Raw genomic sequence first — 53,476 nt, 5'->3', positions numbered from 1 at the left:
TGTTGGCGCAGGACGGCTTGCATCCGCGCGTGCTTAGCAGCTATCAGCGCGCCGCACTCGATGCGACACGCGATGCCGACGAATTGCTGCGCGATGCGCTGGGCGCGAAGAAGCTGAAGGAGCTGCGACGGCAGCGCCACCGCCTCGCCGAACGTGGCGCGGTGCGTTTCGATGTCGCACGCGGGCCGCGCGCCGTCGCAACCGCGCTCGAAACCTTCCTCACCCTCGAGGCCGGCGGCTGGAAGGGCAAGCGCGGCACGGCGCTCAGCCAGCATGCCGGCGACGCCGCCTTCATCCGCCGCGCAACGCTGGCGATGGCCGCCATCGGAGGTTGCGAAATCATCTCGCTGCATGCCGGCGGAACGCCGGTCGCCGGCGGCATCGTGGTGCGCCATCAGGACCGCGCCTTCTTCTTCAAGATCGGCATCGACGAGCGCTTCGCGAAATACTCGCCCGGCGCGCAGTTGACGCTGGACCTGACCCGGCATCTCTGCGCCGATCCCGCAATCAATTCGGCCGACTCCACCGCCGCGCCCGGCCATCCCATGATCGACCCGATCTGGCGCGGGCGCTTCGCGATCGGCGACGTGCTCGTTCCATTGCGAGGCCACGATCCGCTGGTGCCGGCGATTCATGCGGCCGTGACGATGCACCGCCTCGCCTATGAAGCGGCGCGCGGTGCTCTCCGCTTCGTTCGTGGTCGGCGCGGCAAGCCGCCGGTATAAGAGGCATCCTCGCGGGTCGAGAGACGTCCGCGTTTCGGATGCGGTGGCGTCACTTGCCGTCAGCGAACGGTTTACCCTTTCGTAGCCATGCAGATACATCTGGAAACAAGTAGTTCCCGCCGTCAGGTCGGTGTCAGCCTGCGCAGCTAGCGTTGCGGCGCGCCGGTTCTCAGCACGGCGCATGCCCTTGCTTGAAAGGCCTCACCCGACGGAAACATCGGGTGAGGTTTTTTGCTCTGATTTCCCGCAGCGAGTGACCGTCTGTGGCGGCCGGCTCACCACGTCATCCGGGCGAGCCGCGCCGCTCCTGCATTCCCGTCCGCACGCATCCGCCCCACCTCTTGAAATTCAATCCGCTCCGGCTATTTGCCGACACGGGAGTGAGGTCAACGATGACAGAGACCTGGGTCAGACCCGCACGCGTGGATGAGGCCGCGGAGCTCACGCAAATTGCCGTGCGTGCAACGAAGCATGATGGTTACGACGATGAAGCTATCGCCCGCTTCATGCCCGGACTCAAGATCAACCTTGCGCTGATCGCAGCCGGGCTGGTCTTTGTCGCTGAGGGCGAGAACGGCGTTCCATATGGTCATGTATCCGTAAGGCCGACAGGGATCGGAGGCCTCAGTCTCCTCGATGGCATTTTCGTCGATCCGGCCTATTCGCGAAGAGGCCTCGGAACGCGACTCTTTGCGACTGCGATAGAACTTTCGCGAAAGTTGGCGGGAAATGTGATCCTGATCAATTCGAGCCCGCACTCCGTCGAGTTCTATGCGCGAATGGGCGCCAACAAGATAGGCGCCACACCATTCGTGTTCTCTCCGGACGTCCAGCTATCGATGTTCGCGTTTGCGATTCCACCGTCCACTGAGCACGGCACCTGAGAGCTTGTGACGCTATTCACTCCGTCATTGCGAGAAGCGATAGCGACGAAGCAATCCATGCTTCCGCGTATGCCGCCCGATGGATTGCTTCGCTTCGCTCGCAATGACGAGCGCAGTCCTGTTATCCTGAGCCGTCCCCCTCACTGCAACGGCGAGTGCGGGGCCGGCAGCATGATGGTCGAGTGCATCTCTTCCAGGAGCGGCGTGCCCTTGCCCAAAAATTCCTGCCAGGCCGGATCCTTCAGCGCATTGCCGCGCGCTTCGGCGCGGGCGTTAAGGCTGGGATAGGCCCAGATGTGGCAGACCTCGTTGGGCTGGCCGGTTTCGGTCTGCCAGAGGCCGACGATCTTCGAGTATTTCTCGCGTGCCGGCATCACGCCCGTGAACAGGTCGAGCCATTGCTTGACGGCGCCGAGCGGCCTGGCCCGGTAGTTGCGGAATTCGTAGACATTGCCCGACGTGGCCGGCGCGATCGGCGGGATGATGGCGTTGAGCAGGCGGACGTCCTGGTGCACGAGGTGCGGCCGGATCGCCGGGATGTATTCGCCGGTCCAGCGCGCATTCTTCGCGAGTTCGCCGCGCAGCCGGGCGCGCTCGTTGAGATCGGCGTAGCTCCACATGTGCAAGACCTGATTGAGCGGACCGATCTCGGTGATCCAGTAGCCTTCGAGCTTGCCGAAATTGTCGCCGCGTATGTCGCGCGACAGCGTGCTCGCCGCCTTCACCATCTCGCCGACGGCGCCCGGGCGCACCGTGTAGGTCCGCAGCTCATAGATCATGCTGGTCTCCTTGACTGTTCTGATTGATCTCGGGTGCAAAAGAAAAGCCCGGCGCGGGCCGGGCTTCGGGAAAGGATGACGGTCTACTCGGCCGCCTCGGCGTTGATCTCGGCCGAGACCTGGCGGATGGCGCGGGCGAGTTGCTCGGCCGGTTGCGCGCCGGATACCGCGTATTTCTGCGCGAACACGAAGGTCGGAACACCCGAGATGCCCTTCTCGGACGCTTCCTGGGCCTGCGCCGTGACGAGGGCGACATCCTCGTCCGTGGCAAGGCGCTTCCGCACGTCGTCAGCATCGAGGCCGACGTCCTTTGCAGCCTGCACCAGCACGTCGGTGTCAGTGAGATCGCCGCCATCGCGGAAATACAATTCCATCAACCGCTGCTTCATCTCGGCCGCCTTGCCCTTGGCCTCGGCCCAGTGGATCAGGCGGTGGCAGTCGATCGTGTTGGGCTGGCGCTTGACGAGCTCGGGGTGATAGCTCAGCCCCTCCTCGCCCGCGGCCGCGACGACGCGGCCGGCGATGCCCTTGTAGGCATCGACCGAGCCGAACTTGGCGGTGAGATATTCCTCGCGGCTGATGCCTTCGCGCGGCACCCAGTTGTTGAGGAAGAACGGCCGCCAATGCACCTCGACCGGCACGTCGGGCACCAGCTTGAGCGCATCCTCGATCCGGTGCTTGCCGATGTAGCACCAGGGACAGACGACGTCGGAGACGATGTCGAGGCGAAGCGGCTTCAGGTCGCTCATGGCGGGCTCCTCGCGGAAATGGAACCCGAAAGGTAGGCCGAAAGCGCGCTCGCGCAAGCCGCTATTTCATACTGGCTGCCATCTGCCGCATCCGCTCCGCGGTCAGCTCGTCGGCAGGGAAGAAGGTTTCCAGCGCCAGCTCCTGCAGCGTGATGTCGACAGGCGTGCCGAACACCATGGTGGTCGAGATGAAACTCAGCACCTCGCCATTGTGACGAAGCTTGAATGGGATCGCGACGTTGTTGTCAGGCGCGATCGGCGCTGCGCGCGCCGGGATCGGATAGGACTTCAGATCCTGATAGAGCTTGATGAGTTCCGGATCGGCGGTCGCCTCGCACTGCCGGTGCAGGCGCTCGAGCAGATGCGCGGCCCATTCGGGCAGATTGACCGTGCGCGGCGCGAGCCCCTCGGGATGGAACGCCAGCTTGAGGATGTTGAAGGGCTGGCCGAGCAGCCGCTGCGGCACGCCCTCGAGCAGCGGCGCCACCATGCGGTTGGCGGAGACCAGATTCCAGTGCCGGTCATAGGCCAGCGCCGGATTGGGCTCATGCGCCCTCAGGACCAGGTTGATCGCCTCGCGCGCCGATTTCAGCGCGGGGTCGTCCAGCGAGCGTTGCGGGAATGCGGGTGCAAAGCCCGCGGCGACCAGCAGCACGTTGCGTTCGCGCAAGGGCACGTCGAGGCGCTCCGCCAGTTTGAGGACCATGTCGCGCGACGGCGCCGAGCGACCCGTCTCGACGAAGCTCAAATGCCGCGCCGAGATCTCGGCGTCGACGGCAAGATCGAGCTGGCTGAGATGGCGGCGCTGCCGCCACTCGCGCAGGTGCTCGCCGATATGGATGGGTTTGGCGGGCTCGGCCCGCGCCATGGATGCATGTGCGTTCATGGTGCAAACCTACCACGCAGATTTCGCCCGTTCCATTACGCCTGAGGTAATCGAATTGGCGCATGACGGGCACCATCGACGCGCTCAGCCCGGCGCTGGCCGAAACGGCCGACGTGAACGCGCGATCGATGCGAATGATCAGTGGGCTTGGTCGCTAACGCTGCAGCAGGCTTGACAACAACAGGATCACCAGGAGTGCCAACGCAAAATCCAAGGCTACCGCGAAGCTCACACCATCAGCCAGGCTCGCCAAAGCTCTCATCATGACCGAAGTCCTCGGCTGATCTGCCGATGGCCGACCAGCGTCCGTGCCGATCTGTGCATCATGAGGCCGCTCGAAATAGGTCGCATACGCGAGAACCTCTGCGCGCCGCCTACGAGAAACGGCGCCTCGGGTCCCGTATCCCGCCAGGAAGCCCAGTCCAACCGCAGCGAACAGAATGGCCAATCCAATCATGTCTACAACCTCTGTTTAAGCGCAGCAAAGCCCGGCTGTCGTGGCACGCGGAGAAGCGTTGCGAAGACGGGACCGACCGGGCCAGGGAGGCCAGCGCAGTTGACGCGGGCCATCAACAAAGCTGGGGCGGATTGATCGTTCCTACGGAACTGCGCTGCCGCGGCACGGAACTGATCCATCTCATCTTGGCCCGGCAAGCCGTTGATTTCGCAACGTTGACCATTTTGTTGATCCCGGCAGCCACGTCAAACAGAAGCCACGCCAACTCAAATTGTTGAGAGCCAGTCTCCATTACGCCTGACGTAATCGAATTGGCGCGCGGGACCGGTCATCTTCCCGATCACAGGAGATGACCATGCTGATGCTGTCCCTTTTCCGCGCTCTCGCCGTCCTCGTCCCGTGGCTGATCCATCTGGCGACGTGGCTGGTCGCGCGAAGCCTCAACATGCCGCAGCCGCTCGTGCACGACACCGGAATGTTCGTGGTCGCACAGGTCTATGCGGTGGAGATGCGGGTCGGCAAGGCGCTCTGCCCGCTCCGCCTGTGGCGGCAGCTGCGGCCCTGGTTCTGCTGACAATCCAACCCCAACGAGAGGAGACTGCCATGATCTATTCGTCCCAGTTCCTGCGCCGCGCGCTATTTGCGGACGCCATCTTCAGCGGCCTGTCCGCCGTCGCGATGACGCTCGATGCCGGCATGCTGGCGTCGCTCCTGAACCTGCCGGAATCGCTGTTGCGCGAGACCGGCCTGTTCCTGATCGCCTACACCGCGCTGGTCGGCTGGCTCGGCTCGCGCAGCTCGGCGCCGAAGGCGCTGGTGATGCTGGTGATCGCGGGCAACGCCGCCTGGACGCTCGGCAGCATCGCGCTGCTGTTCTCGGGCGCGGTGTCGCCGAATCTGCTGGGGACGATTGTGATCGTGGCGCAGGCGATCGCCACCGGTGTGCTCGCCGAGCTGCAATATGTCGGCCTGCGCCGGAGCGGCGGGGTGGTTGCGGCGTAAGCCGGATGCGAGACGTAACGAAACGGCCGTCGCGGCAAGCGCGGCGGCTGCTGTCGTTTGTCAGCTCAGGATCAGCGCGACGATCATGCCCGCAAAGGTCAACACGAGTCCGGCGATCAGCATCGGCACCAGGCTGTTGCCGGAAAACGGATTGGCCTGATCTTGCCGAGACTGCTGGATCGCGACAGCACGCGCGATCGCTCTCGCTCTATTCTTCATTGCACTGCTCCTGCTTCGCTTCGCCTGTAACGCTCACCCACGCCGAGCATGACGCCCTGCCCGCTGGCGACGCCCATTTCCAGGCTCGCGGCGATGCGCTGCGCGCGCTCGATGAAATGCTCTGCCGCGGCGGGCGGACACAGTTCGGCTGCGGTCGCCTCGAACAGTTCGAGCCAGCGGTCGAAATGCGCGGCATCGATCGGCAGCGGCATGTGCTTGACCATCGGCGTGCCGTGATAACGCCCGGTCATCAGGGCAACCGAGGACCAGAACGCGCACATCTGCGCCAGATGCGGCTCCCAACTGGTGATCCTGGCCTCGAACACCGGTCCGATCATCGGGTCCTTTCGGACCTTGGCGTAGAAACCGTGCACCAACTGCTCGATCATGGCTTCGGATATCCCGGTCCGCTCGACGATGCCGGCGGTGATCTGCTCGCGGCGCTCTGCCCCTGTCATGGCTCACATCCTAAATAGGTATTTCAAATACCTATTTAGACTGCTATAGCTGATCCGCCAAGTGCTGATTTCGAAGGGCTTCCATGCGCCTGACATCGTTCACGGATTTTGCGCTTCGCGCGCTGATGCGGCTGGCCGGCGAGCCGGACCGCTCGTTCGCGACGAGCGAGATCGCGACCGAATTCGGCATTTCCCGAAATCATCTCGCCAAGGTGGTGCGCGACCTCGCCGACGCCGGTTTCATCGCCACCCAGCGCGGCGCGGGCGGCGGATTTTCGCTGGCGCGCCCGCCACAGGCGATCACGCTGGGCGAGGTGGTCCGCGCGCTGGAAGGCAGCGGCGCACTGGTCGAATGTTTCAGGGATGACGGCGGCGACTGCGTGCTGCTGCCGCGCTGCCGGCTGAAAGCAAGGCTCGCGGCGGCACGCGAGGCCTTCCTGCGCGAGCTCGATGGGACGACGCTCGCCGAATGCGCCTACCTGCCGGCGCCCTCCCGCCATCCTGCGAGGGCATCATGACGACAATCGCATTCGCAGACGGCGCGTTCGAAGTCGACGCCGCTATCGTCGCCGAGGGGCTCGGCATCGCGGTGCCGCTGCTGCAGGCCGGAATGCGCGCCGGCCGGATCACGACACTGTCGGAGCGGGGCATCGACGCCGACCAGGGCCGGCATCGCCTGACGTTCTTCTCGGAGAGCAGACGTCTCCGCCTTGTCATCGACGAGCACGGCACGATCATCCAGCGCTCGACGCTGGACTTCGGCGGCGCCCCGGTGCCGCACTCAGCGCACAGGCCAGGCGGCTAGGGTGAATACTTGTGATCACCCGGCTATGTCGGCTGGGCTCGAAATTCCTCTCGCGCAACGGCAGCCTAGCTCTTGAGTGCCGACAGTTGATCGGTGTCATAGCGAGCGCGCAGTTCGGCAATCGCGGCAGGATCTGCCGCTCCCCCGCGCGCAACCGTTTCAGCCAGTTCCTCGAAATAGCGCTCGTGGCCCGGAGGTGACACCGTCATGAGCACGCGTGCGACCTTGTCTGAGGTGTTTCCAATGTCATGCGGCACGCCCGGTGGCAGGAAAACGTAGGTGCCGGGAGTGGCAAGCACGCGCTCGCGGCCGACTTGCCATTCGCATTCGCCTTCGAGCACGTAGAACGTCTCCTCCTGCACGCGATGGACATGCAGCCCGGTGGAGAAGCCGGACGGTATTGTCCACTCGAACATGGAGGTGTGGCGCGTATCGCTTGCGGTAACCAAAAATGCCATGGGGTGGCCGGCAAGCTTGACGCTCTTGCCTTCGCCTGGTCTTCGAATGATTGCCTTACCGCTCATTTTCCGGCTCTCCAGATTGGCGCGATCGAGGGCCTCATCCTTGCGTCTCCCCGATCTAAAGTCGTGAAAGACGTCCGAAATTGTTGCAAAATATTGCCGAAATGACCCAGCAGCGCCAATCAGGCACGTACAAATTCGGCTCCTTTGCACTCGATGCAGAGACAGGTGCGCTTTTTTACAGCGGCGCGCCGATCCTGCTCGGCCAGCGAGGTGCCGCACTGCTGCGACTGCTGCTGGATCGCTCCGGGTCTCCCGTCGGCAAGGACGCGCTGATCGAAGCCGCATGGCCGGGGCTCAATGTCGAAGAGAGCAATCTCACCGTGCAGATCGCCGCACTTCGCCGTGCGCTCGAGCAGGACGGCGGTGGGCGCTGGATCGAGACGATGCCGCGTCGCGGATATCGCTATGTCGGGCCGCCCGTCACGCGCAGCGCCGCAAATATGGACGAGGCCAGGAGCCCGGCCACCCTGTTGCTGCCCGAGAAGCCGTCGATTGCCGTGCTGCCGTTCGAGCACTCCGGCGAAGCTGCGTGGCTGGCCGGCGGTATGGTCGACGACATCATCACGGGGCTGTCGCGCATCAGGTGGCTGTTCGTGATTGCGCGCAATTCCAGCTTTGTCTGGCGAGGCCCCGTTACAGATGTGAATCGGGTCGGCCACGACCTCGGCGTGCGCTATGTCCTGCAGGGCAGCGTGCGGCGCGCTGACGGCCGTGTTCGCGTACATGCGCAACTCGCAGACGCCGCAAGTGGCGCACATATCTGGGCCGAACGCTACGACCGCACCGTCGGCGACCTGTTTGCCTTGCAGGACGAGATCGCGCTCGCCGTTGTTGGCGCGATCGAACCGAGCCTGCGCCGCGCTGAGGTCGAGCGCATTCGCCGCAAGCGGCCCGACAGTCTCGACGCGTACGAACTCGTGTTGCGCGCCCAGCCGGAAGTCGATTCCGGCATGCCCGATCGTGCCGCAATAGCACTGCCGCAACTCCAGCGCGCGTTGACAATCGATCCGACTTACGCGCTCGCCCACGGCCTTGCCGCTATGAGCCATCATAATCGCTTTCTACGCGCCGGGCTGAACGAAGAGGATCGGCTGGCATCAGTGCGCCACGCCTGGCTCGCCATCGAGCATGGGCGCGATGACGCGCTGGCGCTCACCTTTGCCGGCTTCTCGCTCGGCATGGACGCTCATGATCGCCAGGCGGCTTTCGCCGCGTTTGAAGCGGCCCTCGCGCTGAGCCCCTCGACAGCACTCGCGTGGATCCTCGGCAGCGTTGTTGCCGGTTGGGCCGGCCAGGCCGAGCGCGCGATCGACTGGAGCGAGCGCGGCTTGCGCCTGAGCCCATTCGACCCATGGGCCTTCGCGGCCTACGACGCGCAGGCGCTCGGCCATTTCAGCCGCGATCACTATGCGGAGGCCGCAAATGCGGCTTACAGGTCCAACCTCGCCAATCCGGCTCACAGCATCACATGGGTGCAGTTGGCAGCATCTCTCGCCAAGCTCGGGCGGCTGGAGGAGGCGAAGGCCGCCGCGGCATGCGTGCTGGAATTGCAGCCCACCTTTCGCATCAACAGCCAGTTCGCCGGAGTCGCCTGCATGCCCGAACTGGCCACGAAACTCGGCGAAGCATTGCGCGCAGCCGGTCTGCCGGAATGAGGGGCAACGAAACGTCAAAATGCCTGCCCGCCTCGGCTGACGGACCGCTTGCTTTCAAGATGTCCGCTGATGCCTCTCGTCGGACCTAGAGAGATGTACGAGTTGGGTCCGCAGGTGAGCCAAAGCGGACCTTGGCCCAGGTCGCCGTCACGCCATTTGCGCGTACACGCCGAAGCTCGGGCCGAGCGCCCTATGCGTGGAGCGCCCGTGCAGTGCCTCGCTTCGAGGCGGCGGCCTTCTTGCCTGCAGCCTTGACGAGGGAATGGCCGTTCAGATGCTTGCCGTTCAGCGCCTTGCCATTGGCCTTGACGCCATTCGCCTTGATACCGTTGGTCTTGATACCGTTAGCCTTGACACCGTTCGTCTTGGCCTTGGCTTTTGCCTTCTCCCTGGCGAGCTTCTCGGCCTTGCGCTGCTCTTTCCGCTCGGCCTTTTCCTTCAGCCGGACCCGCTCCGCCCTCGCCTCGGCGCGCTTCTTCTTGCGCTTCTTCTCGCAGGCATCGCATTTGCAGCCGATCGGCTTCAGATAGGCTTTGAAGTAGTCGGTGCCGTAGTCATAATTGATCTCGTCGCCCGGCTCGATGTTCTTGATCGCGCGGATGAATACCTTGCGCTTGCGCGGCTTGACGTCGGACTCCGCATTCGGCCGGCAGGCGTGGTTGATGTAACGGGCGATGTTCTCGCGGATCGAGCCGTCGATGGTCCAGCGGTTGGTGAGCTCGAACAGGTACTTGTTCTCGATCGCGTCCTCATCCTTTTTCTTGGAGTCGAGGATCGGGCCGAAATAGCGGATGATCTTGTCACCCTTCTTGATCGGCTTGGTGGCGAAAAGGCCAAGGCCAGTGCGGGAACGGCCGACGCGGTACGGTTTGTTCGATGATATCGTGGGCATGACGATCGAGGTTACGGCACGCAAGGTGCAGGCAACAGAAATGGCGAAGCCGCCCTTCTAGGACGATTCCGCGCCCCTGTCAGGTCTTTCCCGCGTGTCTCTTGAACCTTCCCCAGATTGCACATGTCAGACACAAACTGGCCCGGATTGCAGGTCTTCCCGATGAAATACCTCACAATTGCAACAGTTGTTGCGGCCCTCGCCGGCACAAATGCCGGTCAGGCCGCTGCCGAAACGTTCAGCAGCAGCTACACATCGACGGCACCGAAGCATTGCCGCATGATCGGCAAGCCCGGCGAAGAGGACGGCGGCACCACGCGGGTGTGCCCGGGCCGATCGGGCCTTGTGGTGCTGATCAGCGAGGGAGACCTGCGCGAAGTGGTTTCGGTCGGCCGAAACCATGAGGCCGCGGCCAGGGAACCCGCCGCACAGGCCTGGTTCGGCCCGTTCAGCTCGACCATGGATACAGTCGAATGGCGCACGGCCGGCAACAAGCCCTTCGCAATCATCCAGCGCTGGCTGATCGCCGATAACGACACGCTGGACAAGCAAGGCGGCCCCGTCTCAAGGCCGATGCTCGCCGTGACGCGGCTGCCGCCCGGCGCGGTGTGTCACGTTGCCTATGTCGATGTGGCCGCCAACCCCAACGCCAATGATCTGGCACGGCAGGCCGCCGACGGCTTCGCCCGCGGCTTCAAATGCGGCGAGGACAAGGTGAAGACGATCGGCCAGAGCGGCCGGACGACGTCGCTGACGAGGCGCTAGATGCGCCAAGATCGTTCAAGCGGCGACGGTGATGTCCGGTTCGTTCTCGACCGGGAAATTCACCGACCTCGCAATAAAGCATTGCTCGTGCGCCTTGTGGTGCAGCTCGCGGGCGACCTGGATATCCGATGAAGCATCGATCACGATTCTGGGACGGAGAACGACCGCTGTGAACTGCCCCGCGCCACCCGCTTCCTCGACCATGGTGCCGTACGCATCGTCCTCATAGGACAAGACGTTCACACCGGATTGCGCACAAAGCCCGAGGTACCAGAGCTTATGACAGGCGGACAACGCCGCGACGAGCAGGTCTTCCGGGTTCCACCGCGTGCGGTCGCCTCGAAAGCTCGGATCGGAAGACCCGGCGATGGTCGGTTTGCCGGCCGCCATTATCTCATGGTCGCGCTTGTAATCTCGATAAGCCTTCGTGCCGTTGCCCACATTGCCGGTCCACGTCACTTTCACGTCGTAGGTATGTATCTTCCCGCTCATACGATCTCCGCATACACACTTTCCGGACCAAGCCTTGGCTAACACCCGGGCGGCTTGTTGACCGAACCCCTCAGCATCGCCTCGAGCAGCATCTCCACGGTATTGCCGGGCGGCATCCGGTTCAACACGTCGGTCAGGCGTCCGTCGAGCAGCAGCATTGTGAAGCCATGGACCAGCGACCAGGCGCGCACGATCGCCGCGGCCTGATCGAGCGACAGCGCCCGTTCGTGGATCTGCTCGTGACGGCTCTCGCCGATCGAGCCGGCGAGCCCGGCGAACGAGGCATTCGCCGCCTCGTGCAGCGACGGCCGTTTCATGTCCAGCCGCTCGGTGCGGAACATCAGGCCGTACATGCCGGGATGCGCCTGCGCGTAGGCGATATAGGCCTTGGCGCGCGCCAGCCCCTTCTCGTTCGGCGTGGCACCGGACGCACCGGCGGCGATCATCGCCTCGTTGAACTGGCGGAAGCCGATCGCGGCGAGCTCGCTGACGAGGCCGGTGAGATCGCCGAAATGATGCGTCGGCGCGGCATGCGACACGCCGGCCTCGCGCGCCACCGCGCGCAGCGTCAACCCCGCAAGCCCGTCGCGCTCGAGCACCAGCTCGGCCGCCTTCAGCAGCGCCTCGTGCAGGTCGCCATGATGGTACGGCGCATCGCTGGCACGCCGCCGCGCCGCAGGACGATCGGCCGCGACCCGGGCGGCGCGCCGCGCGCGGGTCGGCGCCGGTCGGCTCGCCTTGTTTTCCTTGGAGATTCTAGCCATGACGCCGTTATATGACGCAATTTTTACAGTGTAAAGATTTTGCTTGACGATCTCGAGGTCCGCTCCTATCAACATCTTTACGATGTAAAGATAAACATGGAGGAAGCGTGCGATGCTCGACCAGGTGACGTCAAATGCGGCGCGGACCAATCTTGCGCCGATTCCCTTTGAAGCCGATGCGCCCTTCCTGAAGATCACGGGCGAACTGCCGCGCGAGCTGAACGGCACACTCTATCGCAACGGCCCCAATCCGCAGTTTGACGCGCCGGGCGCGCACTGGTTCGTCGGCGACGGCATGCTGCACGCCTTCCATCTCGAGAACGGCCGCGCCAGCTATCGCAACCGCTGGGTCCGCACGCCGAAATGGCAGGCCGAGCACGATGCCGGGCGCGCGCTGTTCGGCGGCTTCGGCCGCAAGCTGCCGGACACGCCTGCCGACATCACGGCCGATGGCTGCGTCGCCAACACCAACATCATCTTCCATGGCGGCCGGCTGCTCGCTCTCGTCGAGAGTCATTTGCCCACCGAGATCGAACCCGGCACGCTCAATCGCCTTGGCTACTGCGATTACAAGGGCGCAATCTCCGGCCCCTTCACTGCACATCCCAAGATCGATCCGGTGACCGGCGAACTGGTGTTCTTCGGCTACAACGCCGCGGGCCCGTTGACGCCGGCGCTGTCATACGGCGCGATCGATGCGTCCGGCGTGGTGACGCGGTTCGAACGCTTTGAAGCGCCCTATGCCAGCATGGTGCACGACTTCATCGTGACCGCGAACCACGTGCTGTTTCCGATCCTGCCCATCACCGGCAGCATGCAGCGCGCGATGCGCGGACAGGCGCCCTATGCCTGGGAGCCTGAGAAAGGCGCCTATATCGGCGTGATGAAGCGCAACGGTGCCTCGAAGGACATCGTCTGGTTCCGCGCCGAGACCTGCTACGTGTTCCACGTGATGAATGCGTGGGAAGAGGGCAATCGCATCATGGCCGACGTGATGCAGTTCGAGGAAGCGCCGCTGTTCAACCATCCCGACGGCTCGCCGACCGATCCGAGAAAGAACCGCGCGCGCTATTGCCGCTGGACCTTCGATCTCTCGGGCAATACCGACCGCTTCACGCAAACCTATCTCGACGATCTCACCGGCGAATTCCCCCGCGTCGACGATCGCCGCGCCGGGCTTTCGAGCAATCATGGCTGGTACGCCTGCGCCAATCCCGATCTGCCGATGTTCGGCGCGCTGTCGGGCATCGTGCATGTCGATGGCAAGGGCAAGCGGCTCGGTCATTACCTGCTGCCCGCCGGTGATACCATCTCGGAGCCGATCTTCGTCGAACGCGCCCGTGACGCCGCCGAAGGCGACGGTTGGCTGCTCGCCGTGGTCTGGCGCGCCCGCGAGAACCGCAGCGATCTCGCCATCTTCAACGCGACCGATGTCGAGGCCGGCCCGATCGCGCTGGTGCATCTCGGCCATCGCGTGCCCGACGGCTTCCACGGCAATTGGGTCGGGGCGCGGTAGGCGCCGTCGCCCTTTTGGTCAGTCGGTCCGCGAACTCGTCATGCCCGGCCTTGAGCCGGGCATCCACGTTTTTGGTTCAGCCAAGAAAGACGTGGATGGCCGGGGCAAGCCCGGCCATGACGAAGCAGAGGTGCGGCAGGCAGGCGGATGCTTCCTGCCATCATCCCCACGAAATTCTTTGCATATCACCAGCCGTTCACGATTTTGACACTGTAAAGATTTCGCTTGACGATACCACCGTCTGCGCTTAGGTTATCTTTACGATGTAAAGATTAGCCTTCGAGGCTTCTCATGACGATCTTCCTGATCCTCGCTCCCTACGGCGCCCTCGCCTTGTTGTCGCTGGTCACATCGGCCACCGTGAGCCTGTTCTGGGCCACTCTCATCTGCCTTGCCGTGATCGCGATCGACATCGCGCGCGGCCGCACTATGAAGATCCTCACCGTCGGCTCGGTGGCCGTGTTCACCGCGATCGGCTGCTATCTCACCTTCGTCGATGCGACGCTCAGCAGCAACGCGGTGAGTTTCGCCGTAAATGCCGGCCTGCTCTCGGTGGCGTTGCTGTCGATCGTGTTTCGGCATCCCTTCACGCTGCAATATGCACGCGAGATGGTCGACGCGAAGACCATGCAATATGCCGGCTTCGTGCACACCAACTACCTGCTGACCTGGGCCTGGACCGGCGCATTCCTGCTGATGGCGATCGGCAACATCGCCGTGCTCTATGTGCCCGGTCTGCCGCTGTGGTCGGGCCTCCTGATCGCCTTCGCCGCCCGCAACAGCGCGATCCTCTTCACCAAATGGTATCCGGAGTATCGCAAGGCCAGGTTCGGGGCGCCGCCGGCCAACGCCCTGCCCTCGCCGTAAGCGTCTCGGTTCTGGCTGAACCCAGAACCGACGCCACCTGACGCGACGACCGCACCACGACAACGATCAAACGCCAGAGGAAACGGAAGGCACGACGATGAAGAGCGTATTGGCCAAGCTCGCGAGCGACTTTCTCTCCACCATTGTGTTCCTGGCGGTCTATCTCGCGACCGACAATGTGCTGCTCGCCACCGGCGTTGCGATCGCGGGCGCGATCGCGCAAGCCGTCTATTCCCGCGCCAAGGGCGAAGCGCTCGGCTTCATGACCTGGGCGAGCCTCGCGCTCGTCATCGTGCTCGGCACCGCGACATTGCTGACCAACGATCCGCGCTTCGTGCTGGCCAAGCCCGCGATCGCGCATTTCGCGATCGGCGCCATCATGCTCAAGCGCGGCTGGATGCTGCGCTACATGCCGCCGCGGGTCGTCGACGTGATCCCGGAATACGTCACGGTCGCGGGCTATGCCTGGGCCATCCTGATGTTTGCGCTTGGCGCCGGTACGATCGCCATCGCGTCGACCGGCGACCTGAAGCTGTGGGCGACCTATGTGACCGTGGTCGCGGCCGGCGCCAAGGTCGCCGCCTTCGCGATCCAGTATGTCGTCTTCCGCTTCCTGGTCACCAACCGGCTGCGCGCCGCCGCCCGCGCCTGAACGCCGCAGGCTCAAAGCGTTAGGCTTGCGCGGCGAGATGGGTTATACCCCCCCGCACGCTTTCATCTCGAGGGGAGACATCAATGGCGGTGGACGGAAACTGGAATCTCACCATGACGACGCCGATGGGTGAGCGCAAGGCGACGCTGTCGCTGGCGAGCTCGGGTGGCGCGCTCACCGGCACGCAGGGTGCCGAGGGCAACTCCACCGAAATCTTCGACGGCACCGTGAATGGTGACGACGTCGCCTGGAAGGTGTCGATCACCAATCCGATGCCGCTCACGCTCGACTTCAGCGGCAAGGTCTCGGGCGACAGCATTTCCGGCGAGATGGGCATCGGCCCGATGGGCAACTTCCCCTTCACAGGCACGCGCGCCTGAGGCATTGAATGGGCGGATAGATCATCCGCCTCGTACATTTGAGCCGCGCCGATCACTGGCGCGGCTCTCGTTTTATCAAGCGCATGCTCGGCAGGATCGTCCCGAAGACCTCGTCATTGCGACGAGCGAAGCAATCCATGCGTCTGCAGCGCGATGGATTGCTTCGCGGAGCCTGTCATCGGGCCGGCCAGAGGCCGGACCCGTTGGCTCGCAATGACGAAGGATAGACCGTCGCCCCTGAGGAGACCGCGAAGCGGGCGTCTCGAAGGATGTAGGCCACAGATGGAGCCTCATGGTTCGCCCGGCGATGCAAGCATCGTCCGGAGACGCGCGTTCCGCGCTCCTCACCATGAGGGTTGCGAGGTGTGTGACGCAGTAGGATTAGAACCAGATCTGCATCGGCACACCCTGCGCGTCGCGCGGCGCAGTTCCTTCGGGAACGCTGCCGTGAGGGTCGCGCGCGGCGAGCGCGACCGCACAGGCATCGAGCACGTCGTCGCGTTTCGCGCGGGCGCCGATCCGCGCATCCGTCAGCCAGTGATCGATCTCGCGAAAGCCCTCGCGCCTGAGCAGCCTGCGGCGAAGGGCATCGCCCTCTTCCGATTTCTTCGCCGCCAGCGGCTTGCCGCCGTTCAGCCGCAGGAACACCAATTCAGGGTGGACCTCGCGGATGTCGCGCGCAGCGTTGGCGCGCACGAAGGCGTCGACCTCCATGATCTTCTTGCCGAGATGCCAGAGCTGGCGCGAGACCCGCGTCTGGCCGCGGCGCCTTGCGTCATCGTTCGCCTTGTCGGGATCGGAAAACTCCTCCCATAGCCAGCGTCGTGCACCGGTGAAGACGCGCGACGTGTGCGGGCGTAACCGGTCACGCGCGAGACGATCGCAGGCGCGCTCGCCGTCGTCGGTCATGCCGATCGGAATATCGATGCCGGCGCAGTCGAACGGACCAGCGAGCGCGTCGGCGATATCGGAATGGAAGGAGATCGTCCGCAGGTCGCCGTCGATGCTGACGGCGACCCAGCCTTTGGAGAACCCGTCGAGGCCGATCGCCCTCAACCCGGATTCTCAACCGAGATTCAATTCCTTGAAGAAGTCGTTGCCCTTGTCATCGATGATGATGAAGGCCGGGAAGTCGACGACCTCGATGCGCCAGATCGCCTCCATGCCGAGCTCGGGATACTCGACCACCTCGACCTTCTTGATGCAGTGCTCGGCGAGGTTCGCCGCGGCACCGCCGATCGAGCCGAGATAGAAGCCGCCGTGCTTCTTGCAGGCCTCGCGCACCGCGACCGCGCGGTTGCCCTTGGCGACCATCACCATCGAGCCGCCGGCGGCCTGGAACTGGTCGACGAAGGAATCCATGCGTCCCGCCGTGGTCGGGCCGAACGCGCCGGACGCGTAGCCATCAGGCGTCTTGGCGGGACCCGCGTAATAGACCGGATGGTTCTTGAAGTAGTCCGGCAGCGGCTCGCCCTTCTCCAGCCGCTCGCGCAGCTTGGCGTGCGCGGAGTCGCGCGCCACGATCATGGTGCCGGTCATCGAGACGCGGGTCTTGATCGGGTATTGCGACAGCGTGGCGAGGATGTCCTTCATCGGCTTGTTGAGGTCGATCTTCACGACCTCGCCGCCGAGCGACTGCTCGACCGCGGGCAGATACTGCGCCGGGTTATGCTCGAGCTCCTCGAGATAGGCGCCGTCTTTTGTAATTTTGCCGAGCACCTGGCGGTCCGCCGAGCACGAGACTCCGAGCCCGATCGGCAGCGAGGCACCGTGGCGCGGCATGCGGATCACGCGGACGTCGTGGCAGAAATACTTGCCGCCGAACTGCGCGCCTACCCCCAAGCTTTGCGTCATCTTGAGGATTTCCTGCTCCATCTCGAGATCGCGGAACGCGTTGCCGTCGGCCGAGCCGTGGGTCGGCAGCGCATCGAGATAGCGCGCGGACGCGAGCTTCACCGTCTTCATGCAAAGCTCGGCCGAGGTGCCGCCGATCACGATCGCGAGGTGATAGGGCGGGCATGCCGCGGTGCCCAGCGTAAGCACCTTCTCCTTGAGGAACGCCAGCAGGCGATCCCTGGTCAGCACCGAAGGCGTCGCCTGGAACAGGAAGCTCTTGTTGGCGGAGCCGCCACCCTTGGCCATGAACATGAACTTGTAGGCATCGTCACCCTCGGCGTAGATCTCGCACTGCGCCGGCATGTTGTTGGCAGTGTTCTTCTCCTCATACATCGACAGCGGCGCAACCTGCGAATAGCGCAGGTTGCGGCGCAGATACGCGTCGCGCGCGCCTTCGGACAACGCAGCCTCGTCCTCGCCGTCGGTGATGACGTTGCAGCCCTTCTTGCCCATGATGATCGCGGTGCCGGTGTCCTGGCACATCGGCAGCACGCCGCCGGCCGCGATGTTGGCGTTCTTCAGGAAATCGAAGGCGACGAATTTGTCGTTGTCGCTGGCTTCCTTGTCCTCGAGGATCGAGCGCAACTGCTTGAGGTGGCCGGGCCGCAGATAGTGGTTGATCTCGCCGAACGCGGCCTCCGAGAGCGCCCGCAGCGCCTCGCGCGACACCACGAGCATGTCCTTGCCGAGAACCTTCTCGACCCGCACGCCTTCGCTCGTGACCTTCTTGTAGGGCGTCGTATCAGCGCCGAGCGGGAACAAGGGCGTATGCTTGTAGGGCGGAACGGGCTTCTGCTGGTCGGGAAAGGCGGTGGGGGCGTTCATGGGCTGCTCTTTGGGCTGCACGGTTCGGAAGGCCGTATCGGCCATGAGGGCCGCCGGCAACATAGAGCCGTTCTAAGCATTTTTCGGACAAAGGAAAGGGAAGCCGGCCGTCCCCAGCCATGCGCGGAAACCGCAGATACGTGTGGTATTCCTCAAGGCATGTCATCCCGGGCTGCTGGATTGCCGAACGCTCCATGAAACCGGCCGAGGGAGCTATTTATCGAGGGAGTCCATGATGTGGGCACGGGTTTTCGTCGCGTTTGCGGCACTGGCGTTGATGATGTCGGTGCCGACCGACGCTCATGCGATCCGCCTCGGCAAGCCGTGCGGTGGCCTGGCCGGCGTGCAGTGTGGTTCCGGCAAGTTCTGCCAGTTCAAGCCCGGGACATGCGGCCGTACTGACCAGACCGGCACCTGCGCGTTCAGGCCTTCGATCTGCAACAAGATCTTCAAGCCGGTGTGCGGCTGCGACGGCAAGACCTACGGCAACGACTGCGAACGCCGCGCCGCCGGGGCCTCCAAGGCGCGCGACGGCAAGTGCCCCTCGTGACGGGTCAGCACCGCCGCGGCCGGCGCTCGCGGTATGTATTGACGCCACCGGCCGGAGCCTGCATGAACCCTGGCGCATTCATGCTGCGGGGGTATTCATGACCGGACGATCGCGCCGACGCTTGCCGTTTTGCATCCGTTCCAGCCTGTCAGCCGCCTTGCTGGCGCTGTTCGCAGCCTTCGCCGCCGCGCCGGCGCATGCCGATCCCTGCGCGGATATCGCCAAGCAGCTCGCGCGCCAGATCGAAGGGCTGAAGATCAATTTCACCGCCGCCAACATCACGTACCTGACGCATCCGGCGGCGAAGGAGTTGTCGCTCGGCTGTCGCGGCAAGGACTATGCGATCGAGCTCTATGCCAAGACCGACCGCAAGATGAAGCCGGAGTTCTTCAACCTGGTCGGCTCAGCCACGGCGCTGATCTTCACCGTGCCGAAGGACGATGCCACCACCGGCACGTCGCGCTGCCTGAAGCGCATGGGCATCTTCCGCGGCAACAACATCACGATGCGCTATCGCCGCCTCAATCTGGAATGCACGCGCACCAGGACCGACGCCTCGATCACGGTGCGGCGCGGCAAGAGCGAGTGATCAACCCGCTTCCGCGGTGACGCGCGCGATGCCGTCGAGCACCCTGCCCCAGCCCGGGCTCATCATGTCGAAGGCGATCTTGTTGCCCGGGAACACGAAGCCGTCATGCACCATGCGCAGATGCGTGCCGCCCTCGACCGGCGTCAGCGTCCAGGTCACGACCGAATCAAGCTTTGAGCCGTAGGCGGGATTGGTGTCGGCGCCGCCCTTCCAGGAATAGCGCAACAGGCGCGGCGGATCGCAATCGAGCACCTCGCAATGCACGACGCCGTCCCAGTCGCCCAGCGGCGCGGTGCGGAAATTGAACTTGTGGCCGACGGCGGCGGCGAAATCGTTCGGCATCAGCCATTTCGCGATCCGATCGCTCGTCGTCAGCGTTTGCCAGATCTTGTCGGCCGCGTAGGGCAGCACCTTCTCGACCGTGATCGCATGCTTCTCACTCATCACTCACTCTCCTTCAGCAATCTTTCCAGGTTCTCGAAGCGCTCCTGCCAGAATGTCTGATAGTGGCCGAGCCAATCGATCAGCGGGCTAAGGCCCTTCGGCGCGACGCGATAGTGGATGTGACGACCCTCGCGCCGCTCGGCGACGAGGCCGGCATCGCGCAGCGCGCGCAGATGCTGCGACACCGCCGGTTGCGACACCTTGGAGCCGCGCACGAGCCCGGTCGCGGCGACTTCTCCTTCCTGCAGGATCCGCTCGAACACCGCGCGCCGCGTCGGGTCCGCAAGGGTCTTCAACACATTGGTGAGCTGCATCGTGCCGGCCATGACAATATATAAGCAATTACTTATACGTTTTGTCAACACTGGAACGTTGGGAATGAGCGGAAAGTTGATGCATGCCGCCGCACCTTCGCCGGAAAACATGCGATGATTGGTTTCCCCTCGAGGAGTCGCACGGAGTCGCCAATGATCGCCAAGCTCCTCCTGCAAAACACCGTCTTCGTCGTCGCAATGGGCGCGCTGCTGTTCGGCGCCGCCGGCACGCTGCAATGGCCCGGCGCATGGGCCTATCTCGTTGCTTCGGCCGTTATCGGACCGGCGAGCGGCCTGTGGCTTGCCAAGGTCGATCCCGGATTGCTCGCCGAGCGCATGCGCCTGACGGCGCGCGAGGATCAGCCGAGGAGCGACAAATATTTCATGCTGCTGTTCGTGGTCGTCGCGGTGCTGTGGTTCGTTGCGATGGGGCTCGATCGCAGGTTAGACGGTGCGAATGCCGGCGTCGCGCTGATCGTACTCGGCCTCGCGCTGAACCTCGCCTCGACCGTGCTGATCATGTGGGTGTTCCGCACCAACTCGTTCGCCTCACCGGTCGTGAAAGTGCAGACGGAGCGGCATCATCAGGTGATCTCGACCGGGCCCTATGCGCTGGTCCGCCATCCCATGTATGCGAGCATCATGCTGTTCTTCATCGGCGTGCCGCTCATGCTCGGCTCATGGTGGGGCCTTGCCTTCGTACCGGTGTTCTTTGTGATGTTCGCGGCGCGCACGCGCATCGAGGAGCGCACGCTGCTGGCGGGACTGCCCGACTACGCCGACTATGCGATGCGGGTGCGCTACCGTCTGGTCCCGGGACTCTGGTGAGGAGTGAGGACACGTCATGGCTGAGAGCAAGACCTATACCGGCGGCTGCCATTGCGGCCAGGTCCGCTTCGAATGCACCACCGACATGGCGATGGTGACCGCCTGCAACTGCTCGATCTGCACCAAGAAGGGCCTGCACTTCGTCTTCATGCCGCCGTCGAGCTTCCAGCTTCGCGCCGGCGAGGAGAACCTGAAGGAATATCTCTTCAACCGCCACGCGATCCGCCACCAGCTCTGTGTCGATTGCGGCGTCGACGTGTTCGCGCGCGGCAAGAAGCCCGACGGCAGCGACATCGTAGCGCTGAATGTGAGCTGCATCGACGGCATCGACCTGTCGAAGATCGCGATGACGCCGGTGGATGGGCGGAGCAGATAGTGCCCCACACGTCATTCCGAGGCGATGCGTTAGCATCGAACCCGGAATCTCGAGATTCCGGGTCTGGTCCTAACGGACCATTCCGGAATGACGGCCTTACAAATCCAGCGCCTTGTAGCGCCGGAAGATGCCGTCCTCGTTGAACGGAATCCGCCGCTTGCTCGCAAGATACGCCTTGATGTTCGGTCGCTCGGCGACGCGGTCGTGCAGCGCGACGACGCGCGGAACCTGCTTCTCGAACGCCGCCATGCGCTGCGGGAACGCATAGCGAAGGCCTTCCACGATCTGGAACAGCGACAGGTCGGCATAGGTCGCGCGGCGGCCGGTGACGAAGGCGCCGCCATTGTCCTTCACCAGGTCCTCGAAGTAGCCGAGATATTTCGGCACGCGCGATTTCCAGAATTCCTCGGTGCGCTTCTTCGCCGGCGCCTTCTGGTCCTCGTAGTAGAGCGACGGTCCGAGCGGATGATGGGTGTCGTGAATCTCCAGCACGAAATCGGCGACGGTGAGTTGCAACTGGTGCACCCACAGCTTTCCCGCCTCGGCCTTCGGCGCCAGGCCATGCCGCGCCCCGAGATAGAGCAGGATGTTGGCGGTCTGCCCGATCACGAGCTTGCCGGATGTAAGGAATGGCGGCGCAAACGGCGGCGTGCCCTTGTGGCCTTCCATCAGCTTCATCATCGCGCCGGTGCCGCCCTTGCCGCGTGCAACGTCGGTGTAGTTGGCCTCCGCGTCTTCCAGCGCGAGCCTGACATATTCGCCGCGGCCCTGGATGAAGGGCCAGTAGTAGAGTTGATAATGCATGGATGATCCCTGGAACCTGAACGACGGATATCGCCTCGCAATCTGCGGGCCGGTCTCGCAGGCGTCAACGCACCAATCCGGGAGGTGTTCACTGCACAGAACCGCAATCCAGCGTGGAGACAGCAAGATCGCAAAACAAAAGCGCCGCGGGGTGAGCCGCGGCGCTCTTCAGATCGTCAGGATTGGCAATCGATCAGTTGGTCTGCTGGATCGCCGAGAGCTCCCAGTTGCCGCCGCGCTGGCGCACGAAGGTCCAGACCTCCGTCACCTCCTCCGGCTGCCCGTTTCCGTCGACCATGCGGCCGGTGCCGCGCTCGAGCATGGTGTCGACCAGCGAGTAGCGCATCGCGACCGTCGCATATTCGCTGTCGCCTTCGCGCCAGGCTTCCGCGAGGTCGCCCTGCAGCAGCTTCACATTGGCCACCCTGTTGGTGACGTTGCGCGCCTTGTTCTCTTCGAGATCCTTCGAGAAGTACGACACCATCTCGGGCGTCGCGAGCGTATGCAGCTTCGCGATGTCCTCGTTCGACCACGCGGTCTGGATGTCGCCGAGCAGCCGCTCGAACGTCTCATAGTCGGATGGCGCGATCTCGACCGGCGCATCCGAGCCGCCGCCCAGTCCGAAGCCGAAGCCCGAACGATAGTTCGGCTGCGGTCCGGTGCCAGCCCCGGCTGGACCGCCGGCATAGGCGTTGGCCGGCGCATTGCGGCGCTGCCACCACGACATCGCGAGCCGCACCACCAGCACGATCAGGCCGATCTGTAGCAACAGGCCGAGGATCGACGACAGGCCGCCGAGACCCGAGAACAGGCCGCCCCCGAACAGCATGCCGAACAGGCCGGCGCCGAGGAAGCCCGCGGCCAGTCCGCCGAGCAGGCCACGGCCCATTCCGCCGCGGCCGAACAGGCCGCCGGCATTGGCCGCAGGCGTGCCCATGTTGGGGCTCCCAGGCTGGCTGAAGGTGCGGTTCATGGGCGCGACCGAGCCCGGCGCCGTGCTGGTGCTGGGCGGTGCGGAGAAGGTGCGCGAGCCGCGCGAGCCCCCGCCGCCGACGCGAGCGTCAGCCGCCGAAACGGTCATTACAACGGGGAGCGCCAACGCCATCGCGACGGCGATCACCCGTACAATTCCACGCGTGCGTTGCGAGAAATTCATGTTGGTTTCCTCAAGGATTCCCCGGCATGGGGACGTGCCCTTAACATGGGCAGGGAACGGTAAAAGTGAAGCGGGAAAGGGGAACCGCGGCTGCGGCCCTCAGTCGCGGAGATGTGACATTATGTTCATGTGGAGGCGACGCACATCCTATTGCGGCGCCATGGTTTCCTTCACCGCGGCGACCAGCTGGGTCAGCGTGAACGGCTTCGGCAGGAATGCGAATTGCTGGTTCTCGGGCAGGCTCTTCTCGAACGCGTCTTCGGCATAGCCGGATACGAAGATGATCTTCAGTTCCGGATTGCGGCCACGCATCTCCTTGAGCAGCGTCGGTCCGTCCATCTCCGGCATCACCACGTCGGAAACGACGAGATCGACCGCGCCGTTCTTCTCGTCGAAAGCCTCCATCGCCTCGACGCCGTTCGCGGCCTCGATCACGCTGTAGCCACGTGAGCGCAGGCCGCGCGCGTTCAATGCGCGCAGGCCGTCCTCGTCTTCCACGAGCAGGATGGTGCCCTGACCGGTGAGATCGGGCTTCGGCTTGGCGGCCTCCGCGGCGACGACGGAATCCTTCGCAGTGCCGTTGCCGGCGTGGGCCTCGGACACGGCCTCCTGCTCGACCCGGTGCCGCGGCAGATAGATGCGGAACGTGGTGCCCTCGCCCGGCCTGGAATCGACATAGATGAAGCCGCCGGTCTGCTTGACGATGCCGTAGACCGTGGACAGGCCGAGGCCGGTGCCCTTGCCGACCTCCTTGGTGGAGAAGAACGGCTCGAAGATCTTGTCGATGATATCGGCCGGAATGCCGGTGCCGGTGTCCGAGATCTCGATCTTCACATAGTCCGCTGCCGGCATGCCCTTGTTGGCGAGCTGCGCGGCCTCCTCGGTCGACACGTTGGCGGTGCGGATGCTCAGCTTGCCGCCGTCAGGCATCGCATCGCGCGCGTTCACCGCCAGGTTGACGATCACCTGCTCGAACTGGGAGACGTCGACCTTGATCGGCCAGAGGTCGCGGCCATGCACCAGGTCGAGCTTGACCTTCTCGCCGATCAGCCGGCGCAGCAGCATGGTGAGGTCGGAAAGCGCATCGCCGAGATCGAGCACCTGCGGACGCAGCGTCTGGCGGCGCGAGAATGCCAACAGTTGCCGCACCAGCGTCGCGGCGCGGGTGGCGTTCTGCTTGATCTGCATGATGTCCTGGAACGACGGATCGGTCGGCTTGTGCGCGTTCAGCAGGAAATCGTTCGCCATCATGATGGCCGAGAGCACGTTATTGAAATCGTGCGCGATGCCGCCGGCGAGTTGACCGACCATCTCCATCTTCTGCGACTGGTTGATCTGGTTTTCCAGCGCACGCCGCTCGGTGGTCTCGAGCATGTAGACGATCGCGGTCTCGGCGTCGCGCTCGTCCTTCTCTACCGTGGTGACGAAGAACTGCGCGAAGCGCTCCTTCGCGCCATCAAGCATCACCTCGACCGGCGCGATGTCGCCCTGGCCCTCGGCGGCCTGGTTGATCGCCGCGATCAGGAGGCCGCGGTCGCGCGGATTGACCGCGCGGAAGATCGATTTGGCGGCACCGCCCTCGCCGCTCAGGCTCTGCGCAAGCTTGGCATAGCGCGCATTGGCGCCCACCACATTGCCGCCGCGATCCACCGTCGCGATCGCCATCGGTGTGTGGTCGAAGAAGCGCATGAAGCGCACCTCGGCGGCGCGCTCCGGATCTGAATGCTCATCGCGGGCGCGGCTGATCACCAGCGTGCGCGAGGCGCCTGCCGCACCGTCGGCGCCGAAGGCGAGCTTGTGATAGAGCCGCACCGGCACGGTCTTGCCGCCGCGCATCCGCAGGTCGATGTCGAACACCTCGGTCTTCACCTCGCCCGGCACCGGCACGATCGAGGTCAGCAGCGCCGCACCATCGCCGGAGACGATGTCGGCGAGCTTCAGGCCGCCCGAGCCGATCTCGGCGAGGTCGTAATCGAGCCAGTTGGCCAGCGTCGCGTTGATATAGGCGACTTCGCCGGCCGGATTGACCGAGAAGAAACCGCAGGGCGCGTGGTCGAGATATTCGATCGCATGCCGCAACTCCTGGAACACGTCCTCCTGGCGCTCGCGGTCGCGGGTGATGTCGGCGATCGACCACACCGCATATTTCGCGTCGCGCTTGCCCTGGCCGAGCGGACGCACCCGCAGCCGCAACCAGCGGCCCTGGCTGCCGTCGCGGCCGGCGATCCGGACCTCCTCCTGCTGCCGCTTGCCCTCACGCGCTGCCTTCAACAGGCGGAACACCGCTTCGGAGACGTCAGGGTTACCGATGAAGACGCGCTCCACGGGGCGGACGTCCTGCGGCCCGGCCGCGCCGGTCAGCGCGAGATAGGCGGCATTGGAATAGACGACGTGGCCGCGCGCGTCGGTGACGACGAGCCCCTCCTGAGCCTGATCGGCGATGCGCCCCGTCACGGGGTCGTCGGTGGCGCGGTCGGAGAAGCGGATGATGCCGGCGGCAAAGGCGAACAGGTTGAACAGACCGAAGGTCGCAAGCAGCGCCAGCAGGCCGAGGATATAGGGCTGCGCCTGGCTGCGGCCGATGGTCATGAGCCAGACCGCGACCGCGACGATGCCGGCCGCGATCAGGAGCACCAGCAGGATGCTGCCGCCCCGCCGCACCGGTCCATGGGCCACGAACGGCTCGGTCGCGGGATGATCGTTGGATTCGACAGTCATCTGGAGAGACATAGCTCGTCTGCATCGAGAGGGGCGTCCGGATCGGCCGCCTGCCCCTGAGTGCCTGAATCGGACCCGAAAACCAAGTCCATCAGGCCGCAATTTCGCAAGTTACGCGTATTTCAAGCGGATATCCGCCGGTTTTACGAGCGCAGGCCGGACAATCCGCGCCTCAGCCGCATCACGTAGCCGATGATTTCGGCAACCGCGTGATAGTGCTCGACCGGGATCTCCTGATCGACCTCGACGGTGGCATAGAGCGCGCGGGCCAGCGGCACGTTTTCGACGATCGGAATGTCGTGCTCCTTGGCGATCTCCCTGATCTTGAAGGCCAGATTATCGGTGCCTTTGGCGACGCAGACCGGCGCGGACATGCTGCGGTCATAGGCCAGCGCCACCGAGAAGTGGGTCGGGTTGGTGATGATTACCGAGGCCTTGGGAACCTGGGCCATCATGCGCTTCCTGGCGCGCTGAACCCGCAACTGCTTGATCTTGCCCTTGATGTGCGGATCGCCTTCCGACTGCTTGAACTCCTCCTTCATCTCCTGCAGCGACATCTTGTGACGCTCATACCAGGTCCGGTACTGGAAGAAGTAGTCGCCGATCGCGACCACCGCGAGGATCGCGACCACCGCGGCCATCAGGTGCACCGTCATGCTGGTGACCGCGGGCAGAAGCTCCGACGGGTCGAGATGCAGAAACGCTTCCATGCGGAAGCGATCCGGCCACAGCACCGCGACCATGACGGCGCCGAGCGCGATCAGCTTGAATATGCCCTTCAGGAAGTTCGCCACCGCCTGCTTGCCGAACAGCCGCTTGAAGCCGGCGCCCGGCGAGATCTTGGATAATTTCGGCGTTAGCGACTCGGCCGACCACACCAGACGATGCTGGATCATGTTGCCCGCGATCGCCGCCAGCGCCAGCATCAGGAACGGCACACCGATCGCTGCGACGACGGAGTAACCAAGCGACTGGGTCAACTGGAGGAGACCGGCACCATCGGTGCGGATCATCCATGAATTGGCGATCAGGTTGCGCAGCGGCATCAGGATGCCATCGCCGATCGAGCTGGAAAACGTCGACAACACCAGCGTCGCACCGGCGATGATGAACCAGGTGTTGACCTCCTGGCTCTTGACGACGTCGCCCTTCTCAAGCGCATCGTCGAGACGTTTTTGCGTAGGGTCTTCTGTTTTGTCCTCGGTATCCTCAGCCATCTCGGCTCCCGGTCGTTCTAGTTCGGAGCGAGCTGGCGCATGACGCCGAGGAAATAATCGAGATAGGTGCCCATCATCGCCGCGAGCACGAGGCCGAAGATCAGGAATCCGATCATGATCGAGAGCGGCACGCCGACGAAATAGACCTGCATCTGCGGCATCAGCCGCGCGAGCACGCCGAGGCCGATGTTGAACACGAGGCCGAACACCAGGAACGGCGCCGAAAGCTGCAGTCCGATCTTGAAGGCGGCGGCAAACGCGCTGGTCGCGAGCGAAGCGACATCGCCGCTCGGCATCACCTCGCCCGGCGAGAAGATCCGGTAGCTGTCGCTCAGCGCCGCGATGACGAGATAGTGGCTGTCGGTCGCGAACAGCAGCGTGATGCCGAGGATGGTGAGGAAGTTGCCGACGATCTGGCCCTGCTGGCCCTGGGTCGGATCGACGGCGGTGACGAAGCCGAGGCCGAGCTGCTGGGCGATGACGGAACCCGCGACGTTGAGCGCGGACAGCGTCACCCGCGCGGTCGCGCCGAGCACGATGCCGATGATGAGCTCATGCACCATCAGGACCCCGATCGAGGCGATCGACGTCACGTCGACATGATAGGCGTTGCGATGCAGCGGCAGGATGATCAGCGTCAGCAGCAGCGCGATGGACAGTTTCACCCGTGCCGGGATGTTGGTCTCGCCGAAGCCGGGCAGCAGCATCACCATTGCGCCCACGCGCGCGAAGACAAGCACGAAGACCGCGGCCAGCGCCGGCAGCAGGGAGATATCGATGCGCATGACCGCGGCATTAGTGCATCAACCGCCGATGATTCGCGATGAAATCCGCATCATGTGAGCGTGAAGCGAATCGGCCATGAATGGCAGCGCCAATAGTAACGTGACGAAGATCGCCAGTATCTTCGGCACGAAGACCAGGGTCTGTTCCTGGATCTGCGTCAGCGCCTGGAACAGCGACACCACCACGCCGACCACCAGGCCGACCACCATCAGTGGCGACGACACCACCACGATGGTCCAGATCGCATCACGCGCCACGTCGAGAGTTTCAGGGCCGGTCATCGTTGTTCTCGCTTTCGGTTATCTTTCGTCATTCCGGGGCGCGCAAAGCGCGAACCCGGAATCTCGAGATCCCGGGTTCGCTTCGCGCCCCGGGATGACGTCCCAAGGGACGTCAGATCGGCATCTTCATGATGTCTTCGTAGGCCTGGATCACGCGATCGCGCACAGAGACCAGGGTCGACACCGCGACGTCGGTGTCGGCGACCGCGGTCACCACGTCCATCACGTTGGCCTTGCCCGACGCCATCGCCATGGTCTGCGCATCGGACTTCTTGCCGACCTCCATCACGCTGCCGACGGCGTCCTTCACGAGCTCGCCGAACGACGGCCCGGCGACCGGGCTGCCGGTTTTCTCGAGCCCGCCACGCTCCATCAACTTGGCGAAATTGGCGTACGCGTTGGCGGCGACGGTCGGTGAAGCCATGATCTACGATCCCTGCTGTTCTTGTTGTGTCAGGACTTGAGGATGTCGAGCGTGCGCTGGATCATCCGCCGCGTCGCGCTGATGATGTTGAGGTTCGCCTCGTAGGAGCGCTGGGCGTCCCGCATGTCGGTCATTTCGACCATCGGATTGACGTTGGGATATTTGACGTTGCCGGAGGCGTCCGCCGCCGGATTGCCCGGCTCATGCTTGATCCGGAACGACGAGCGGTCCGGGCTCACCTTGCCGAGCGACACCACCTGGGCGTCGAGCGTGCGGTCGAGGGTCGAGGAGAAGGTCGGCACCTTGCGCCGGTAGGGGTCGCCACCCGCGGTCTGCGCGGTCGAATCGGCGTTGGCGATATTTTCCGAGATCACCCGCATCCGCCCCGCCTGCGCGCGCAGGCCCGAGGTCGCGATGCTCATCGAGCGGGCGAAATCGCTTATCTCATCTGCCATGACATCCTCCCGCCGCCCTCAGACGGCCTAGCCCTTGCCGATCGCCGTCTTCAGCAAATGCAGGCTTTTGCTGTAGAGCGAGGTGACCGCCGCGTAGTCCATCTGGTTGGCGGACACCTTCAGCATCTGGTCCTCGAGATTGACCGCGTTGCCGGCCGGCCGGGTCTGGAAGCCGCTCTTGCCGCGGTCATTGTCGAATGTCTCGGGCGCCCCCGACGCCGTCATGTGGCTGGCACTGGTCTGCATCATCGGCAGCGTCCCGAGGCCCGCGCCGACCGTGGAACCGGCCTTGTCGAACTTCGGCTCGACCAGGTCGCGGGGCCGGAAGCTCGGCGTGTCCGAATTGGCGATGTTCTCGGCGAGCACGCGCTGGCGTTCCTGGTGCCACTGCATCTTGGTGCGCAACGCCGACAGGATCGGGAGATCGTTCATGGACATGGGCGCGGCTCCGTTAACCTCTGGGCCCCCTGAGGTAGGCAGAATTTGCCCGGTGTATGGTTAACGGAGAGTTAAAAGTGGCGACTGATCCGTGGAGAACGCCGCAATTGCGGCTTGCGAGTGCATTTTCGCCACGAAAGCTGCGTTAACCAAGCGCCGACCAAGCCAGCGTGGCACGCTGAGAAGTCGTTTTGGGACAAGCGATTCTTGGTTTATTAATAGAACAGTCGGCTGCAAGCCGCGGGGAATTAAGGAATAAGGCGGATCTCGGGCGCGATTCGCTGCGCAATCCGCATGATCAGTCGGCGCTCACTGAAGGCGGTAGCCGAGGATGGCCACGATGGCCGGGGACTCCAGTATGCAGGCACTAACATTCGTCTTCGCATTCGTAGCCGTGCTGGCGCTGATCGGCGTTGCTGCGTGGCTCGTCCGCCGCTTCGGAGGAAACCCCCTTGGCGCCAACGCCAATCGCGGGCGCATGCCGCGGCTGGCCGTGATTGACGCCGCCGCGGTCGATGGCCGCCGCCGGCTGGTGCTGGTCCGCCGCGACAATGTCGAGCATCTCTTGATGATCGGCGGCCCGAGCGACATCGTCGTGGAGCCCAACATCGTGCGGGCGAGCCCGGGACGCGACCAGATGTCGGCGCGACCGGCCGTCGCAACCGACTCGGCTCCGCCCCGCGTCGCGCCGCTGCCGGATGCCGCCTGGAACGAGAGCGAGGCGGCGCGCACCGACTTCGATCAGGAGCCGCAGTTGCCTGAACTGCCGTCGCGTCCGGCCCGGCCTTCCTTTGCCGACGAGGTCCGTCGCTCCGCGCCCGCCTCCGAACGCCGCAGCGATCCGCTTACCGGCTTCACGCCCGAGCGGACCGAGCCGCGCCCTGATCCGATGCCGCAGCGGCTGCCGCGCTCCGAACCGGCCATCCCGCGTCCGCCGCGTGCCGCCGAGCCGCCAAAGGCGCCGCCGCCGCTGCGCGCGCCCGAGCGCGCCGCTGCCGCACCGCTGCCGCAGGCCGCGACGCCGACGCCTCCGGCGCCACCGCCGCCTCCCTCGAACGCCGACGCCAATCTCGCCGAGATGGCACAGCGGCTTGAGGCGGCACTGCGCCGTCCCTCGGGCGGTGGCGACACCGTCGCGCCGCCGGTTGCGCCCGAAGCTCCACCGGTGCGTCCGCCACGCAGCGAGCCGCCCGCGTCGCCGGCGTCGGCGCCGCAAAAAAGCGGGTTCGAGAATCTCGAGGATGAGATGGCCTCCCTGCTCGGCCGACCGAAGAATCCTTCGTGAGGCTCGCGAGCCTCCCGCGTAGAGTTTTTTTCATCGCTGTACTGATCGCCGCCGGATCGTTCGCCGATCCGGCGATGGCGCAGGATATCAGCATCAACCTCGGCGGCGGCAATGGCGGCGTCACCGAGCGCGCGATCCAGCTGATCGCGCTGCTCACGGTGCTGTCGATCGCACCGTCGATCCTGATCATGATGACGTCGTTCACGCGCATCGTGGTGGTGCTGTCGCTGCTGCGCACCGCGCTCGGCACCGCGACCGCGCCGCCGAACTCGGTGATGATCGCGCTGGCGATGTTCCTCACCGCATTCGTCATGGGACCGGTGCTGCAGAAATCCTACGACGACGGCATCAAGCCGCTGGTCGCCAACCAGATCGGCGTCGAGGAAGCGCTGCAGCGCGCCTCGGTGCCGTTGCGCGGCTTCATGCAGAAGAACGTGCGCGAGAAGGACCTGAAGCTCTTCATGGACCTCTCCGGCGAGCCGCCGCCAGCGACGCCGGACGAGATGTCGCTGCGCATCCTGGTGCCGGCCTTCATGATCTCCGAACTGAAGCGCGCCTTCGAGATCGGCTTCCTCTTGTTCCTGCCATTCCTGATCATCGACCTCGTGGTCGCCTCGGTGTTGATGTCGATGGGCATGATGATGCTGCCGCCGGTGGTGGTCTCGCTGCCGTTCAAGCTGATCTTCTTCGTGCTGGTGGACGGCTGGTCGCTGGTCGCCGGCAGCCTGGTGCAGAGTTACGGGGGGTAGCCCCGCGAAACATTCATGGCCCGCTCGCTGGATCGGCCGCCGCATTCCACTATCATACGCGGCGTCGCATCCGGAGAGCCGCGTCCATGCAACAGTTCGACCGCGCCGCCGAAGATCTTGGCAACGCCATTCATCTCGAGCACGTCAATGTGCAGGTGCCTGACCAGCGCCTGGCCACGCTGTTCTACGTCGCCGGGATCGGCCTGACCCGCGATCCCTACCTGATGGTCTCCGACAGCAACATGTGGGTGAATGTCGGCCGCAGCCAGTTTCATCTGCCGAGCGGCCGGCCGCAGGTGCTGCGCGGTCACACCGCAATCGTGATCGCGGGACGGCAGGCGCTGCTCGCCCGTCTAGCGTCCGTCGCGCCGAAGCTCGAAGGTACCGCCTTCGCCTATCGCGAGCACAATGATCATGTCGAGGCCACCTGCCCCTGGGGCAATCGCCTGCGCTGCTACGAGCCGGACGCAAGGCGCTTCGGACGCGTCACGCTCGGCATGCCCTATGTCGAGTTCGAGGTGCCGCGCGGCACCGCCGAGGCGATAGCCCGGTTCTATCCCGAGATCGTTGGTATACCTGCGAGCGTCGCGAGCGGCGACGGCGTCGTCGCGCGCGCCAGGGTCGGCAAGGATCAGTATCTGCAATTCCGCGAGAGCGACCGGGCTCAGCCGGAGTTCGACGGCCATCATGTCCAGATCTACATCACGGATTTCTCGGGCCCCTACAAGCGGCTGCGCGAGCGCGGGCTGATCTCGCGCGAGGACAATCAATACCAGTACCGCTTCTGCGATATCATCGATCCCAAAGACGGCCGGCACCTGTTCACCGTCGAGCACGAGGTGCGCAGCGCCACACACCCGATGTATCTGCGGCCGCTGATCAACCGCAATCCCGCACAGACCAACCGGACCTTCGCCCACGGCCACGACCAGGCGCCGTGGGCGATGGGACCGGATCAGTACGACGGATAACAATCGGCACATCCGCTTCCCGCCTCCGACATCATCCGCGACAACGCCAGCCACGAGCCGTCATGCTTCCTTCGCAGCGCCATCTGTTCGACGTTCCGCAAGACGTTTGCTACCTGAACTCGGCCTCCTACAGCCCGCTCCCGCGGAAAACGCTCGAGGCCGGCCGTGTGGCGGTGGCGCGGAAAGGCCAGCCCTGGACGCTGGATGCGGACTTCGCCCGCCGCCAGCATGAACGCGCCCGCGCGGCGGCGGCGCGCCTGATCAATGCCGACGTTGACGACATCGCGCTGATCCCCGCGATCAGCTACGGCGTCGCGACGATGGCCAAGGTGCTGACCATTCCGCGCGCCACGCGCGTCATCGTGCTGGAGAATGATCACTCCTCGCCGGTGCTCGAATGGCACGCCCGCGCCGACGAGCAGGGCTTTACGGTCGAGACTGTCCGCCAGCCCGCCGACGGCGACTGGACCTCGGCGGTGCTTGCCGCGATCGAGCGGTCAGGCGCATCGCCGGTCGGCCTCGCCTCGATCTCGTCGGTGCACTGGTCGGACGGCGGCATGATCGACGTCGACAAGGTGCAGGCGGCGCTGCGGCGGCAGGGCGCGATGTTCGTGATCGATGCGACGCAGAGCGCCGGCGTCGTGGCGATGGACGTCAAGCGGCTCGATCCCGACGCGGTGCTCTTCCCGACCTACAAATGGCTGATCGGCCCGTACGGCCGCGCCTTCCTCTATGTCGCGAAGCGCCACCAGAACGGTGTCCCCTTGGAGCAGACCTCGGGCGGGCGCCGCAACGTCAACTCCGAGAATCCGGTCTATTTCGGCGATCTCGCCTATGTCGACAACGCCCGACGCTACGACATGGGCGAGCGCGATCATTTCATCTCGCTGGAGATGGCGTCCATCGGCATGGAGATGATGGCGGACTGGGGCGCGGCCGCCGTCGGCGAACGGCTCGCGATGCTTACACAGCGGATCGCGGACGGGGTGCACGACCTCGGTCTCAGCGCGCTGGAACGGAGACTGCGCGCGCCGCATATCCTGAGCCTCGGCATGGCGGGCGGCGTGCCGAAGGACCTGGTCGCGCACCTCGCCGCCGAGAACGCCCATGTCGCGCTGCGGCTCGGCCGGATGCGCGTCTCGCCGCACGTCTTCAACGACGAGGCCGATGCCGACCGCTTTGTCGCAGTGCTGCGGCAACGCCTGCGCGGATAGAGCGTTTTCGAGCGAGGTCGCGGGAGCGTGCGGGACGCGTGGCTCGATCCGCGTTTCTCGCAACCATTCATTCACCACACCGGTCGCTCTCCGGGATGCAGAAGCGTCAAATGTGAACCGCTTCACACCTGTCGCGCTGCATCCGGTGCTTCGTGCCCGCGGGGGAATGGTGGGCATGACAGTGCGGAAGTTCATCGAAGAGTTGGAAAGCGGCAATCGTCGCGTTGCCAACAACTGGACGATCGTATCATTCAGCCTCTACGGATCGATCCTCGCAGACTTTTCCTCGCACAACGCGGCCGAGCACAACCGCGAAACCTCCGCTGACATCCCGACGCCGACGTTGGGGCAGACCGAGCGCTAGCGCTCAGGTCTTGCGCCCGCGCGTCGATACGGCGGCGCTGATCAGGTCGAGCGCCAGCGCCACGACGACCGCGGCCGCGCCGATCACGAACAGCAGCGCGTAGTTGCCGCCGCTTTGCGCGAACAGATACGACAGCCCGTAGGCGCCCGCCGCCTGGAACAGTGCGAATGTCGTGGTCGCCTGCGCCCAGGCTGTGCGCTGGCTGGCGGCCGAGTGCGGGATCAGTTCGTGGATGCGGCCGATGACGAGCGGCACGATGCCGGGTGTGAAGCCGCCGACGACAATGCTCGACAGGATCAACGCGGCGGGCGATGAACTCACCGCAGGCAGTGCGACCGCCATGGCCTCGATCAGGAAGGCCACGCGCAGCGCAGCGGCGAATCCGGAGCGATCGGCGAGATGCCCGGCCAGCAGCGGACCGACAACGGCGCCGAGGCCGTACAGCACCCAGTAGTGCGATCCCGCTGCAATTCCCTGCCCGAGCCCGCGCGCGACGAAATCGACCAGGAACACCATGTGCGGCACCAGCGCCAGCGCGTTGAGGCCGTACTCCAGGCTCAGCATCAGCACCAGCGGCGACCGCGCACCGTGAGCATTGCCATGAACCTTGCCATGATGCTCCTCGCCGTCCTGCGCTGCAGGGACATCGGTCGGCCATGCTCTCCAGCTGACCAGCGTCAGCAGCGCCGACAGCATGCCAAGGCCATACCAGGCCTGCATGAGCCCCTGCCGCAGCAGCAACGGAACGAGAGTGCCCGATGCTGCAACGCCAAGTCCGACGCCAGCAAAGATCACGCCGCCAACGAAACCCCGCTTGCTCGGCGCGGTGTGCGGCAGGATCGCGGTCGCCGCCAGCACCATGATCACGCCGCCGCTGGCACCGGCGAGAAAGCGGAAGCCGAAGAACCAGATGAACGAGATCGGCACCGCGCAGGCAAAGCAGGTTATCGCCGCCAGGACCATCGTGCCGCGCAACGCCCATACCGAACCGATGCGTGCGCCGAGATCGCGCGCGATCAGAGCACCGGCGAGATAGCCGGCAAGATTGGCGGCGCCGAGATAGACGGCTTCCGCCGGCGTGAACCATTTCGCGGCGATCAGCGCCGGGATCAGCGGCGTATAGGCGAAGCGCGCCAGCCCGAGCCCGACCAGCGAGGCACAGAGCCCGGCGGCCGCAGACAGCCACACCGGCCCGCCGGCAGCCTGATGCGACGAAGCGTGGCGGCGACGATGATGATCGACATTCGTACTCGACATCCCCATGAACTAGGCCCTGGGGCAGTTCATGGAAAATGATTAGTTCCGATCGCAGCGATCATTCGCAGCGAACACAGACCCGCGCGCGGAAGCCACGCGACGCAGATATCGATGCCTCGGGTTCTCGCTCGCCCTTCGTCAGCCCGTCACGGCATATTGCTTGCTGAGATGGTCGCCGATCTGCACCAGCATCGCGACGCATTCGGGATAGCCGGGCTTGGCCACGGTGGCGGCGTCGGCGCTGGCGCGGAATTCCCAGCTCTCCCCGTCGCGGAGAATGGAGATGTCGATGCCATCAGGACAGTCGGCGTGCACCTCCAGCTCGGCCCGCGCCATCGCGATGAGTTCGGCTGCGGTCTTGATCGGCTTGCTCATGGTGACGACGTCTCCTCAGCAGAAACGGCGCTGTTGCCAGCGCCGCTTCGGTGCACCTTACGCGTGGAATCGGCCCACTTTGACTGGCGCTGGCGGGAGCGACCCGCTCTGGCTCGGCTGGCGTGGGAGGCCTGCTCGCGATCCGTGAACGAGGCTACGCCGCCTCCAAGCAGAGTCAATTGGATCGGCGACTATTTTAGGCCAGGGCCAATCCCGGTCACGGCATCGCAGCATAGGCCCGTCATCGATGGCACCCGAGCTCGGATTCGGCCCTTCAATACCGAATTGTGACATTGAGTGCTTCGAAAGGTGGCGTCTGCCTTGGCCTAAGGCCGATTTGCTCCGGTGCTACGCGCGTGTCGCCATATCCTAATGGCGGACATCGCGGTCTTATGATGGCCCGCGTTAGCGCGACGCGCTGGCGCTCCGCTCGCCCTTGATGGCAGGCAATGTACTCACCGGCTCGATCTTCGCCTTGTCCGGCAGTGAACCGGTCGCAACCGGATCCGGCAGCGGCGCGCGGGCCGTGGCGTCGGGGAAGCGGTTCTTCATCTCGCGGATGAAGCCGTCCAGCGTATCGACGCTCGCGGCCATCCTGGCGATCGCGGCGAACTCGGCGCTCGAGGTCGCGACCGGCTTGCTTGCGGCGTCGAACGCCAGCTTGTCGGCCTCGCCCGACATCAGCGGCGCATATTTCTCGCGGAACCGCGACAGGCCGATGGCGTCCTCGGCGAGCGCATAGCCGACCACGGCGCGGATGATGTCGGCCTTCTCGGCGGCATTGAGCGGGGTGAAGTCGCGCCAGCGATCGCCATAGTAGAGCTCGATCTGCTCGGAGGCCTCGCGCCAGCGCCGCGCCGCCCAGTAGATATCCGAGCGCAGCCGGATCGCCTCACGGCCGGTGATGTTCGAGATGATATCAAGTGCGAGATCGTGCCGGCCGACGTCGCTCTGCGCGCGCGCCTCGAGCAGCAGCCGCTGCTGGCGTAATTCGCCGGAGAGGTCGGCGATGCGGGTCGAGCGCAGCGCGGCGATGGCGCGGTCGGGCTTGCGGTTGGTCAGATACACCATGGCAAGGCGGGCGGCGACCTGCGCGCGCGCCGCGCCGTCGAGCCGCTTGTCGACCTGATACTGCAGCAGGTCGGCGGCCTGATCGAGGAGGTCGACCCCGACAAGGCGATCGGACAGCCTGCGGATCATCTCGTCGCCGCGGCGGCCGATCGGGGTCAGCTCGCGGTATTCGTAGAAGGTGCTCAGCGCGTCGATCGGCGACATCTCGTCGCCCTTGGGACCGAGGAAGAGCTGCACGAACAGCGCCGAGGCCGCATCCTGCGCCTGCCGCGACTCCGGCGCGTTCGGCTGCAGCCGCGTCGCGGCGCGGCTCGCGGCGAAGGCGTCGGCATAGCGTCCGGTGTCGGCGTAGATCTTCGACAACACGAACAGCGTCTTCAGCTCGATGCTGTCGCCGCGCCACATCATCGACAGCAGCTCGAGCTGCTTCAGCACCTCATCCTGGCCGATCTCGCCGCGCTTCTGCCGCAGCAAGGTCTCGAGCAGCTCGCCTTCCGCGGCCGCCGGACGGTTGGCGGAGGTGGCGGCGAAGTGATAGGCGTCGAGCGCATCCTTCTCCTGGCCGAGAGCTTCTGCCAGCCGGCCCTTCAGCACAGCCATCGCCGGCTTGAGGTCATCGGGGATGCCGACCACGTCGAGGTCGCTCTTGCGCCGCGCGGCGCCGGCATAGTCCTTGACCTCGAGCGAGGCCTTCATCGCATCCATGTTGACGATGCGCTGCAGGTCCGACGGCAAGGTCGCCACCGAGAACTCGACGTTCTTGAACTTCTCGCGGGCTTCGACCCATTTGCCCTCGCGCGCGAAGGCCAGTCCCTTCCACAATTGCGAATCGTATCCGTTGCCGATCACCGGGTTGGCGAGATCCTTCAGGCCCTGCTCCGGATGGCCGATCAGGATGCTCGCGATCGCGTGCGTCATCACCATCGCCGGCGTCTCGCCGCCGCGCTTGCTCTCTGACAGCATCAGGTTGGTGACCGCATGGGCTTCCTCATACATGCCGCGCGACATGTAGAATTCGGCCAGATCGAGCCGCGCCTGCGGCAGCTGGTCGGCATTGGCCGATGCCGCGGTCGCAATCAGGCTGTCGAGGCGGTTGAGGAAATTGTCCGATCTATTCTTGTGCCACTCGTCGGCATCGAACAGCGGCCTGACCGCGGCAGTCGCGCGCTCGGCGGCAACGTCGGCCGACGACAGCGTGAGACCACCGGGACGGCCCAGAGTCACCTTGTCGTCGCCGATCTCCGCCTTGACGTCGTCGGCGTTCGGACGGACCACAAGGCCGTGGATCGATTCCAACAGCGACAGCTCGACGAAATCCTGCCGTTTGAGGATACCGCGGGTCGGCGGAGGCGCGGTCACGACCCAGAGCGTGTCGCCGGCATCCGGATCGACCAGCTTGTGGAATTGGCCGGGGTTGGCGAGCGGCACGCTGACATTGGCGAGCGCGGGCTCGGTGATGTTGCGGACCACGTTGAGCGGCAGCGGCGGCTTCTGGACGCGGTCGGCGAATGTCAGAGTCCAGCTGACACCGCGCGAACGGTCGTCGCTCTCGAGCGACGGCATCTGCGGCCGGTTGAGGCGGAAGCGGACCGCCTGCCCCTTCTCCAGCGCGATCCGGGTGACATCGGCGATGATGGAGCCGCCCTTGGCGCGGATCGGATCGACATCGATCGCGGCAGGCGTATCGAACACCATCCAGACCGCATCGCCGCGGCGGAACAACGCGGTCGGCGTGGCCGCCGCGAACGAAAACGTCACGCGCAGCCCATCGCTGTCGCGCTGCGCCTCGACCCCGGGCGTGCCGTTCGGGCGCGCCTCGGCGGACGGCGATTGCGCCACGGCCGCCTTCGGTGCCTCCGCGGCAGGAGGCATCGATTTCGGCGCATCGGTCGCAGCCGCCGGGCTCGCTTCCGCAGCAGGTCCAGCCGCACCGTCATGCGGCGCGGACGGCGCAACAACGTTCTCGGTCGCGGGGACCCTCTCTGCCGGCGCGGCCACAGCGTTGGACGGCTCCGACTTTGACGATTCCGGCTTTGACGATTCCGGCTTGGGCGGCTCCGATTGACTCGGCGCAGATGCGGATTGCTCGGCATTACCCTGCTCCGGCCTCGCCGGTGCGCCCTGGGCCTGCTCGGATTTCGGCTGGTCGGGCTTGATCTCGATCTTGGCCTGTTGCGCGATGCCTTCCGAGGTGACGGGCGGGATCGCGGCCTGCTCTCGCGGCATCGCGGCCTTCGACTTGGCGCGAGGTGCGGGCATCAGCGCGGAGAGCGCGGGCTTGGCCTGAGCCTGCTGGTCGCTCTGCTGGAAGGCGACGTCGACGATGTAGTTCTTCTCGTCGCGGAACGAATGCACGTCGACATCGCCGATCAGCGTCATGTCGACCGCCGACGTATCCGTATCGGCGCGCGCACTGATCGACGCAACGTTCGGAGGCGCGGCGACCTTGGCGTCGGCAAGGTCGAAGGCCAGCACCGCGTTAAAGGAGAGCGTCAGCTTCTGCTCGTTCAGCACCGAGGAGACGCCGACACCGTCAGGAACCTCGAAGACGAAGCGAACGAAGGTGGGCTGCAACAGCGCGCGCACCCGCACCGGCGGCCGCTTCTTCGCGGCATCGGCAGCGCGCTGCAGGCGCAGCAGCCGCTCGGCGTTGCGGGCACGTTCGGCGAGCTCGCGGATCACCTCCTGCGGCAACGGCGGCGGCGGGCCGGTCCAGCCGTCGGGCAGGAAGTCGACGAAGATGCGCTCGCCTGCAGTCATGGTGTTGATGGTGACGCGGCGTGCCAGCGACAGGCGGATCGCCGAACCGTCCGGATCGCGGCGCGCGGAACCGACATAGTCGGGCACCGCATCGGACAGTTTCTCGACAGGGATGTCGACCGGGCGCTTGAAGCGGATCACGATGATGGAGCCCGCCGTCGTCACCTCGGAATCGACGTCCTCCTTCAGCTTCAGCACCAGCCGGGCATAGCCGTTCGCAGCGGAGAATGTCGCCTCACCCGGCACGGGCACCGGATCGTCAGCGCGCGCAGCGCCGGGATATGTGAGGGTGGCGGCAGCGAAGCCCGCGACCAGCAGGCACAGACGCGCAGCCCGCGTCCACGCGCGGCCCAGCGACCATGTTCCAGCGGCAGCCGTTCGCGCCATCTCGAAACGTCTTCTTAATGCCTTAACGATGCCAGCGCGAAGCGCCCTCGCCCACGCGTTCCGATTTTGGATTGGCGGCGTTAAGGAGCTGTTAACGTCAACGCGGAGTTTCCACGCCGAGGGCGCGGCACGACGTAGCAAGCAGAGCCAGCGATGGAGCGTCCGAGAACTGCCCCAGCGGGCAACCATCCCTGGTGGCTGAGAAGAACGATAGAAAGTAATGAAGAAGCTGAAGGAAGAAGGCTCCTGTTCCAATCCAGAAAAAGCCGCGCGCAGGCTTGTGGAACATGCCCGCGCGTTCGAGCCGATCCAAGATCGCCGGATCTACATTGAGAAGATCAACGGCCCCTTCTTGCTTGAGGACATGACGACGCCCGCAGAGTACAGGCTGGCCTAATCTGGCGATCGAGCGCGGCTGGCTGGAGAAGGTTCACGAAAGCATTCGGATGACGCAGGGCAAGGACCTGTTCGCAAAATAGTTCCTCCAACGGTCCAAATTTTACAATTGTCAAAATTAACTTATGTAGCGGCGCTATCGCTCCCAGGGCAGATCTACTTCCGCATCAAGGATCAGAACCCTGTTGCGGAAATCACCATGGAAAAGAAACGTCGCCGACGGATCAACCACACGCTGACCCTCGAACATCGTCTCGCTCAAGCGGCTAAGCGCCTTAGAGCTTCCGCCCACAGGATGCCGAGCGGCCCCGCCCGCGAACTTCGGTTTCAAAAAGCTCGCCAAATGGACGAAGCAGGCGAGATGAGCAAGTTCCTGTCGTAGCGTCAGCATGGTCTGGGACCGCCACGTCAAATTCCATTCACGCCTAAACGAGGAATCCAGCCCCGGCCGCTGGCATGAACCGTGCTGTAGATTTCCTGCTGGGGACTTTGGTGTCTCAGTTCAGGAATAGGCGCTGCCGAGCGGTGTTATCTTGAGACCGCCGGCCCCGACAATCGGGAGGTATCGTTGAAGAACGCAGCACCCCTGCAGGCTAGGTTTCTCGTTCGACAGGGAACCACTGGCTGGATGGTTTATGATCGAGACCGCAAGGGACCGGCACTCCTAACGGGCCCCCGCTTGGCCGAAAAGCTGACGAGGGAGCAAGCCGAAGACATAAGGCAGGGACTGACGAAACCGCCCGGTGGTCGAGACTCCGCGGACTGACGGATTCGCAAAGCCATCCCACGAGACCTATCTTCCGGACGAAAGAACTACGTTATCCCTCAATTCGTCTTCGGCGTCAGCAGCGTGCCCTCGATCTTGGGGAGATCGTCGGCGGCCGCCGAGTTGTCGCCGCTGGCGCGGCGGGCGAGTTCGACCGTGAGCCGCTCGGCGGCCTCCGGCTGCATCTGACCGAGGATATCGGACATCTTGCGCGGCTGGATCTGCGAGGCAATCTGATAGAGCACGTTCATGTCCAGGCGATCGAACACCTTGGCGGCGTCCTTGGGCTTCATGTTCTCGTACATCGTGATGATGCCCTTGAAGCGGGCAGCCTCGGCCTCCGCCTTCGCCGCGGCGTCGGCGCTCGCCTTGGCATCGTTGGCCTTGGCTTCCTCGACCTTGCTCTCGATGCGCTTCTCGGCCGCCTTCAGCAGGCTTTCGCGGATCTCGACCTCACGCGCGCGCTGATCGAGCTCCTGGCGGCGCGCCTGCAGCCGTTCCAGGATCGCGCGCTCCGTCGCCGACACCGGCGGCGCGGTCTGATCCATATTGACCGCCACGCCGTCGGGCTTGGGCGGCGTTGCCGCGGGAGCCGCCGGCTTCGGCGCTTCGTCCTTCTTGGTCTCCTTGTTCTCGACCGATCCCGTGACGTCGCCGGAATCGATCCTGGCCCTGTCGTCGACAGCGGCCTTGTTGCCGCCCGGGAAGTTGAAATTCTCCTGCGCCCACGACGGCCCGGTCGGCTGCGGGGTGTAGTCGAACACATAGCCGCCATCGAGCACCAGGCCCGCGACCTTCAGCACCATCAGGCCGAAGACCGCGGTCAGCACGACCGGCATCACTCTGATGTCACGGAACGACTTCATGCAGCGAGGCCGCTGGCCCTCCGGCGCTCGGTGAAGGCTTCGGCCGCCGCCGCGACCGCACGCGCCGCGGAGACCTTGGGTGCCGGCGCCACCGGTGCCTGCATAGGCGCCGCCGGTGCGGGAGCAACCGGCCGCGCGGCAAGCGCGATCTTGGACAGGCGGCGCACCACGTGATCACCTTCGGCAAGCTGGTTCTTCAGCTGCGCCGACATCTGCGTCGCCTCGTCAAGCCGGTTGCCGAGATTCTCGTTGACGTCGCGCACGGCGTGCTTGAGCCCGCCGATCGCGCGCTCGGCGATTTCCGTCGCGGTGATCAGTTCGGCGATCGTCGCCTTCAGCGAATGCTCATCCGCCTTCAGCCGCTGCAGCCGCTTGTTGAGCAACCAACAATAGCCGATCGTCAGCATCAGAAGCACGGCCACCAGGCTCTCGATTGCTAGTCCAAGCACATGACTCATGGTGCCTCCATCATCTTTGTCTGCTCGTCCGCCTTCTCGAACATCGCGAAGGTGGTTTGCGGCTTGCGCAAATTCTTGGTGACGCGGATGGCGACGCGGTCGCCGACGCGACCCATCCGTCCTTCAGTCAGGGTGACGTTGCCGCAGCGGACCGACACCAGCGAGTCGGCGCCGATCTCGAGCGGCAGCGTGTCGCCGACCTTCAGCCGCATCAATTGCTTCAGCGGAATGTCGGCCTCGTAGAGCACGGCGTCGACCGAGATCTCGGCCTGCGCCACCTCGGTCGCGAAATGGCCTTCCCAGATCGGGTCGCGGCCGAACTTCTCGCCCATGAACATCTGCAACAGCACGTTGCGGATCGGTTCGATGGTGGCGTAGGGCAGCAGCAATTCGACGTTGCCGCCGCGGTCTTCCATGTCGATGCGCAGCCGCACCAGGATCGCGGCATTGGCGGGCCGGCTGATCGCGGCGAAGCGCGGATTGGTCTCGAGCCGGTCGATCGTGAAGGTCACCGGCGACAGCGGGCGGAACGCCTGCTCGGCGTCGGCGAGCACCACCTCGACCAGCCGCTTGACCAGGTTGGTCTCGATCGTGGTGTAGGGCCGGCCCTCGATCCGGAGCTGGGTCTGGCCGCGGCGGCCACCGAGCAGCACGTCGATCATCGAATAGATCAGGCTGGAATCGACCGTGGCGAGACCGAAATTCTCCCACTCCTCCGCCTTGAACACGGAGAGCACTGCCGGCAGCGGGATCGAATTCATGTAGTCGCCGAAGCGCACCGAGGTGATGCGGTCGAGCGAGACCTCGACATTGTCGGAGGTGAAGTTGCGCAGGCTCGTCGTCATCAGCCGCACCAGGCGGTCGAACACGATTTCGAGCATCGGCAGACGCTCGTAGGACACCATCGCGGAATCGATGATGGCGCGGATGCCGGAATGATCGTCGAGACTGACGTCGCCGACGGTGAAGCCGAGGAGATTGTCGATCTCCTCCTGCGACAACACGCGCTCGCCGTTGGTGGTCTTGCTGCCGAAGTCGCGGCTGCCGTCCTCGACCATAGCCGCCCATTGCAGCGCCATGCTCTCGGTGAGTTCGTTCTTGGCAGCCTCCGCGGCGGCGGCGGCGGGATCCTCGGAGTCGAGCGAGGCTTCCCACTGCGCCGCAATGGCGTCCTGGTCCATCAGGTCGTTGCCGGCCATGGCTTTACATCCGCCCTGTCACTGGATCACGACTTCCTTGAACAGCACCGCGTTCACCTGGTTGGGTGCGAGTGCCAGATTGACGCGCTTGGTCAGCTCTTCCTTGAGGCGAAACAGGCCGGCCGAACCGTTGAGGTCGCTCGGGCGCAGCTCGCGCATGTAGGTCTGGAACAGGTCGGTCACGCGCGGCAGCGACGGCTTGATCGCCTCGGCCTGCTTCTCTTCCTTGACCTCGAGCACCAGCTTCAGCTTCAGATATTGCACGCGTTCGCCGGGCGCGCCGACCAGGTTGACCAGCATGTCCGGAACGTCGACGAAGGACGGCGGCTTCGGCGGCGGCGCTTCGGCGTGCTGCTCGTCGCCGTGACCGCGCATGAAGAAGAACCATCCGCTCGCGCCGGCACCGACGATGACGAGGAATCCGACGGCGGCAATGATCAGCTTGAGCTTGCCCTTTTTCGGAGCGGCCGCGCCCTCGCCGCCCTCCGTCTTGTCCTCGTCCGCCATCGTCCGCCCGCTTCAATTGAAGGATGCGAACGCGATTGCCACCAGCCCAGGCCTTAAGACGCGATACAAATGCCGCCGGCGCACACGCGCCCCAATGCCGGCAACGCTAGGGTCATAATGGTTAACGGAACCTTAGGATTGTCGTTCAACTAGGAAAAAACTGCCGGGCAAACATGGTCAACAAGACCTTTCTGCCGCCTGCCCGACGCCCCGAGAAACACGCAACCCTTTCAAATATCATCGCATTTGGAGTTGGCACGGCTTTCGCTGAGAGGATGGCGTAACCCGCGGCCTTGGGAGAGCCCGAAGGTTAACGACGGTCCGGAGTGAAGGCTTGGGAGAGCCTCTGCAGTCGGATCACCTCACAGGGGAGAGCCACCGATGCAGAACGCGCTTCTGATCGGACTATCGAAGCAGATGGTGCTGGAGCGGCAGATCGATGTCGTCGCCAACAACATCGCGAACATGAACACCAATGGCTTCAAGGCCGACCGGTCCTTGTTCCAGGAATATCTGTCGTCGAGCGCGCACGAGGACAATTTCGCCGGCAGCGACCGCCGCGTGTCCTTCGTCCAGGACCGCGCCACATATCACGACTTCTCGCAGGGCCCGACCGAAGAGACCAAGAACCCGCTCGATGTCGCGATCGACGGTAGCGGATTCCTCGTGGTGCAGACGCCGGCCGGCGAACGCTACACACGCGACGGCAATCTGCAGATCAACAACCAGGGCCAGCTCGTCACTTCCGACGGCTACCAGGTGCTCGGCAATTCCGGCCCGATCACGTTCCAGCAGACCGATCACGACGTCAACATCGCCGCCGACGGCAACATCACCGTGCTCGAGGGCACCTCGACCCTCGACTCGGTGCGCGGCAGGCTCCGCCTGGTGTCGTTCCCGGAGGCGCAGCGCCTGCTGAAAGAGGGCTCCAACCTCTATGCGCCGGGCGAAGGCGCGGTGCCGGTCAACGATACCCAATCGATGCTGCGCCAGGGCTTCATCGAGAAATCGAACGTCAATTCCGTGGCCGAGATGAGCCGCATGATCGAGATCACGCGGACCTACACCCAAATCGCGACGCTGCTGCAGCAGCAGAGCGACCTGCACAAGTCGGCGATCGAAAAGCTCGCCGACGTGCCGACCTGATCGGAGGCTGACCCATGCGCGCACTCTATACCGCTGCGACCGGAATGGCGGCCCAGGAACTCAACGTCCAGGTGATCTCCAACAACATCGCGAACCTGCAGACCACCGGTTACAAGAAGCAACGCGCCGCGTTCCAGGACCTGATCTACGACCATGTGCGTCGCGTCGGCGCGCAGGCCTCGCAACAGAACACGATCCTGCCGATGGGCATCGATCTCGGCGGCGGCGTCAAGACCGTCGGCACGCCGCGGATGATGACCCAGGGCACACTGTCGCCGACCGGCAACGATCTCGACATCGCGGTTCGCGGCGAAGGCTTCTTCAAGATCCTGATGCCGGACGGCACCTTCACCTACACCCGCGACGGTTCGTTCCAGATGGACAACCAGGGCCGTATCGTCAACGCCCAGGGCAACCCGGTGCAGCCGACGATCACGATCCCGCAGAACGCCTCCGGCATCACCATCAACACGCAGGGCCAGGTTTCGGTGACACTGCCCGGCCAGACCGCATCGACCACGATCGGCCAGATCGGCCTGACGCGCTTCATCAACAAGGCTGGCCTGAACCCGATCGGCGACAACCTGTTCACGGAGACGCCGGCCTCGGGCCAGCCGCAGGACGGCATCGCCTCGACCGACGGCTATGGCGACATGCAGCAGGGCAACCTCGAACAAGCAAACGTCGAGGTGGTCTCGGAAATCTCCAACCTGATCGCCGCGCAGCGTGCCTACGAGATGAACTCCAAGGTGATCTCGGCGGCCGACCAGATGATGCAGTCGACCTCCAACCTGTTCCGCTGAGGATAATTTCGATGATCGCCCGCCCGCTCCTGCTCGCTGCCGCCCTGCTCGTGGCCGCCGTGACGCCGTCGATCGCGCAAAGCGAGAGCGAGGCCATCGCGCCGCCGACACTGCGCGCCAACGTGACGGTCTCGGACGACATCGTGCGGGTCGGCGACCTCGTCGACAATGCCGGCAGCGCCGCCACCATCGCGATCTACCGCGCGCCGGATCTCGGCACCACCGGCACGCTGCCGGTCACGCAGGTCCTGAACACGCTGCGCGCGCGCCAGATCATCGGCGTCGACACCCGCGATCTCAAGGAGGTCACGGTGACGCGGCTGGCGCGCACCATCGACAACAAGGAGATCGAGCAACAGGTGGCGCACGCGCTGGCGCACCGCCGCGGCCTCGGCAGTGCCGCCGACATCGCCCTAACCTTCGACCGCGATCCCGGCGATCTCCGCCTCGAAGCCACCAACACCGGCGCGCTGCAGCCGATCGCTGTGCGCTACGACCCCCGCAGCACGCGCTTCGACGTCACCTTCGAGATCGGCAACGCCTCCGGCGCCGCGCCGCTGAAGCTGCGCTTCACCGGAACCGCGATCGAGACCGTCGAGGCCGCGATCCTGACCCGCAGCGTCGAACGCGGCGATGTGTTGAAGGCCTCCGACGTGGTGGTCGAACGCCGCCCGAAGGTCGAGGTCGGCACCGACGCCGCGGTGCGCGACAGCGTCGTCGGCATGCAGGCCCGCCGCCAGCTCGGCGCCGGCCGGGCGCTGCGCGTCGCCGATCTGGCCAAGCCCGACCTCGTCACCCGCGATCAGAACGTGACGCTGAGCTACCAGAACGGCGGCCTCTATCTCACGATCCGCGGCAAGGCGATGGACGGCGGTGCCGAAGGCGACGTCGTCAGCGTGATGAACTTGCAGTCCAAGCGCGTCCTGCAAGGCGTCGTCACCGGCCGCGGCGAGGTCTCGATCACGGTTGCGACCCCACGCCCGGCGCCGGTCTCCGATGCCACCCCGTCAACTCCAGCTCCCGTCAAGCTCAGTTCAGCCGCTCCAAACGCCGAGTAAAGTTCATGTCCCGGTACCGTATCAACCGCCTCCTCCTGACCAGTGCGCTGTGCGCACTCGGAGCAATCGCCAGCGGCTGTTCGTCGATCGACCGACTCTCGCAGATCGGCGAGCAGCCGAAGCTGTCCGCGATCGACAACCCGACCACGCAACCCGGCTACAAGCCGGTGCAGATGCCGATGCCGAAGCCTGAGGTGGCCTCCTACAGCCCGAACTCGCTGTGGCGAAGCGGCTCGCGGGCCTTCTTCAAGGACCAGCGCGCCTCGCGCGTCGGCGACATCCTGACCATCACGGTGAACTTCACCGATAAGGCCGCGATCGCCAACGAGACGCAGCGCAGCCGCACCAGCACGGAAGACTCCGGCATCACCAATTTCCTGGGCTCGCAGACCATCACGCAGGCGAACAAGGTGCTGCCCGGCCGCCTCCTCACCACCGACTCATCGTCCAACAGCGACGGCAAGGGATCGGTGAACCGCCAGGAGGCCCTGCAAACCAACGTCGCCGCCGTCGTCACCCAGGTGCTGCCGAACGGCAACCTCGTGGTCGAAGGCAAGCAGGAGATCCGCGTCAATTACGAAATCCGCGAGCTGATCGTGGCCGGTATCGTACGCCCGGAGGATATCCAGAGCGACAACACCATCGACTCCTCGAAGATCGCGCAGGCCCGCATCGCCTATGGCGGCCGCGGCCAGATCACCGACGTGCAGCAGCCGCGCTACGGTCAACAGGTGATGGACGTGCTGCTGCCGTTCTGACCTCTTTCACGAGCTCCCACATCTCGTCGCGAACCTAGGCGCGGCGCGGTGTACCAACGCGGCCCTCGCTAGCTCCCCTGGCGAGGGCCGCGGCTTTCCCTAATCCGATACCGCGAGCGGGATCAGACGCCGCGGACAAGTTGCGCGACCACTTTCTTGGTTCGTTAACCCTTGTGACAATGCGCAGTAGCCGTTTGCACGATTGCAACGTAGCTAGACGATCACGCAGGGGTTGCAGTTCGACCATGCTCAGAGACGGTCAATATGCGGCGTGGTTCCGGACGCCGCGCGGCGAAGGCACCGGAATAGTCCACCTCGCAAACGGCAGGATCTCCGGCGGCGACTGCGTATTCGTCTATGGCGGATCCTATGAGTTCGACGAGGACCGCTTCACGGCGACCTTGACGACGCGCCGATTTGCCGACGGTCCGACCACGGTGTTCGGCTGCGACGAGGTCGAGGCGGAGCTGACCGGCAGGTTCAACGGCACCACCGCGGTCTGTTCGGGAACGGCCAGGCAGGCGCCCGGCGTGCGCTTCGAGGCGACGCTGTTCCTGCAGCAGGAGGAGCAGCCGCTCGTGCCGGGTCCGAAATCCACGCTGGCGCCTACCCATGTGGCGCGGCTGCCAAAACCGCCTGCCGACCGCCGCACCAATCCGTTCGCGAGCAAGCGTTTCGGCTGATCCTCGAGCCTGATGCCGATGGCGTCTCCGCCCGGGCAGGCGTACGATTGCGCCTGCGCGATGCGCAGCCCCGATCGATGCAGCAGGGAGGAGGGTCCCATGTATGCCGCCATCCGTCAGGCCAAGGCGAAGACTGGCACGGCCGAAGAACTCGCGCGCCGGATCAAGGAAGGCGCGATCCCGATCATCAGCGACGTCGAAGGCTTCATGGCCTATTACGTGGTCTATGCCGGCGACGACACCGTCACTGCGATCAGCGTCTTCAACAACCATGCCGGCGCCGAGGAGGCCAACCGCCGTGCGCTGGCCTGGATCGACGACAATCTCGGCCCGCTGCTGGTCGGGCAAGCCTCGGCGGTCGCGGGTCCCGTGATCGTGCACACGATGGCCTGACCGGCCAAGGCACAAGCGGCGGCGCACGCTGACCGCGCGGCGATGGATCAGCGCGGCCATCGAGCAGAAGATCAAGGACCTGATCGAACAGCAGTTCCAGAAGAACGCCGGCAAGGCCGGCCAGGTCGTCGACGTCGCGGCCTAGCGCCGCGTCGCGATCATTGCGCGCTCAGCGGCAGGCTCAACGCAACCACTGCGAAATGATCATTCACTGCCGCGCCACCTCGCCAGGCGAACGCGTCACGCGCTCTTGCTCTTCTTCGCAGTCGCGCGTGCCGGCGCAGTCGCCGCCTTCTTCGCCGGCCTCTTCGATTTCGCCTGATTGAACTCGATCGCGGCCCTGATCAAATTCTTCAGAGCGCGGTCGTTGATCTTGTCGCCTTCGAGCCAATCGATCGCACGCCTTGCGTTGCCCTCAAGTCCGGCGTTGAACAGTTTGTCGGGATCGGGAAGACTTGCGCCGTACATGAAGGTCAGCTTCACCTTGCCCTTGTGGGCATTGGCGACCGCAATGATGCCGTCGCGATACCACACCGGGCTCCCCATCCACTTCCAATCCTCCGTGATCGCGGGGTCGGCCGCGAGGATGGCCTTGCGCATGCTGACAAACGTCTTGCCGCGCCAGTCGGTCAGGTCTGCGATCATCCGGTCGATACGTTCCGATGGAGTCATTGATGCCTCGCGTTGTGGCCACTCGTCATCGAACCACAACGGTCATGCCGGGGTCGAGGTAAAAAATAGAAGCGGTGGCGTCGCCTTTGCGATCTCCACCGCCACCCTCGATGTCGTACCGCTATTCGGTGAGCACTCGTCCGCCGGCGGCGTATCCGCCGCGCCACCTCGCGGCATAGGGCAGCGCGAACAGATACAGGCCGCTAATCAGGAGGAAGATGAGCGGGAACAGCGCCAGCAGTCCGATCCAGAGGGCTTGCTCCTGCTTGATCATGGCGGCGATGTTGATGATGACGGCCACGGTGAAGGCGATCGACAGCCAGCGGTGAAACTGCCGAATCCAGTTGTTCCAGTTCAAGTGAAACCTCCTGCTGATGTGAAAACATGCGATTCCGTCATTGCGAGGAGCGATAGCGACGAAGCAATCCATACATCCGCGTGCGCGGCACGATGGATTGCTTCGCTTCGCTCGCAATGACGGGGGTAGAGCCGTGCGTACAAGTTCTGCCCCGAGACGAGCCAGTCCGAACGAGCGAATCGCCTCGCGACCGAGGTCAGCCCTCCCGCGCCAGGACCTCGCCGAGCTTTTCGAGGAACTGCTTCCACCCGGCGTGAGCGCCGCCATAGGCCTGCTTCTGATGCGGCTGGAAGCCCGTCTGCTCGACGCGCAGATGGGTGCCGGCGGCCGTCGGCGTCAGCGTGAAGGTCACCACGCTCTCGAGATTGAAGGCCGGATCGGGGTTCGCAAAATTCCAGGTGTAGGACAGCGTCTTGTTCGGCTCGACGGCCAGCACCTTGCAATCCAGCACGCCGCCCCAGTCGCCGCGCAGGTTGAAGCTGTGCCCGACCACGGGCTTGAAGTCGTTCTTCATGAGCCACTCCTCGATCAGATGAGGTTGCGTGAGGGCGCGCCAGAGCTTTTCCGGCGGATGGGAAATGTCGCGTTCGACAATCACGGAGCGCGTTTCGGTCGGCATGGTCATTGGTCCATCCTTTTGAGGAGATCTTCGAGGTCGTCGAACCGGTTCTGCCAGAAGCCGGCCATCTGGCTGGTCCAGTCGATCAATGGGGACAGGGCACCGAGCTGCGCGCTGTAGTGCGTCTGGCGTCCCTCATGGCGGTCGCGCACCAGCCCGGCCTGCTTCAGCACGCCGAGATGTTTCGAGACCGCCGGCTGCGAGATTCCGGCGTGCAGGGTCAGAGCCCCAACCGTCTGCTCTCCATTGCGGCACAGCCGTTCGAAAATGGCCCGCCGCGTTGGATCGGCGAGCGTTCTGAACAGCACATCGTGAGCTTCAGACATTGATCCATAACCCGCTGGCTATGGATTAACATATAACTGCTCAGCTATGGATGAGTCAACCCAAAAATGTGAACAGCGCTCTTAGTGCATTTTTGCGCAGGCCCCGTCGGGGACCGAGCAGCCGCCAGTGATAACTGAGAGGTTATGTCGCAGATGGTCATCCACGCCGCTCGCCCGACGGGCAACTCAGCAAAACCCGTCAAGTCCTCGCCATCGCGCAGGGAAAGCCGGGGTTGCTCCGGTTACACCTGTGGTCCTACCCCCTGTGCTTTTTTTCATTGCTCAGGGCCCCATGGGTGCGATCGGCACCCGGTGTTGACATAGACCCACAACAGAGATGAGCGATCCTTCCCCTTACATCGAGGTTCAGGGAACCGTCGTCACCGACATCGACCGTAACACCGGAGATCAAGTTCCTCAGGACCGTGATCTCTTCCGGCCCGGCCCGGCCAAGCTCGTCGCCAAGCTGATCAAGCACCCGCCGATAGCGCTGGACGGCGGACGGCAGCAACGCGATCACGTTGTCAGCCTGCATCGAAGCCAACTCGGAAGAGAGCTTGTCTTTCTCGGCTTCGAGCCCTTGCAATGCTGTCACGATCACCGATACCGCTGATCCACCGGCCTTGATCGCCTCGACGAGATTGGCGCATTCCCGGTCGATATCCGTAAGCCGCCGTTCCATGGCTGGCCTTGCGCTGGTAGCAGCCGCCGACAGCCGCCGACGCTCTTCGTTGTAGGTAGCTACGAATGCATTGATCAGCGTCGGGTTAGCCAAGTGCTCACGGAGGCCAGCCGAAACCTTCGCCAGAAGGCTATCGAGGTAAATGATCCGCGCGTTTGGACAGCTACCATTCTCACGATGGCTGCTGCACTGGAGTCTCGCACGACCGCCATGTAATCCAATGGACTGCAGGCCAGCGCCGCAGGCTGCACACTTGATCAGTCCGCTCAGGACATGACGCGGCTTCCGAGCCGCCCTAGCTCCAGCCATAGCGCCAGCACCGGAACGCGGATCATTGTTGTTACGCCTTACCCTGAGCGACTGCACGCGATCGAACAAGTCGTCGCTAACGATCCTCAAATGCGGGACTTCCTTCCGTTTCCACTCACTGCGGTCATTGACGATCGTGCCACGACGGCCAGTCTCCGGATTGCGATCGGCGGTCTTGGTAGTCCGGTTCCAAACCATCTGGCCGCTATAGATCGGATTGCCCAAAATTCCGTTCTCTCTGGACTTCCTTCCGCTCAATTGGCTTGCGCTCCACAGCTTGCCGCGCGGCGCTGGCACACCGCGCTTATTCAGCGCGTTCGCAATCTGTAGCGCCGACTGGCCAGCGGCGAAGTCGGCATAGATCGAACGCACGATCTCCGCCTCCGCCTCGTCAATTTGCAGGATGCCGCGTTCACCGGTAGACCGATAGCCGTAGTTCACCACACCGCCCGCATGACGGCCATCGGCGACAACACCGAACTGTCCGCGCCTTGTGTGATCGGCGAGGCCGGTCAAAAATAACTCGTTCATGATCGCTTTGACCGACCCGCTGAGCCGATCAACATAGCCGCCGTTGGCGGTCAGCAGCTTGATGCCAAGATATCCAAGCGCTTCGCGACAGGCATGAAAGTCGCTCTGGCTACGCGTGAGCCTGTCCTGATCCTCGACGACCAGCACATCGAACTGCCGAGCCTTGGCGGCTTGCATGAGCCTGACAAAGCCCGGACGATCGGCCTTGCTACCGCTGATGGCGCGATCCTCGAAAACCTCGATTACTTGCAGGTTCTCGCGTTCGGCAATGGTACGGCATAATGATATCTGATCCTCGATGGATCGATCGCGCTGGCGATCGGAGCTAAATCGGGCATAAACAACGGCTCTCATGGTCTCCTCATGGGGTTTGTTTGAACCCCTAAGATTTGGCGACTACCGGAGCTTTCAGCAAGTCGGCGGTAACCGGCTGGACTGACTCATGTTTTGAATCCTCCCGCGCCAAGCGCCTCGCCAGCTCCCTGACGTAGGACAGCAGCTCTGCCGGAGGTTCTGTTTTGCAGAAGTGCAGGACGAGTGCGGTCATTCTACCACCCCCGCCCGCAATTCTCACAAATCACGGGTTGCCTCGATGAGAAGCTTAGCGCCCATCGGATTGATTGCCGGGATACAGGCAATGTGCAGCTCTTCCGCCGCTTTCAGATTGCCGTCTACAATGATGCTGCGAGCTAAATCGCTGCCCTTGAGCGGGATTGTGTGAAAGGTATCCTCGTCATCGAACCAAGCTGCGAAAGCCAAGTCGGCCTCTGCAACCATCTGAACGGCGATCTCTGCGCGGTCCTCGTGAGAGTATTCGAGCAGCCTGCTAGTCGTATCATCTGCGAGATCGGCGAGCAGTTCTCCGAACTCGTCGATCAGCCGTTCTTTGTTATCCATTTTGAAAATCCTCCAAGGGCGCATTGATCCTTGGGCCGACTTAT

65 protein-coding genes (1 of these 65 cut by a window edge) are annotated in these 53,476 nt (G+C 64.4%); 29 read left to right on the top strand and 36 right to left on the bottom strand.

The annotated features are described in order from the left end of the window. On the top strand, positions 1-725 hold the 3' portion of the coding sequence (locus AS156_RS35930) for a GNAT family N-acetyltransferase (protein WP_066514275.1). The gene continues 463 nt to the left of window position 1, outside the view; 725 of the gene's 1,188 nt are visible here — the last part of the coding sequence; its start codon lies beyond the left edge, outside the window; it ends in the stop codon at positions 723-725. Between the two features lie 392 nt (positions 726-1,117). Next, the gene (locus AS156_RS35925) at positions 1,118-1,609 is read left to right on the top strand and encodes a GNAT family N-acetyltransferase (RefSeq protein ID WP_136626603.1); all 492 of its coding nucleotides are present in this window, start codon (positions 1,118-1,120) and stop codon (positions 1,607-1,609) included. 140 nt (positions 1,610-1,749) lie between these two features. Here AS156_RS35925 and AS156_RS35920 read toward each other — a convergent pair whose 3' ends face one another. The 4 genes from AS156_RS35920 to AS156_RS35905 all read right to left on the bottom strand — a co-directional run bounded on the left by AS156_RS35920 (position 1,750) and on the right by AS156_RS35905 (position 4,480). Beyond that, positions 1,750-2,388 carry an NIPSNAP family protein gene (locus AS156_RS35920; RefSeq protein WP_066514272.1) on the bottom strand — a complete coding sequence of 213 codons (639 nt, stop codon included), beginning with the start codon at positions 2,386-2,388 and terminating at the stop codon, positions 1,750-1,752. 83 nt (positions 2,389-2,471) lie between these two features. Next, entirely contained in the window at positions 2,472-3,137 is a 666-nt protein-coding gene (locus AS156_RS35915; RefSeq protein WP_066514269.1) for a DsbA family oxidoreductase, read from the bottom strand. 61 nt (positions 3,138-3,198) lie between these two features. Continuing rightward, positions 3,199-4,023 (bottom strand): helix-turn-helix domain-containing protein, encoded by an 825-nt coding sequence (locus tag AS156_RS35910; protein WP_066514267.1) that lies wholly within the window; start codon positions 4,021-4,023, stop codon positions 3,199-3,201. 154 nt (positions 4,024-4,177) lie between these two features. Further along, positions 4,178-4,480, bottom strand: coding sequence for a hypothetical protein (locus AS156_RS35905; protein ID WP_066514265.1), 303 nt, complete (start codon positions 4,478-4,480; stop codon positions 4,178-4,180). A 349-nt stretch (positions 4,481-4,829) separates the two neighbouring features. Between AS156_RS35905 and AS156_RS35895 the strand changes: the two genes are divergently transcribed. Both AS156_RS35895 and AS156_RS35890 read left to right on the top strand, forming a co-directional pair. Beyond that, complete coding sequence (locus AS156_RS35895) at positions 4,830-5,054, top strand: hypothetical protein (protein ID WP_066514260.1); 225 nt, start codon at positions 4,830-4,832, stop codon at positions 5,052-5,054. A 29-nt stretch (positions 5,055-5,083) separates the two neighbouring features. After that, a complete protein-coding gene (locus AS156_RS35890) occupies positions 5,084-5,482 on the top strand; it encodes a hypothetical protein (protein WP_066514257.1) in 399 nt (132 codons plus the stop codon). Positions 5,483-5,542: 60 nt separating this feature from the next. Here the strand turns inward: AS156_RS35890 and AS156_RS43625 are convergent, their stop codons facing one another. Both AS156_RS43625 and AS156_RS35885 read right to left on the bottom strand, forming a co-directional pair. Further along, entirely contained in the window at positions 5,543-5,701 is a 159-nt protein-coding gene (locus tag AS156_RS43625; protein WP_201456166.1) for a hypothetical protein, read from the bottom strand. After that, on the bottom strand, positions 5,698-6,159 hold the full coding sequence (locus AS156_RS35885; RefSeq protein WP_066514256.1) for a group III truncated hemoglobin: 462 nt from the start codon (positions 6,157-6,159) through the stop codon (positions 5,698-5,700). Before AS156_RS35885 ends, AS156_RS43625 begins: the two co-directional genes overlap by 4 nt. Positions 6,160-6,242: 83 nt before the next feature. Between AS156_RS35885 and AS156_RS35880 the strand changes: the two genes are divergently transcribed. Next, positions 6,243-6,677, top strand: coding sequence for an RrF2 family transcriptional regulator (locus tag AS156_RS35880; RefSeq protein WP_066514254.1), 435 nt, complete (start codon positions 6,243-6,245; stop codon positions 6,675-6,677). Continuing rightward, positions 6,674-6,964 (top strand): DUF6522 family protein, encoded by a 291-nt coding sequence (locus AS156_RS35875; RefSeq protein ID WP_066514252.1) that lies wholly within the window; start codon positions 6,674-6,676, stop codon positions 6,962-6,964. Before AS156_RS35880 ends, AS156_RS35875 begins: the two co-directional genes overlap by 4 nt. A gap of 65 nt (positions 6,965-7,029) precedes the next feature. Here AS156_RS35875 and AS156_RS35870 read toward each other — a convergent pair whose 3' ends face one another. Then, positions 7,030-7,488 (bottom strand): cupin domain-containing protein, encoded by a 459-nt coding sequence (locus tag AS156_RS35870; protein WP_066514249.1) that lies wholly within the window; start codon positions 7,486-7,488, stop codon positions 7,030-7,032. A 101-nt stretch (positions 7,489-7,589) separates the two neighbouring features. Here AS156_RS35870 and AS156_RS35865 point away from each other — a divergent pair, with 101 nt between their 5' ends. Then, positions 7,590-9,143 carry a winged helix-turn-helix domain-containing protein gene (locus tag AS156_RS35865; protein ID WP_066514246.1) on the top strand — a complete coding sequence of 518 codons (1,554 nt, stop codon included), beginning with the start codon at positions 7,590-7,592 and terminating at the stop codon, positions 9,141-9,143. Positions 9,144-9,333: 190 nt separating this feature from the next. Here AS156_RS35865 and AS156_RS35860 read toward each other — a convergent pair whose 3' ends face one another. Further along, positions 9,334-10,035, bottom strand: coding sequence for an SET domain-containing protein (locus AS156_RS35860; protein WP_066514244.1), 702 nt, complete (start codon positions 10,033-10,035; stop codon positions 9,334-9,336). A 162-nt stretch (positions 10,036-10,197) separates the two neighbouring features. On the opposite strand from AS156_RS35860, the gene AS156_RS35855 reads away from it, so the two are divergent. Then, positions 10,198-10,800 (top strand): hypothetical protein, encoded by a 603-nt coding sequence (locus AS156_RS35855; RefSeq protein ID WP_066514303.1) that lies wholly within the window; start codon positions 10,198-10,200, stop codon positions 10,798-10,800. Positions 10,801-10,815: 15 nt separating this feature from the next. On the opposite strand, the gene AS156_RS35850 is transcribed toward AS156_RS35855, so the two are convergent. Beyond that, a complete protein-coding gene (locus tag AS156_RS35850; protein ID WP_066514242.1) occupies positions 10,816-11,292 on the bottom strand; it encodes an OsmC family protein in 477 nt (158 codons plus the stop codon). A 38-nt stretch (positions 11,293-11,330) separates the two neighbouring features. Further along, complete coding sequence (locus AS156_RS35845; RefSeq protein ID WP_066514240.1) at positions 11,331-12,056, bottom strand: TetR/AcrR family transcriptional regulator; 726 nt, start codon at positions 12,054-12,056, stop codon at positions 11,331-11,333. Between the two features lie 112 nt (positions 12,057-12,168). Here AS156_RS35845 and AS156_RS35840 point away from each other — a divergent pair, with 112 nt between their 5' ends. The 4 genes from AS156_RS35840 (at position 12,169) to AS156_RS35825 (ending at position 15,471) form a co-directional block, all read left to right on the top strand. Then, complete coding sequence (locus tag AS156_RS35840; protein WP_066514238.1) at positions 12,169-13,572, top strand: carotenoid oxygenase family protein; 1,404 nt, start codon at positions 12,169-12,171, stop codon at positions 13,570-13,572. Between the two features lie 291 nt (positions 13,573-13,863). Beyond that, on the top strand, positions 13,864-14,439 hold the full coding sequence (locus AS156_RS35835; protein ID WP_066514234.1) for a hypothetical protein: 576 nt from the start codon (positions 13,864-13,866) through the stop codon (positions 14,437-14,439). Positions 14,440-14,536: 97 nt separating this feature from the next. Then, complete coding sequence (locus AS156_RS35830; protein ID WP_066514232.1) at positions 14,537-15,091, top strand: inner membrane-spanning protein YciB; 555 nt, start codon at positions 14,537-14,539, stop codon at positions 15,089-15,091. Between the two features lie 83 nt (positions 15,092-15,174). Continuing rightward, positions 15,175-15,471: a hypothetical protein gene (locus tag AS156_RS35825; RefSeq protein ID WP_066514229.1), complete on the top strand. Its 297-nt coding sequence runs from the start codon at positions 15,175-15,177 to the stop codon at positions 15,469-15,471. 381 nt (positions 15,472-15,852) lie between these two features. Here AS156_RS35825 and AS156_RS35820 read toward each other — a convergent pair whose 3' ends face one another. Beyond that, the gene (locus AS156_RS35820; protein WP_082747929.1) at positions 15,853-16,527 is read right to left on the bottom strand and encodes a DUF429 domain-containing protein; all 675 of its coding nucleotides are present in this window, start codon (positions 16,525-16,527) and stop codon (positions 15,853-15,855) included. A gap of 9 nt (positions 16,528-16,536) precedes the next feature. Beyond that, positions 16,537-18,192, bottom strand: coding sequence for a fumarate hydratase (locus AS156_RS35815; RefSeq protein WP_066514292.1), 1,656 nt, complete (start codon positions 18,190-18,192; stop codon positions 16,537-16,539). Between the two features lie 235 nt (positions 18,193-18,427). Here AS156_RS35815 and AS156_RS35810 point away from each other — a divergent pair, with 235 nt between their 5' ends. After that, positions 18,428-18,742 (top strand): Kazal-type serine protease inhibitor family protein, encoded by a 315-nt coding sequence (locus tag AS156_RS35810; protein WP_066514290.1) that lies wholly within the window; start codon positions 18,428-18,430, stop codon positions 18,740-18,742. Positions 18,743-18,839: 97 nt separating this feature from the next. Then, the gene (locus AS156_RS35805; protein WP_136626602.1) at positions 18,840-19,331 is read left to right on the top strand and encodes a hypothetical protein; all 492 of its coding nucleotides are present in this window, start codon (positions 18,840-18,842) and stop codon (positions 19,329-19,331) included. On the opposite strand, the gene AS156_RS35800 is transcribed toward AS156_RS35805, so the two are convergent. Further along, positions 19,332-19,775, bottom strand: coding sequence for an SRPBCC family protein (locus AS156_RS35800; protein ID WP_066514227.1), 444 nt, complete (start codon positions 19,773-19,775; stop codon positions 19,332-19,334). Then, positions 19,775-20,101 carry an ArsR/SmtB family transcription factor gene (locus AS156_RS35795; protein ID WP_066514226.1) on the bottom strand — a complete coding sequence of 109 codons (327 nt, stop codon included), beginning with the start codon at positions 20,099-20,101 and terminating at the stop codon, positions 19,775-19,777. The genes AS156_RS35800 and AS156_RS35795 overlap by 1 nt, the downstream gene beginning before the upstream one ends. A 141-nt stretch (positions 20,102-20,242) precedes the next feature. Between AS156_RS35795 and AS156_RS35790 the strand changes: the two genes are divergently transcribed. Continuing rightward, positions 20,243-20,917: a methyltransferase family protein gene (locus tag AS156_RS35790; protein WP_066514224.1), complete on the top strand. Its 675-nt coding sequence runs from the start codon at positions 20,243-20,245 to the stop codon at positions 20,915-20,917. A 16-nt stretch (positions 20,918-20,933) separates the two neighbouring features. Continuing rightward, a complete protein-coding gene (locus tag AS156_RS35785) occupies positions 20,934-21,293 on the top strand; it encodes a GFA family protein (protein ID WP_066514222.1) in 360 nt (119 codons plus the stop codon). A 96-nt stretch (positions 21,294-21,389) separates the two neighbouring features. On the opposite strand, the gene AS156_RS35780 is transcribed toward AS156_RS35785, so the two are convergent. From AS156_RS35780 to flgB, 9 genes are all read right to left on the bottom strand, one after another. After that, positions 21,390-22,097, bottom strand: a complete 708-nt coding sequence (locus AS156_RS35780) for a glutathione S-transferase (RefSeq protein ID WP_066514221.1) — start codon at positions 22,095-22,097, stop codon at positions 21,390-21,392. Between the two features lie 193 nt (positions 22,098-22,290). Beyond that, positions 22,291-23,253 (bottom strand): Tim44 domain-containing protein, encoded by a 963-nt coding sequence (locus AS156_RS35775; RefSeq protein ID WP_066514219.1) that lies wholly within the window; start codon positions 23,251-23,253, stop codon positions 22,291-22,293. 147 nt (positions 23,254-23,400) lie between these two features. Next, a complete protein-coding gene (gene cckA, locus AS156_RS35770; protein WP_066514287.1) occupies positions 23,401-25,971 on the bottom strand; it encodes a cell cycle histidine kinase CckA in 2,571 nt (856 codons plus the stop codon). A 143-nt stretch (positions 25,972-26,114) separates the two neighbouring features. Then, on the bottom strand, positions 26,115-27,188 hold the full coding sequence (flhB, locus tag AS156_RS35765; RefSeq protein ID WP_066514217.1) for a flagellar biosynthesis protein FlhB: 1,074 nt from the start codon (positions 27,186-27,188) through the stop codon (positions 26,115-26,117). A 17-nt stretch (positions 27,189-27,205) separates the two neighbouring features. Beyond that, on the bottom strand, positions 27,206-27,973 hold the full coding sequence (gene fliR / locus AS156_RS35760; RefSeq protein ID WP_066514215.1) for a flagellar biosynthetic protein FliR: 768 nt from the start codon (positions 27,971-27,973) through the stop codon (positions 27,206-27,208). An 18-nt stretch (positions 27,974-27,991) separates the two neighbouring features. After that, positions 27,992-28,255: a flagellar biosynthesis protein FliQ gene (gene fliQ / locus AS156_RS35755; protein ID WP_066514213.1), complete on the bottom strand. Its 264-nt coding sequence runs from the start codon at positions 28,253-28,255 to the stop codon at positions 27,992-27,994. A gap of 112 nt (positions 28,256-28,367) precedes the next feature. After that, the gene (gene fliE, locus AS156_RS35750) at positions 28,368-28,679 is read right to left on the bottom strand and encodes a flagellar hook-basal body complex protein FliE (RefSeq protein WP_066514211.1); all 312 of its coding nucleotides are present in this window, start codon (positions 28,677-28,679) and stop codon (positions 28,368-28,370) included. 29 nt (positions 28,680-28,708) lie between these two features. Continuing rightward, complete coding sequence (gene flgC / locus AS156_RS35745) at positions 28,709-29,134, bottom strand: flagellar basal body rod protein FlgC (RefSeq protein WP_066514209.1); 426 nt, start codon at positions 29,132-29,134, stop codon at positions 28,709-28,711. 27 nt (positions 29,135-29,161) lie between these two features. Further along, entirely contained in the window at positions 29,162-29,572 is a 411-nt protein-coding gene (gene flgB, locus AS156_RS35740; protein ID WP_066514207.1) for a flagellar basal body rod protein FlgB, read from the bottom strand. A gap of 358 nt (positions 29,573-29,930) precedes the next feature. Here flgB and AS156_RS35735 point away from each other — a divergent pair, with 358 nt between their 5' ends. From AS156_RS35735 to AS156_RS35715, 5 genes are all read left to right on the top strand, one after another. Then, on the top strand, positions 29,931-30,857 hold the full coding sequence (locus tag AS156_RS35735) for a flagellar biosynthetic protein FliO (protein WP_066514205.1): 927 nt from the start codon (positions 29,931-29,933) through the stop codon (positions 30,855-30,857). Continuing rightward, positions 30,854-31,606 (top strand): flagellar type III secretion system pore protein FliP, encoded by a 753-nt coding sequence (fliP, locus tag AS156_RS35730; RefSeq protein ID WP_066514203.1) that lies wholly within the window; start codon positions 30,854-30,856, stop codon positions 31,604-31,606. The genes AS156_RS35735 and fliP overlap by 4 nt, the downstream gene beginning before the upstream one ends. Positions 31,607-31,692: 86 nt before the next feature. Further along, positions 31,693-32,577, top strand: coding sequence for a hypothetical protein (locus AS156_RS35725; protein ID WP_066514202.1), 885 nt, complete (start codon positions 31,693-31,695; stop codon positions 32,575-32,577). 62 nt (positions 32,578-32,639) lie between these two features. Continuing rightward, a complete protein-coding gene (locus AS156_RS35720) occupies positions 32,640-33,791 on the top strand; it encodes an aminotransferase class V-fold PLP-dependent enzyme (RefSeq protein WP_066514199.1) in 1,152 nt (383 codons plus the stop codon). A gap of 112 nt (positions 33,792-33,903) precedes the next feature. Then, complete coding sequence (locus AS156_RS35715) at positions 33,904-34,155, top strand: hypothetical protein (protein WP_136626601.1); 252 nt, start codon at positions 33,904-33,906, stop codon at positions 34,153-34,155. 3 nt (positions 34,156-34,158) lie between these two features. Here AS156_RS35715 and AS156_RS35710 read toward each other — a convergent pair whose 3' ends face one another. The 3 genes from AS156_RS35710 to AS156_RS35700 all read right to left on the bottom strand — a co-directional run bounded on the left by AS156_RS35710 (position 34,159) and on the right by AS156_RS35700 (position 40,005). Next, on the bottom strand, positions 34,159-35,412 hold the full coding sequence (locus tag AS156_RS35710; RefSeq protein ID WP_066514196.1) for a YbfB/YjiJ family MFS transporter: 1,254 nt from the start codon (positions 35,410-35,412) through the stop codon (positions 34,159-34,161). Between the two features lie 138 nt (positions 35,413-35,550). Continuing rightward, on the bottom strand, positions 35,551-35,787 hold the full coding sequence (locus AS156_RS35705) for a hypothetical protein (RefSeq protein WP_066514194.1): 237 nt from the start codon (positions 35,785-35,787) through the stop codon (positions 35,551-35,553). A 405-nt stretch (positions 35,788-36,192) separates the two neighbouring features. Then, positions 36,193-40,005 carry a hypothetical protein gene (locus tag AS156_RS35700; RefSeq protein WP_066514192.1) on the bottom strand — a complete coding sequence of 1,271 codons (3,813 nt, stop codon included), beginning with the start codon at positions 40,003-40,005 and terminating at the stop codon, positions 36,193-36,195. Positions 40,006-40,225: 220 nt separating this feature from the next. On the opposite strand from AS156_RS35700, the gene AS156_RS35695 reads away from it, so the two are divergent. Together AS156_RS35695 and AS156_RS41555 are read left to right on the top strand one after the other, a co-directional pair. Then, positions 40,226-40,402: a hypothetical protein gene (locus tag AS156_RS35695; RefSeq protein WP_245313216.1), complete on the top strand. Its 177-nt coding sequence runs from the start codon at positions 40,226-40,228 to the stop codon at positions 40,400-40,402. Positions 40,403-40,510: 108 nt separating this feature from the next. After that, the gene (locus AS156_RS41555) at positions 40,511-40,783 is read left to right on the top strand and encodes a hypothetical protein (RefSeq protein WP_245313215.1); all 273 of its coding nucleotides are present in this window, start codon (positions 40,511-40,513) and stop codon (positions 40,781-40,783) included. Positions 40,784-41,226: 443 nt separating this feature from the next. Here AS156_RS41555 and AS156_RS35685 read toward each other — a convergent pair whose 3' ends face one another. From AS156_RS35685 to fliL, 4 genes are read right to left on the bottom strand one after another with little or no spacing between them, the layout of a single operon-like run. Continuing rightward, positions 41,227-42,033, bottom strand: a complete 807-nt coding sequence (locus AS156_RS35685; RefSeq protein ID WP_066514188.1) for a MotE family protein — start codon at positions 42,031-42,033, stop codon at positions 41,227-41,229. Next, positions 42,030-42,491, bottom strand: a complete 462-nt coding sequence (locus AS156_RS35680; protein ID WP_066514187.1) for a DUF6468 domain-containing protein — start codon at positions 42,489-42,491, stop codon at positions 42,030-42,032. Before AS156_RS35680 ends, AS156_RS35685 begins: the two co-directional genes overlap by 4 nt. After that, a complete protein-coding gene (gene fliM / locus AS156_RS35675; RefSeq protein ID WP_066514186.1) occupies positions 42,488-43,690 on the bottom strand; it encodes a flagellar motor switch protein FliM in 1,203 nt (400 codons plus the stop codon). The genes AS156_RS35680 and fliM overlap by 4 nt, the downstream gene beginning before the upstream one ends. 18 nt (positions 43,691-43,708) lie before the next feature. Continuing rightward, positions 43,709-44,197 (bottom strand): flagellar basal body-associated protein FliL, encoded by a 489-nt coding sequence (fliL, locus tag AS156_RS35670; protein ID WP_066514185.1) that lies wholly within the window; start codon positions 44,195-44,197, stop codon positions 43,709-43,711. 381 nt (positions 44,198-44,578) lie between these two features. Here fliL and flgF point away from each other — a divergent pair, with 381 nt between their 5' ends. From flgF to AS156_RS35640, 6 genes are all read left to right on the top strand, one after another. Then, positions 44,579-45,343 carry a flagellar basal-body rod protein FlgF gene (flgF, locus tag AS156_RS35665; protein WP_066514183.1) on the top strand — a complete coding sequence of 255 codons (765 nt, stop codon included), beginning with the start codon at positions 44,579-44,581 and terminating at the stop codon, positions 45,341-45,343. A 14-nt stretch (positions 45,344-45,357) separates the two neighbouring features. Next, positions 45,358-46,146 carry a flagellar basal-body rod protein FlgG gene (gene flgG, locus AS156_RS35660; RefSeq protein ID WP_066514182.1) on the top strand — a complete coding sequence of 263 codons (789 nt, stop codon included), beginning with the start codon at positions 45,358-45,360 and terminating at the stop codon, positions 46,144-46,146. A gap of 11 nt (positions 46,147-46,157) precedes the next feature. Then, the gene (flgA, locus tag AS156_RS35655; RefSeq protein ID WP_136626600.1) at positions 46,158-47,204 is read left to right on the top strand and encodes a flagellar basal body P-ring formation chaperone FlgA; all 1,047 of its coding nucleotides are present in this window, start codon (positions 46,158-46,160) and stop codon (positions 47,202-47,204) included. Between the two features lie 5 nt (positions 47,205-47,209). Further along, entirely contained in the window at positions 47,210-47,962 is a 753-nt protein-coding gene (flgH, locus tag AS156_RS35650) for a flagellar basal body L-ring protein FlgH (RefSeq protein ID WP_066514178.1), read from the top strand. A 245-nt stretch (positions 47,963-48,207) separates the two neighbouring features. Beyond that, positions 48,208-48,645 carry a hypothetical protein gene (locus AS156_RS35645; RefSeq protein WP_066514177.1) on the top strand — a complete coding sequence of 146 codons (438 nt, stop codon included), beginning with the start codon at positions 48,208-48,210 and terminating at the stop codon, positions 48,643-48,645. A gap of 99 nt (positions 48,646-48,744) precedes the next feature. Beyond that, complete coding sequence (locus tag AS156_RS35640) at positions 48,745-49,038, top strand: antibiotic biosynthesis monooxygenase (protein ID WP_066514175.1); 294 nt, start codon at positions 48,745-48,747, stop codon at positions 49,036-49,038. Between the two features lie 240 nt (positions 49,039-49,278). Here the strand turns inward: AS156_RS35640 and AS156_RS35635 are convergent, their stop codons facing one another. The 6 genes from AS156_RS35635 to AS156_RS35610 all read right to left on the bottom strand — a co-directional run. Beyond that, on the bottom strand, positions 49,279-49,710 hold the full coding sequence (locus AS156_RS35635) for a DUF1801 domain-containing protein (RefSeq protein ID WP_066514173.1): 432 nt from the start codon (positions 49,708-49,710) through the stop codon (positions 49,279-49,281). A gap of 121 nt (positions 49,711-49,831) precedes the next feature. Next, on the bottom strand, positions 49,832-50,068 hold the full coding sequence (locus tag AS156_RS35630; protein WP_066514171.1) for a hypothetical protein: 237 nt from the start codon (positions 50,066-50,068) through the stop codon (positions 49,832-49,834). Positions 50,069-50,264: 196 nt separating this feature from the next. Then, a complete protein-coding gene (locus AS156_RS35625) occupies positions 50,265-50,693 on the bottom strand; it encodes an SRPBCC family protein (RefSeq protein ID WP_066514170.1) in 429 nt (142 codons plus the stop codon). Continuing rightward, entirely contained in the window at positions 50,690-51,013 is a 324-nt protein-coding gene (locus AS156_RS35620) for an ArsR/SmtB family transcription factor (RefSeq protein WP_066514169.1), read from the bottom strand. Before AS156_RS35620 ends, AS156_RS35625 begins: the two co-directional genes overlap by 4 nt. Positions 51,014-51,269: 256 nt before the next feature. After that, positions 51,270-52,889 carry a recombinase family protein gene (locus tag AS156_RS35615; RefSeq protein ID WP_066514167.1) on the bottom strand — a complete coding sequence of 540 codons (1,620 nt, stop codon included), beginning with the start codon at positions 52,887-52,889 and terminating at the stop codon, positions 51,270-51,272. A gap of 216 nt (positions 52,890-53,105) precedes the next feature. Next, positions 53,106-53,476: hypothetical protein (locus tag AS156_RS35610; RefSeq protein ID WP_210184207.1), on the bottom strand; the 371-nt coding region annotated here is incomplete at its 5' end.

Source organism: Bradyrhizobium macuxiense (assembly GCF_001542415.1).
Lineage (GTDB): Bacteria > Pseudomonadota > Alphaproteobacteria > Rhizobiales > Xanthobacteraceae > Bradyrhizobium > Bradyrhizobium macuxiense.
The sequence above is the reverse complement of the archived record's forward strand: the minus strand, read 5'-3'. Positions and strand labels throughout refer to the sequence as shown.

Bases quoted from the DNA above. Each gene is read 5' to 3' on its own strand.
- AS156_RS35925 (WP_136626603.1), top strand. From the start codon at position 1,118: ATGACAGAGACCTGGGTCAGACCCGCACGCGTGGATGAGGCCGCGGAG.
- AS156_RS35920 (WP_066514272.1), bottom strand. From the start codon at position 2,388: ATGATCTATGAGCTGCGGACCTACACGGTGCGCCCGGGCGCCGTCGGC.
- AS156_RS35915 (WP_066514269.1), bottom strand. From the start codon at position 3,137: ATGAGCGACCTGAAGCCGCTTCGCCTCGACATCGTCTCCGACGTCGTC.
- AS156_RS35910 (WP_066514267.1), bottom strand. From the start codon at position 4,023: ATGAACGCACATGCATCCATGGCGCGGGCCGAGCCCGCCAAACCCATC.
- AS156_RS35905 (WP_066514265.1), bottom strand. From the start codon at position 4,480: ATGATTGGATTGGCCATTCTGTTCGCTGCGGTTGGACTGGGCTTCCTG.
- AS156_RS35895 (WP_066514260.1), top strand. From the start codon at position 4,830: ATGACCATGCTGATGCTGTCCCTTTTCCGCGCTCTCGCCGTCCTCGTC.
- AS156_RS35890 (WP_066514257.1), top strand. From the start codon at position 5,084: ATGATCTATTCGTCCCAGTTCCTGCGCCGCGCGCTATTTGCGGACGCC.
- AS156_RS43625 (WP_201456166.1), bottom strand. From the start codon at position 5,701: ATGAAGAATAGAGCGAGAGCGATCGCGCGTGCTGTCGCGATCCAGCAG.
- AS156_RS35885 (WP_066514256.1), bottom strand. From the start codon at position 6,159: ATGACAGGGGCAGAGCGCCGCGAGCAGATCACCGCCGGCATCGTCGAG.
- AS156_RS35880 (WP_066514254.1), top strand. From the start codon at position 6,243: ATGCGCCTGACATCGTTCACGGATTTTGCGCTTCGCGCGCTGATGCGG.
- AS156_RS35875 (WP_066514252.1), top strand. From the start codon at position 6,674: ATGACGACAATCGCATTCGCAGACGGCGCGTTCGAAGTCGACGCCGCT.
- AS156_RS35870 (WP_066514249.1), bottom strand. From the start codon at position 7,488: ATGAGCGGTAAGGCAATCATTCGAAGACCAGGCGAAGGCAAGAGCGTC.
- AS156_RS35865 (WP_066514246.1), top strand. From the start codon at position 7,590: ATGACCCAGCAGCGCCAATCAGGCACGTACAAATTCGGCTCCTTTGCA.
- AS156_RS35860 (WP_066514244.1), bottom strand. From the start codon at position 10,035: ATGCCCACGATATCATCGAACAAACCGTACCGCGTCGGCCGTTCCCGC.
- AS156_RS35855 (WP_066514303.1), top strand. From the start codon at position 10,198: ATGAAATACCTCACAATTGCAACAGTTGTTGCGGCCCTCGCCGGCACA.
- AS156_RS35850 (WP_066514242.1), bottom strand. From the start codon at position 11,292: ATGAGCGGGAAGATACATACCTACGACGTGAAAGTGACGTGGACCGGC.
- AS156_RS35845 (WP_066514240.1), bottom strand. From the start codon at position 12,056: ATGGCTAGAATCTCCAAGGAAAACAAGGCGAGCCGACCGGCGCCGACC.
- AS156_RS35840 (WP_066514238.1), top strand. From the start codon at position 12,169: ATGCTCGACCAGGTGACGTCAAATGCGGCGCGGACCAATCTTGCGCCG.
- AS156_RS35835 (WP_066514234.1), top strand. From the start codon at position 13,864: ATGACGATCTTCCTGATCCTCGCTCCCTACGGCGCCCTCGCCTTGTTG.
- AS156_RS35830 (WP_066514232.1), top strand. From the start codon at position 14,537: ATGAAGAGCGTATTGGCCAAGCTCGCGAGCGACTTTCTCTCCACCATT.
- AS156_RS35825 (WP_066514229.1), top strand. From the start codon at position 15,175: ATGGCGGTGGACGGAAACTGGAATCTCACCATGACGACGCCGATGGGT.
- AS156_RS35815 (WP_066514292.1), bottom strand. From the start codon at position 18,192: ATGAACGCCCCCACCGCCTTTCCCGACCAGCAGAAGCCCGTTCCGCCC.
- AS156_RS35810 (WP_066514290.1), top strand. From the start codon at position 18,428: ATGTGGGCACGGGTTTTCGTCGCGTTTGCGGCACTGGCGTTGATGATG.
- AS156_RS35805 (WP_136626602.1), top strand. From the start codon at position 18,840: ATGACCGGACGATCGCGCCGACGCTTGCCGTTTTGCATCCGTTCCAGC.
- AS156_RS35800 (WP_066514227.1), bottom strand. From the start codon at position 19,775: ATGAGTGAGAAGCATGCGATCACGGTCGAGAAGGTGCTGCCCTACGCG.
- AS156_RS35795 (WP_066514226.1), bottom strand. From the start codon at position 20,101: ATGGCCGGCACGATGCAGCTCACCAATGTGTTGAAGACCCTTGCGGAC.
- AS156_RS35790 (WP_066514224.1), top strand. From the start codon at position 20,243: ATGATCGCCAAGCTCCTCCTGCAAAACACCGTCTTCGTCGTCGCAATG.
- AS156_RS35785 (WP_066514222.1), top strand. From the start codon at position 20,934: ATGGCTGAGAGCAAGACCTATACCGGCGGCTGCCATTGCGGCCAGGTC.
- AS156_RS35780 (WP_066514221.1), bottom strand. From the start codon at position 22,097: ATGCATTATCAACTCTACTACTGGCCCTTCATCCAGGGCCGCGGCGAA.
- AS156_RS35775 (WP_066514219.1), bottom strand. From the start codon at position 23,253: ATGAATTTCTCGCAACGCACGCGTGGAATTGTACGGGTGATCGCCGTC.
- cckA (WP_066514287.1), bottom strand. From the start codon at position 25,971: ATGACTGTCGAATCCAACGATCATCCCGCGACCGAGCCGTTCGTGGCC.
- flhB (WP_066514217.1), bottom strand. From the start codon at position 27,188: ATGGCTGAGGATACCGAGGACAAAACAGAAGACCCTACGCAAAAACGT.
- fliR (WP_066514215.1), bottom strand. From the start codon at position 27,973: ATGCGCATCGATATCTCCCTGCTGCCGGCGCTGGCCGCGGTCTTCGTG.
- fliQ (WP_066514213.1), bottom strand. From the start codon at position 28,255: ATGACCGGCCCTGAAACTCTCGACGTGGCGCGTGATGCGATCTGGACC.
- fliE (WP_066514211.1), bottom strand. From the start codon at position 28,679: ATGGCTTCACCGACCGTCGCCGCCAACGCGTACGCCAATTTCGCCAAG.
- flgC (WP_066514209.1), bottom strand. From the start codon at position 29,134: ATGGCAGATGAGATAAGCGATTTCGCCCGCTCGATGAGCATCGCGACC.
- flgB (WP_066514207.1), bottom strand. From the start codon at position 29,572: ATGTCCATGAACGATCTCCCGATCCTGTCGGCGTTGCGCACCAAGATG.
- AS156_RS35735 (WP_066514205.1), top strand. From the start codon at position 29,931: ATGCAGGCACTAACATTCGTCTTCGCATTCGTAGCCGTGCTGGCGCTG.
- AS156_RS35725 (WP_066514202.1), top strand. From the start codon at position 31,693: ATGCAACAGTTCGACCGCGCCGCCGAAGATCTTGGCAACGCCATTCAT.
- AS156_RS35720 (WP_066514199.1), top strand. From the start codon at position 32,640: ATGCTTCCTTCGCAGCGCCATCTGTTCGACGTTCCGCAAGACGTTTGC.
- AS156_RS35710 (WP_066514196.1), bottom strand. From the start codon at position 35,412: ATGTCGAGTACGAATGTCGATCATCATCGTCGCCGCCACGCTTCGTCG.
- AS156_RS35705 (WP_066514194.1), bottom strand. From the start codon at position 35,787: ATGAGCAAGCCGATCAAGACCGCAGCCGAACTCATCGCGATGGCGCGG.
- AS156_RS35700 (WP_066514192.1), bottom strand. From the start codon at position 40,005: ATGGCGCGAACGGCTGCCGCTGGAACATGGTCGCTGGGCCGCGCGTGG.
- AS156_RS35695 (WP_245313216.1), top strand. From the start codon at position 40,226: ATGAAGAAGCTGAAGGAAGAAGGCTCCTGTTCCAATCCAGAAAAAGCC.
- AS156_RS35685 (WP_066514188.1), bottom strand. From the start codon at position 42,033: ATGAAGTCGTTCCGTGACATCAGAGTGATGCCGGTCGTGCTGACCGCG.
- AS156_RS35680 (WP_066514187.1), bottom strand. From the start codon at position 42,491: ATGAGTCATGTGCTTGGACTAGCAATCGAGAGCCTGGTGGCCGTGCTT.
- fliM (WP_066514186.1), bottom strand. From the start codon at position 43,690: ATGGCCGGCAACGACCTGATGGACCAGGACGCCATTGCGGCGCAGTGG.
- fliL (WP_066514185.1), bottom strand. From the start codon at position 44,197: ATGGCGGACGAGGACAAGACGGAGGGCGGCGAGGGCGCGGCCGCTCCG.
- flgF (WP_066514183.1), top strand. From the start codon at position 44,579: ATGCAGAACGCGCTTCTGATCGGACTATCGAAGCAGATGGTGCTGGAG.
- flgG (WP_066514182.1), top strand. From the start codon at position 45,358: ATGCGCGCACTCTATACCGCTGCGACCGGAATGGCGGCCCAGGAACTC.
- flgA (WP_136626600.1), top strand. From the start codon at position 46,158: ATGATCGCCCGCCCGCTCCTGCTCGCTGCCGCCCTGCTCGTGGCCGCC.
- flgH (WP_066514178.1), top strand. From the start codon at position 47,210: ATGTCCCGGTACCGTATCAACCGCCTCCTCCTGACCAGTGCGCTGTGC.
- AS156_RS35645 (WP_066514177.1), top strand. From the start codon at position 48,208: ATGCTCAGAGACGGTCAATATGCGGCGTGGTTCCGGACGCCGCGCGGC.
- AS156_RS35640 (WP_066514175.1), top strand. From the start codon at position 48,745: ATGTATGCCGCCATCCGTCAGGCCAAGGCGAAGACTGGCACGGCCGAA.
- AS156_RS35635 (WP_066514173.1), bottom strand. From the start codon at position 49,710: ATGACTCCATCGGAACGTATCGACCGGATGATCGCAGACCTGACCGAC.
- AS156_RS35625 (WP_066514170.1), bottom strand. From the start codon at position 50,693: ATGACCATGCCGACCGAAACGCGCTCCGTGATTGTCGAACGCGACATT.
- AS156_RS35620 (WP_066514169.1), bottom strand. From the start codon at position 51,013: ATGTCTGAAGCTCACGATGTGCTGTTCAGAACGCTCGCCGATCCAACG.
- AS156_RS35615 (WP_066514167.1), bottom strand. From the start codon at position 52,889: ATGAGAGCCGTTGTTTATGCCCGATTTAGCTCCGATCGCCAGCGCGAT.